This window comes from Novipirellula caenicola (assembly GCF_039545035.1).
Classification (GTDB): Bacteria; Planctomycetota; Planctomycetia; order Pirellulales; family Pirellulaceae; genus Novipirellula; species Novipirellula caenicola.
The window spans coordinates 1-57,671 of sequence record NZ_BAABRO010000027.1; the positions used below are offsets into that span (position 1 = coordinate 1).

At 55.2% G+C, this 57,671-nt stretch carries 43 protein-coding genes (1 of these 43 running past the window's edge); 16 read left to right on the forward strand and 27 right to left on the reverse strand.

Annotated elements, in window-relative coordinates; all coding sequences use genetic code 11:
- Nucleotides 1–300: 300 nt before the first annotated feature.
- Entirely contained in the window at nt 301–1,239 is a 939-nt protein-coding gene (locus tag ABEA92_RS28695) for a sugar phosphate isomerase/epimerase family protein (RefSeq protein ID WP_345688842.1), read from the reverse strand.
- Nucleotides 1,240–1,469: 230 nt separating this feature from the next.
- On the opposite strand from ABEA92_RS28695, the gene ABEA92_RS28700 reads away from it, so the two are divergent.
- Nucleotides 1,470–2,225 carry a 3-keto-disaccharide hydrolase gene (locus tag ABEA92_RS28700; RefSeq protein WP_345688844.1) on the forward strand — a complete coding sequence of 252 codons (756 nt, stop codon included), beginning with the start codon at nt 1,470–1,472 and terminating at the stop codon, nt 2,223–2,225.
- Nucleotides 2,226–2,239: 14 nt separating this feature from the next.
- Here the strand turns inward: ABEA92_RS28700 and ABEA92_RS28705 are convergent, their stop codons facing one another.
- Complete coding sequence (locus tag ABEA92_RS28705) at nt 2,240–2,920, reverse strand: class I SAM-dependent methyltransferase (protein WP_345688846.1); 681 nt, start codon at nt 2,918–2,920, stop codon at nt 2,240–2,242.
- Nucleotides 2,917–3,963, reverse strand: a complete 1,047-nt coding sequence (locus ABEA92_RS28710; RefSeq protein WP_345688848.1) for a hypothetical protein — start codon at nt 3,961–3,963, stop codon at nt 2,917–2,919. Before ABEA92_RS28710 ends, ABEA92_RS28705 begins: the two co-directional genes overlap by 4 nt.
- 224 nt (nt 3,964–4,187) lie before the next feature.
- On the opposite strand from ABEA92_RS28710, the gene ABEA92_RS28715 reads away from it, so the two are divergent.
- Entirely contained in the window at nt 4,188–5,000 is an 813-nt protein-coding gene (locus ABEA92_RS28715; RefSeq protein WP_345688850.1) for a 50S ribosomal protein L11 methyltransferase, read from the forward strand.
- A 267-nt stretch (nt 5,001–5,267) separates the two neighbouring features.
- Nucleotides 5,268–5,576, forward strand: coding sequence for a hypothetical protein (locus tag ABEA92_RS28720; RefSeq protein WP_339937616.1), 309 nt, complete (start codon nt 5,268–5,270; stop codon nt 5,574–5,576).
- Nucleotides 5,577–5,855: 279 nt separating this feature from the next.
- Here the strand turns inward: ABEA92_RS28720 and ABEA92_RS28725 are convergent, their stop codons facing one another.
- The 3 genes from ABEA92_RS28725 to ftsY all read right to left on the reverse strand — a co-directional run bounded on the left by ABEA92_RS28725 (nt 5,856) and on the right by ftsY (nt 9,084).
- Nucleotides 5,856–6,947, reverse strand: a complete 1,092-nt coding sequence (locus tag ABEA92_RS28725; RefSeq protein ID WP_345688852.1) for a hypothetical protein — start codon at nt 6,945–6,947, stop codon at nt 5,856–5,858.
- A gap of 528 nt (nt 6,948–7,475) precedes the next feature.
- On the reverse strand, nt 7,476–8,057 hold the full coding sequence (locus ABEA92_RS28730; RefSeq protein ID WP_345688854.1) for a MiaE family protein: 582 nt from the start codon (nt 8,055–8,057) through the stop codon (nt 7,476–7,478).
- A gap of 4 nt (nt 8,058–8,061) precedes the next feature.
- Nucleotides 8,062–9,084, reverse strand: a complete 1,023-nt coding sequence (gene ftsY / locus ABEA92_RS28735; protein ID WP_345688856.1) for a signal recognition particle-docking protein FtsY — start codon at nt 9,082–9,084, stop codon at nt 8,062–8,064.
- Between the two features lie 641 nt (nt 9,085–9,725).
- Between ftsY and ABEA92_RS28740 the strand changes: the two genes are divergently transcribed.
- The gene (locus ABEA92_RS28740) at nt 9,726–11,039 is read left to right on the forward strand and encodes a porin (RefSeq protein WP_345688858.1); all 1,314 of its coding nucleotides are present in this window, start codon (nt 9,726–9,728) and stop codon (nt 11,037–11,039) included.
- 400 nt (nt 11,040–11,439) lie between these two features.
- Here the strand turns inward: ABEA92_RS28740 and ABEA92_RS28745 are convergent, their stop codons facing one another.
- Both ABEA92_RS28745 and ABEA92_RS28750 read right to left on the reverse strand, forming a co-directional pair.
- The gene (locus tag ABEA92_RS28745; protein ID WP_345688860.1) at nt 11,440–11,691 is read right to left on the reverse strand and encodes a (2Fe-2S)-binding protein; all 252 of its coding nucleotides are present in this window, start codon (nt 11,689–11,691) and stop codon (nt 11,440–11,442) included.
- The gene (locus ABEA92_RS28750) at nt 11,681–12,859 is read right to left on the reverse strand and encodes a M20/M25/M40 family metallo-hydrolase (protein WP_345688862.1); all 1,179 of its coding nucleotides are present in this window, start codon (nt 12,857–12,859) and stop codon (nt 11,681–11,683) included. Before ABEA92_RS28750 ends, ABEA92_RS28745 begins: the two co-directional genes overlap by 11 nt.
- Nucleotides 12,860–13,092: 233 nt before the next feature.
- On the opposite strand from ABEA92_RS28750, the gene rlmN reads away from it, so the two are divergent.
- From rlmN to ABEA92_RS28765, 3 genes are all read left to right on the forward strand, one after another.
- Entirely contained in the window at nt 13,093–14,199 is a 1,107-nt protein-coding gene (gene rlmN, locus ABEA92_RS28755; RefSeq protein ID WP_486348739.1) for a dual-specificity RNA methyltransferase RlmN, read from the forward strand.
- A 393-nt stretch (nt 14,200–14,592) separates the two neighbouring features.
- The gene (locus ABEA92_RS28760; RefSeq protein WP_345688863.1) at nt 14,593–14,880 is read left to right on the forward strand and encodes a hypothetical protein; all 288 of its coding nucleotides are present in this window, start codon (nt 14,593–14,595) and stop codon (nt 14,878–14,880) included.
- Nucleotides 14,881–14,926: 46 nt separating this feature from the next.
- Nucleotides 14,927–15,655, forward strand: a complete 729-nt coding sequence (locus ABEA92_RS28765) for a glycine zipper domain-containing protein (protein ID WP_345688865.1) — start codon at nt 14,927–14,929, stop codon at nt 15,653–15,655.
- Between the two features lie 193 nt (nt 15,656–15,848).
- On the opposite strand, the gene ABEA92_RS28770 is transcribed toward ABEA92_RS28765, so the two are convergent.
- Nucleotides 15,849–16,529 (reverse strand): histidine phosphatase family protein, encoded by a 681-nt coding sequence (locus ABEA92_RS28770; protein ID WP_345688867.1) that lies wholly within the window; start codon nt 16,527–16,529, stop codon nt 15,849–15,851.
- 209 nt (nt 16,530–16,738) lie between these two features.
- Complete coding sequence (locus ABEA92_RS28775; RefSeq protein WP_345688869.1) at nt 16,739–17,506, reverse strand: AraC family transcriptional regulator; 768 nt, start codon at nt 17,504–17,506, stop codon at nt 16,739–16,741.
- A gap of 892 nt (nt 17,507–18,398) precedes the next feature.
- Here ABEA92_RS28775 and ABEA92_RS28780 point away from each other — a divergent pair.
- Complete coding sequence (locus tag ABEA92_RS28780) at nt 18,399–19,952, forward strand: sulfatase family protein (protein WP_345688871.1); 1,554 nt, start codon at nt 18,399–18,401, stop codon at nt 19,950–19,952.
- A gap of 144 nt (nt 19,953–20,096) precedes the next feature.
- Here ABEA92_RS28780 and ABEA92_RS28785 read toward each other — a convergent pair whose 3' ends face one another.
- Genes ABEA92_RS28785 through ABEA92_RS28800 form a run of 4 tightly spaced genes read right to left on the reverse strand, consistent with a single transcriptional unit; the run spans nt 20,097 to nt 25,283 of the window.
- Nucleotides 20,097–21,701 carry an ABC transporter permease gene (locus ABEA92_RS28785; RefSeq protein WP_345688873.1) on the reverse strand — a complete coding sequence of 535 codons (1,605 nt, stop codon included), beginning with the start codon at nt 21,699–21,701 and terminating at the stop codon, nt 20,097–20,099.
- Complete coding sequence (locus ABEA92_RS28790) at nt 21,698–22,666, reverse strand: ABC transporter ATP-binding protein (RefSeq protein WP_345688875.1); 969 nt, start codon at nt 22,664–22,666, stop codon at nt 21,698–21,700. The genes ABEA92_RS28785 and ABEA92_RS28790 overlap by 4 nt, the downstream gene beginning before the upstream one ends.
- Nucleotides 22,663–24,870 carry a hypothetical protein gene (locus ABEA92_RS28795; RefSeq protein WP_345688877.1) on the reverse strand — a complete coding sequence of 736 codons (2,208 nt, stop codon included), beginning with the start codon at nt 24,868–24,870 and terminating at the stop codon, nt 22,663–22,665. The genes ABEA92_RS28790 and ABEA92_RS28795 overlap by 4 nt, the downstream gene beginning before the upstream one ends.
- On the reverse strand, nt 24,867–25,283 hold the full coding sequence (locus ABEA92_RS28800) for a hypothetical protein (protein WP_345688879.1): 417 nt from the start codon (nt 25,281–25,283) through the stop codon (nt 24,867–24,869). The genes ABEA92_RS28795 and ABEA92_RS28800 overlap by 4 nt, the downstream gene beginning before the upstream one ends.
- A gap of 242 nt (nt 25,284–25,525) precedes the next feature.
- Here ABEA92_RS28800 and ABEA92_RS28805 point away from each other — a divergent pair, with 242 nt between their 5' ends.
- On the forward strand, nt 25,526–26,980 hold the full coding sequence (locus ABEA92_RS28805) for an alkaline phosphatase D family protein (protein ID WP_345688881.1): 1,455 nt from the start codon (nt 25,526–25,528) through the stop codon (nt 26,978–26,980).
- A gap of 302 nt (nt 26,981–27,282) precedes the next feature.
- Here ABEA92_RS28805 and ABEA92_RS28810 read toward each other — a convergent pair whose 3' ends face one another.
- The 6 genes from ABEA92_RS28810 to ABEA92_RS28835 all read right to left on the reverse strand — a co-directional run bounded on the left by ABEA92_RS28810 (nt 27,283) and on the right by ABEA92_RS28835 (nt 34,994).
- Complete coding sequence (locus ABEA92_RS28810; protein ID WP_345688883.1) at nt 27,283–28,569, reverse strand: DUF1552 domain-containing protein; 1,287 nt, start codon at nt 28,567–28,569, stop codon at nt 27,283–27,285.
- A 32-nt stretch (nt 28,570–28,601) separates the two neighbouring features.
- Nucleotides 28,602–31,040 (reverse strand): DUF1592 domain-containing protein, encoded by a 2,439-nt coding sequence (locus tag ABEA92_RS28815; RefSeq protein WP_345688885.1) that lies wholly within the window; start codon nt 31,038–31,040, stop codon nt 28,602–28,604.
- A 57-nt stretch (nt 31,041–31,097) separates the two neighbouring features.
- The gene (gene rpoN, locus ABEA92_RS28820) at nt 31,098–32,588 is read right to left on the reverse strand and encodes an RNA polymerase factor sigma-54 (protein WP_486348740.1); all 1,491 of its coding nucleotides are present in this window, start codon (nt 32,586–32,588) and stop codon (nt 31,098–31,100) included.
- A gap of 184 nt (nt 32,589–32,772) precedes the next feature.
- The gene (recR, locus tag ABEA92_RS28825; protein ID WP_345688889.1) at nt 32,773–33,372 is read right to left on the reverse strand and encodes a recombination mediator RecR; all 600 of its coding nucleotides are present in this window, start codon (nt 33,370–33,372) and stop codon (nt 32,773–32,775) included.
- Between the two features lie 5 nt (nt 33,373–33,377).
- A complete protein-coding gene (locus ABEA92_RS28830; protein ID WP_345688891.1) occupies nt 33,378–33,734 on the reverse strand; it encodes a YbaB/EbfC family nucleoid-associated protein in 357 nt (118 codons plus the stop codon).
- A 369-nt stretch (nt 33,735–34,103) separates the two neighbouring features.
- Nucleotides 34,104–34,994, reverse strand: coding sequence for a DUF1571 domain-containing protein (locus ABEA92_RS28835; protein ID WP_345688893.1), 891 nt, complete (start codon nt 34,992–34,994; stop codon nt 34,104–34,106).
- A 433-nt stretch (nt 34,995–35,427) separates the two neighbouring features.
- On the opposite strand from ABEA92_RS28835, the gene ABEA92_RS28840 reads away from it, so the two are divergent.
- The gene (locus ABEA92_RS28840; protein ID WP_345688895.1) at nt 35,428–36,144 is read left to right on the forward strand and encodes a hypothetical protein; all 717 of its coding nucleotides are present in this window, start codon (nt 35,428–35,430) and stop codon (nt 36,142–36,144) included.
- Between the two features lie 257 nt (nt 36,145–36,401).
- Nucleotides 36,402–37,208 (forward strand): hydrogen peroxide-dependent heme synthase, encoded by an 807-nt coding sequence (hemQ, locus tag ABEA92_RS28845; RefSeq protein WP_425572518.1) that lies wholly within the window; start codon nt 36,402–36,404, stop codon nt 37,206–37,208.
- Between the two features lie 227 nt (nt 37,209–37,435).
- Here hemQ and ABEA92_RS28850 read toward each other — a convergent pair whose 3' ends face one another.
- Nucleotides 37,436–38,359: a phosphoribosylaminoimidazolesuccinocarboxamide synthase gene (locus tag ABEA92_RS28850; RefSeq protein ID WP_345688898.1), complete on the reverse strand. Its 924-nt coding sequence runs from the start codon at nt 38,357–38,359 to the stop codon at nt 37,436–37,438.
- Between the two features lie 230 nt (nt 38,360–38,589).
- On the opposite strand from ABEA92_RS28850, the gene ABEA92_RS28855 reads away from it, so the two are divergent.
- Complete coding sequence (locus tag ABEA92_RS28855) at nt 38,590–40,086, forward strand: glycoside hydrolase family 10 (protein ID WP_345688900.1); 1,497 nt, start codon at nt 38,590–38,592, stop codon at nt 40,084–40,086.
- 288 nt (nt 40,087–40,374) lie between these two features.
- Here ABEA92_RS28855 and ABEA92_RS28860 read toward each other — a convergent pair whose 3' ends face one another.
- The 3 genes from ABEA92_RS28860 to ABEA92_RS28870 form a co-directional block, all read right to left on the reverse strand.
- Entirely contained in the window at nt 40,375–41,184 is an 810-nt protein-coding gene (locus ABEA92_RS28860; protein ID WP_345688902.1) for an SDR family NAD(P)-dependent oxidoreductase, read from the reverse strand.
- 549 nt (nt 41,185–41,733) lie between these two features.
- Nucleotides 41,734–43,221: a Gfo/Idh/MocA family protein gene (locus ABEA92_RS28865; RefSeq protein WP_345688904.1), complete on the reverse strand. Its 1,488-nt coding sequence runs from the start codon at nt 43,219–43,221 to the stop codon at nt 41,734–41,736.
- A 101-nt stretch (nt 43,222–43,322) separates the two neighbouring features.
- Nucleotides 43,323–45,374, reverse strand: coding sequence for an arylsulfatase (locus ABEA92_RS28870; RefSeq protein ID WP_345688906.1), 2,052 nt, complete (start codon nt 45,372–45,374; stop codon nt 43,323–43,325).
- A gap of 186 nt (nt 45,375–45,560) precedes the next feature.
- Here ABEA92_RS28870 and ABEA92_RS28875 point away from each other — a divergent pair, with 186 nt between their 5' ends.
- The 4 genes from ABEA92_RS28875 to ABEA92_RS28890 all read left to right on the forward strand — a co-directional run bounded on the left by ABEA92_RS28875 (nt 45,561) and on the right by ABEA92_RS28890 (nt 50,868).
- Nucleotides 45,561–46,070, forward strand: a complete 510-nt coding sequence (locus tag ABEA92_RS28875) for a hypothetical protein (RefSeq protein WP_345688908.1) — start codon at nt 45,561–45,563, stop codon at nt 46,068–46,070.
- A gap of 108 nt (nt 46,071–46,178) precedes the next feature.
- Entirely contained in the window at nt 46,179–48,770 is a 2,592-nt protein-coding gene (locus ABEA92_RS28880; RefSeq protein WP_345688910.1) for a DPP IV N-terminal domain-containing protein, read from the forward strand.
- Between the two features lie 237 nt (nt 48,771–49,007).
- Nucleotides 49,008–49,487 (forward strand): hypothetical protein, encoded by a 480-nt coding sequence (locus ABEA92_RS28885; RefSeq protein ID WP_345688912.1) that lies wholly within the window; start codon nt 49,008–49,010, stop codon nt 49,485–49,487.
- A 166-nt stretch (nt 49,488–49,653) separates the two neighbouring features.
- The gene (locus ABEA92_RS28890) at nt 49,654–50,868 is read left to right on the forward strand and encodes a DUF1559 domain-containing protein (protein WP_345688914.1); all 1,215 of its coding nucleotides are present in this window, start codon (nt 49,654–49,656) and stop codon (nt 50,866–50,868) included.
- Between the two features lie 88 nt (nt 50,869–50,956).
- Here ABEA92_RS28890 and ABEA92_RS28895 read toward each other — a convergent pair whose 3' ends face one another.
- The 3 genes from ABEA92_RS28895 to ABEA92_RS28905 all read right to left on the reverse strand — a co-directional run.
- The gene (locus ABEA92_RS28895; protein ID WP_345688916.1) at nt 50,957–53,287 is read right to left on the reverse strand and encodes a GMC family oxidoreductase N-terminal domain-containing protein; all 2,331 of its coding nucleotides are present in this window, start codon (nt 53,285–53,287) and stop codon (nt 50,957–50,959) included.
- A 173-nt stretch (nt 53,288–53,460) separates the two neighbouring features.
- Nucleotides 53,461–57,090 carry an AAA family ATPase gene (locus ABEA92_RS28900; protein ID WP_345688918.1) on the reverse strand — a complete coding sequence of 1,210 codons (3,630 nt, stop codon included), beginning with the start codon at nt 57,088–57,090 and terminating at the stop codon, nt 53,461–53,463.
- Nucleotides 57,090–57,671: the 3' portion of a metallophosphoesterase family protein gene (locus ABEA92_RS28905; protein WP_345688920.1), read on the reverse strand. Its footprint extends 696 nt past the window's final position; only the last 582 of its 1,278 coding nucleotides appear in the window; its start codon lies beyond the right edge, outside the window; the stop codon is at nt 57,090–57,092. The genes ABEA92_RS28900 and ABEA92_RS28905 overlap by 1 nt, the downstream gene beginning before the upstream one ends.

The window sequence follows — 57,671 nt, forward strand, 5'->3', positions numbered from 1 at the left end:
TCGTACCAGCAAGAGTTCACCAACCCTCCCCGAAAAACTCGCTGAAGGCTCGTTTTTCGACCCTCCCGATGCGAGCTGGGAGGGTGATCGAATTTCACCTCCCCTGTGGGGAGGTCAGAGTCGGCGGCAGCCGGCTCTGGGTGGGGTTCGTTGTGTTAGAGGTGGATCGTGCCAGCAAGAGTTCACCCGCCCTCCCCGAAAAACTCGCTATAGGCTCGTTTTTCGACCCTGCCGGCGCGAGCGGGGAGGGTGAAGCAAGTTGCTACGGACGACGGCACCACCTCGCGTCCTGGCCGGCTTCTAGCCGATTTTCTTGGCGACCTTTTCTAGCAACGCTTTGCTCTTGCGGATGCCTTCGTATTCGTCGCCGCCCCCTTCGAACTCGATGCCGACGTAACCGTGGTAGCCATGCTCGACGACGATTCGCATCATCCGTTCGTAGTCGGTGGAGGTTTCGTTGCCCTCTTCGTCAAACTCGTGAGTTTTTGCACTGACCGCTTTCGCGTATGGCATTAACGCTTGGACGCCGTGGTAGCGATTGAACAGGTCTGGATTTTCACCACGGGTGATGTAGAAGTTGCCAAAGTCGGGAAGCGTTCCACAGTTGTCCATGCCGACACGCTCGATCACCACGGCCAACCAAGCGGCGTTGCTACTGAGTCCACCATGGTTTTCAACGATCACGTTGATGCCATGGGGTGCGGCGAACTCGCTAAGTCGGCGAAGTCCATCGGCGGCGCGATCGAGTTGTTCGGTGTAACTGCCACCGCTCGCTGCGTTGACGCGGATGGAGTGACATCCCAAAAACTTAGCCGCTTCGACCCATTGATGATGATTTTCAACTGCTTGCTTACGCTTTTGTTTATCGGGGTCACCCAGTCGGCCTTCGCCATCGACCATGATCAATAGACTTTTCACACCGACATCCGAGCAGCGTGTTTTCAGTTCGGTCAAATAGTTGGTGTCACGCGCCTTGTCTTTGAAAAACTGATTGACGTATTCGACTGCGTCAATCCCGAACTCTTCTTTGGTGATGCGAGGGAAATCGAGGTTGGTGATCCCTTTGGATTTGTCTCGTAACGTCCGGTGCAGCGACCACTCGGCGAGCGAAATTTTGTAGGGTGCATCGCCGCCTTCGGCAGCAAACACGCGCTGGCCCGCCAGAGTAGTGGCAGCCGCGGCGGCCATCGAGGCTTGAAGAAACTGACGACGACTCGGAACGTTGGGGAATGTACGCATCGTGAACGAATATCCTGTGTGCTTGATTGGGAGGGATGAAGGAGGGGGTGTCTTTGAATTGTTTCGCTAAATTGTAATTTGTCGTCCGCCGTTTCGCTTGGGGTAAGCGAGGCAAACAGCGTAAAAAATGTTATGGTCGACCGATCCGATTGCCTGTCGTTTGCTTTATAATCACGCGGCCTCCCCTGCCTGTTCCTTTCCCACCCCCAGTCCATTCGACGGAAAATTTGATGAAAGCGACATTTTCGCGGTCCACGCCCTCGCTGTGCTCGGTACTACTTTTCGGCTGGATGTTCGCGGCCACTCCGGTGTTGTCCGAAGAAGCGTTGTCCGAAGACCTGCAGTTTCGCGATCTGTTTAATGGCAAGGATTTATCGGGCTGGATCGATGTCAACACATCGCCGGAAACCTGGAGCGTCAAGGATGGGTTGCTGGTTTGCACCGGTCAGCCGATCGGGGTGATGCGTTCGGATCGCCAATACGAGAATTTCATTCTCGATATCGAGTGGCGGCATATGGAACCGGGCGGTAACTCAGGTGTGTTTCTTTGGTCTGATGCCACACCCGATCCCAAGAATCGATTGCCATTGGGAATGGAAGTGCAAATGCTGGAACTCGATTGGGTGAACCAAAACAAACACGCCGATGGGACGCTGCCGCCAATCGCCTACGTTCATGGGGAACTGTTTGGTGCAGGCGGGATGACTGCGATCCCCGACAATCCGCGTGGCAATCGCAGCAAGTCGCTTGAGAATCGCTGCAAAGGCGTTGGGCAGTGGAATCACTACGTCGTCGTGGCGGTCGATGGGACGGTCAAGCTTTCAGTCAACGGAAAGTTCGTCAACGGAATCCGCAATGCATCGCTGAAAAAGGGATACCTCTGTTTGGAGTCCGAAGGCCGTGAAATTCACTTTCGCAAGATTCGCATCATGGAATTGCCCGGCGGCATGGCGGACGAGACTACCACTGCGGCGCTGCTGAAGTAACGAAGAGTTGCACCTTAGTCTCCCATGCGTGTGGGCTGTCGCCGCTGATAGATCGCGGCAACGATCATTTCAAAGTGGAAGGTGCTTTGGAACTGAGGTTCAAATCCGAGGTCGCGAAGCTGCGGACGAGGATCAACAATGCGTCGAGTTCGAAGTCCAGTTTGCCAGCGGAAAAACGTGTGCATGATGGCAAGCCAAAACTTTGCCCACATGCGCCGCAGTCCTCGATCGGGCTCACAAAAATCGACAACGTACCAATTCGATTGCGGCTTGAGTGCACCGGCGATGCGTGGCAGCAGCTTGCTGAGTTGAGGTGCATCAAAGCAGTCGAGGAAAAATGCCGTGATCACGATGTCAAACGTTGACGTCGGAAACGCAAACATCTCGATCGGCGAGCATATCCATGTGACGTCATGCCGATTCAAAGCGGCGATGCGGTTGCGTTGCTGCTCGAGCATTTTGGGGCTGAGGTCCACGCTGGTGACCTTGGCAGCGGGGCATTGTTGCAAAAATGCTTCGAGTAGTCGACCATCGCCATCGCCCAGGATCAACACGCGAGGAGACGAATGGAGATCGGTAAGTTGGCGGATTCCTGAAACGCGAGCTCGCTGAAGCGTGTTGCCGAATCGCAACTTTTCGATCCACGCATAGTGACGGGCAAGCCGGTCGTAGCCCGCGGCGCCGCGGTCGCTCATGTCACGATTGCCATCACCAGGAAGGGAGATAGCAGTGCAAAATCGGCAAGCTCTCCCAGCGATGATGAGTTACACGGTGACGTACTGCACTGTGATGAACTGCACTGGGACGAACTGCACTGGGATGAACTGGGGTGGGATGAACTGGGGTGGGATGAACTGGGGTGGGATGAACTGGGGTGGGATGAACTGGGGTGGGATGAACTGGGGTGATGCGGTCGATCATCGATCGACCAGGCAATCGGAATCAGCAAAAAGCTGCTCAGCGAAGTGGGGGTGGCAATCGATAGGGGAATCCATCCGCCAATACCAAGGCCCGCGGATACCGTGGCCAACCCACCGGCAAGCCAAGGAAGGTAGACGGATAGTTGAGGGTACATCAACACTGCCGAATCCATTCCTTGTTGTCGATCGCTAGGCCGTTGGGCTGTGGCTACGCACAAACAATTCAGTACGAACAAGGCTGCCATTAATGCAATCGTCACGACAAGCGAAAATGTCACACGTGATGTCACCACCGGCAGACTCACCCCGATGGCAAACAGCGAACCGACAATGAACTCTTTGGGCAATCCCCGTCGGCGTGATGGTGCATCGTGGACCGCTGCCGCATAGAGGGCGACGAAGCCCAATAAGATACCACCGCCAAACAATAGCTCGCGATGCAAGTAGGTGAACGCGATCAGGCCGCCGGTAATCAACACCACGCACCACAGCGGCCACAACAGCGAAGACCAACGTTTCGCAAATCGATGGCGTGGTGCTGCGTTGCGGCAAAAGTTCATCCGCCGGCAATCCAACAAACGGTCTGCCGTGTAGATCAACCACACGGTCATGAACAAGACCACCGTTGACGCAGTCATCATTGGCGTCCCATTGGGCTGGACAGGCGACGCGGCGGGATCGACAAAGGCAGAACGGATCAGCCACTGCCAACCGATGGCCACCAGCGGCGCGTCCAGCGATAGGATATTGGGGATCGAGATCAGCCCCCGCCATGAACGTGTCGTCGCTTGTGATGAATCCGAAAGGATGGTCGCCATGCGTGTGGTCCTCGATAGCGTCCTTTGCCGGAACTTGTTGTCAAGAATGTTTTGCGAATCGTCCCGGCCGCATCTGTCGGTACGGTGGTGTTTTTTTGAAAGTGGCCTCGCCGCCGTGGGTTTGGGGGGTGTTGCTGCCACGGATTTCTGTGATCGACCCTGCCGCCCTGTGATACCATAGTGCACGAATCGAATTTTTTTGAGGGGCGTTGCAAGGGTAGACGATGCGGATCTTGAAAACGATGCGGATTTGGAAAGCACTGTGTCTGGTGTGGCTTGCAATTTCGTTTTGCGGGTGCTCGCGAGGTTATCGTGACGACTTGGATTATTCGTACGGGGTGGTGCAAACATGGCCAATGGAATCGCTGTTGTTTGGCGACTTGGTCCAATTTGAATCCGTTCCACTGGATCTGGACGAAACCGAATCGCTTCGCAAATTGATTCTCGACGACAGCATTGCGGCAAATCGCAACGTCTTAGAAGTGGGGACAGGCACGGGATTGATCGCCATTTTGTGTCTTCAAAACGAAGCGAGCCGAGTCGTTGCGATCGACTGGAATCCTGCTGCGGTTGCCAATGCTCGCTACAACGCTGCGGCTTTGGATAGCGAGGCAAATTTGGAAGTACGGTCCACCGGACGCAAGGAAGCAGTGTTGTCCGCGGTCCAAGAAAAAGAAAAATTTGATTTGGTGATCGTTAATTTTTCTGATGCGATCCCCCCGGCGGTGTCTGGCGACGGGGTGACCGAGGCCAGGATTGAAGATCCCGATGACTGGAGAGATGCGTTACTGGATCACTTGAAACCGCATTTGAACGTCGGCGGCCGAGCCTTGTTTGTGGTGCACCATAAACAAGCCATCTCGCGACTCATTGACGCAGCTCAAAGCAAACACTATCAGGCAAAGGTGCTCGATTCTCGCGACTGGGAAACGTTAGACCGTGAGATCCGTCCCAGTTTGATCGTCGAGATTCGGATTGCCGCCAATCCCGAAATTGTCTCCGAAGGAGAGTTTATTTCACCCCCCTTGTCGCAGTAAATTCAGCGGTGTGATCCGAGTGGTAAAGGAATGACTTGTTTCGATGGCGATCGTAACGCCATTAACTCGATGCGATGGCGTTTGTCAAGCATCTGTCAGGCTCGGGTTTGATTGTTAAAAAAAGTAAGGGCAATTTGCCTTGCGACCGTATCGCTCACGTCACTAATATTAAGATAGCTCGTCACGTTTCTTTTCATTTGAATTTCAGCATCGGGTTTGTGTACCCGGCGCGTTGACGAGATTAACCCACGGTTGGATGACTGATTGATGATTCATTACACCTGTGATCGTTGTAAACGGGAAATCGATACCGCTTGCGAAATTCGATACACGGTGCAGCTTGAGGTTCAAGCCGCACCCGATCCGCAACTCGGTGATTTTGATGAGGACATTGATCACTTGACTGAGTTGCATCAGATCCTTGAAGGCATCGCAGAAGAGGACGAGATGGATCTGTCCAATGCGGAAACCAGTCTGCAGGGACGTTACGATTTATGTCCTGAATGCCATCGTCAATTCTTAAAAAACCCGCTCGGCCGAGATGCGTTTCACGCGATCGGTTTCAGCAATAACTAAACAGTCTCGTTGACCGAGCAGCCCCGTTAACCGAACAGCCCTGTTAACGAAACAGCCCTGTTAACGAAACAGCCCGTTCGCTAAGTCGATGCCGCGAACTCGTCGCCATCGACGTTGGCGACAAACGCAGGTTGTCGATCTAGTCAAAGCGAAACGGTCGTGTGAGCCGAGTGCCGTAATGCACCGGGCCGTGCTTGGGACAAAGCCACTTTCGCGTCGCAGCTCACTAATTCAGCAAGCCGCTTGGTTTGACAAGCCGCTTGGTTTGATTCGAATGTCTTACTCGACCGCTGGCTTCGCTGCGGAGTAGCGTGTTGAGGGGGCACCCACATCGGCAACGTCGGACATGGTGATTTCGACTGGGGATGGCTCATTCAACCGGGTGAACGTCTCGCGGGCGTCGCAGTAATCGATGGCAACAACACGCGTCTGCACCGGCAGTTCCAGAATCTCTTTGTCCGAATAGGGATTGGTCGCGTCCAACAACAATCGCTCGACCCAGCGAGTCGAACGGTTACGGTCCTTGGCATCAAAGATTTGGGTGACGCTGCGGACCAGCGACGGTAGCGAGCTGTTTCGTTTTTGCAGATGCTCGATTGCCGCGCGTCGCAGTGTCTCTTCGGCACTCGACAGATCCTTGGCAGCATCGAGGGCTGCTTGATCGCCATCGCTGTATGCAGCGACCACGAAATGCGCGTTACCAAGGGTGACCACTTCTTTGTCCCAGCCGCCGAACGATTTCTTTTCGCTTTGCGCGATTACCGATACATCGATCAATCCGCCTCGCCAATGATCGGGAACCTTGAACGTCAAACGAAAGGTCTTTTCGCCTTCGAGTACTTGTTGTTCGGTCCAGTTCAATTTGAAATATACCCCGCGTCCTCGATTGATCGTGCCCGAGGCGGTCACGGTTTGGACGGCTGAGACGCGATCGTATTGCAGCGATTCGGTGGCCTTGTTGGATTGATCGACACCAAAACTTCCGACAGCGAAATGCGAAAGCGTTCCGTCGACCGACAAGCCTGCTGACTTGGCGTTTTCGTCCGTCGTTTTGATTTGGATTGCTCCTTGAATGGGACTCGCCACTTCGGTTCGCGGAGCGTAGTCGGCAATTTGCATTGCACGGTCGCGGGGTTGGCAGCGAACGATCCATTGATCGATCCGTTTGGGTTCCGGAGCCACGATCATGGATGAAAGTTTCAATTCGACATCGACCAAGCGAGCCCCAGTGCTGTCGCACGAATTGGGAACCGCCGCGGCGACCAAAGGCAGGTCGAACGAGATTTCGGGGTTGGATGCTTGCGATGTTTTGGAGAGCCCTGCGGATTGGACAAGCAGAATCGCAGAGAAAAACATGAGGGAGCGTTGCATTTCAATATTCCTTTTCTTTGATCTCGGCAACATCCATCGAGTGTCCCTTGGCGGGGGCGATGGTTTTGTGCGAACAAGACTTCCGTATGTTGTCTTGCCGGATCCTCCGGGCTATCAAACGCCGACGCTGTACGAAGCCGTCGGGGGATGAAATCCAGTTTCCGTCTTGGAAAAGGGCAAAGGCGAACGGGATAGGGAATCCGATCCGCTACGATCGCCTCGCAAAGGAACTGTATTGGTGGCTCTCGCAGAAAGCAAACGAACAAGATCCCCGGGCAAGCCCGTCAATGAAAACTCACTTTCCATCGACACCCGTGAAACATTCGCAATGTCATCGATCGCTCCGCGAACGTGCGGTTTATTATTGTCGTAGCTAGGCTCGCCAAAGCGTGGATTTCCGCCGTCTGGCGACGGCAGCTACGTCGAAATACGACAGTTTTTTTCCGTTCGTGCTCCGCGAGCCTAACGCCGCGTCACTGCGAAGCACGCAAACTCGCATCCCACCGCGCCGCAGCGTGAAACACGCTGCTAGCTATGCATCCGCGGCAGCGGAGAGCCTGCGGCGATGATCTTTGCTTCGCAAGCGGACAGTTGGTTCAGTCGTTCACGCACCGTTTCCCGTGGGGCAAAGTATTCCGCGAGCCGCACGTACGTGGTGTGATGTCGTGCTTCGCTTTCAAAAAGCCCCGCGTAGAAATCGGCCAGCTCCGGCTCGCGATGACGAACGTGCTCGGCAAGCAGACTGAAACGCTCGCAGCTGCGAGCTTCAATCAGCGATGCGACAAGCAGCCGGTCGACCGCGCGATCGGGTTCCTGGGATCGAACGAGTTCGTTCAATTCTTTGCCATAGGGGCCGGGCGTCAGCCGTCGGAACTCGATCCCACGCTGCTGGAGGATATCCAGCACCATTTCAAAGTGTTCGAGTTCCTCTTCGACAATTCGTTTCATCTCGCGGCAAAGGTCGCGATTCACTGCATAGGCATTGATAAAGTTCATTGCCGTCGACGCCGCTTTGCGTTCACAGTGGGCGTGATCGATCAGGATTTCGTCGAGATGCTGGTCGACCTGTTCGAACCAGCGGGCGGCGGATTCGGATTGTAAATGCAACATCGGCTTACTCCGAGAACAATGCGGTGGCGAACGAGGCGGGGTCAAACGGGGCAATATCCTCAATGCCTTCGCCCAGACCGACAAATTTCACGGGCAATTGAAACTGTTCGCGAATCGGCAGCACGACCCCGCCTTTGGCTGAACCATCAAGTTTCGCAAGAATGATGCCGGTGCACTTGGCCGCTTCGCTGAATCCACGTGCTTGGCTGATCGCATTTTGACCCGCGGTCGAATCGAGCACGAGCAACACTTCGTGCGGCGCCCCCTCGATCTTCTTTTCCACCACGCGGCGAATCTTCTCGAGTTGCTGCATCAGATTCGTTTGTGTTTGCAACCGGCCGGCGGTGTCGATGATCGCGATGTCAGCGCCGGTGTCGATTGCCTGTTGGACCGTCTGAAACGCGACACTCGCCGGATCCGCCTCGGGTTTGCCGGTGACAATGTCGCATCCGATCCGGCCTGCCCAAACGGTCAATTGTTCCACCGCCGCAGCACGAAACGTATCGCCAGCCCCGAGCACGACCTTTTTGCCCGATTGATGTAGATGATTGGCCAGTTTGCCGATCGACGTGGTTTTGCCGCTGCCATTCACACCGACCACCAGGATCACGGTGGGCGGGGCGTCGGCTAGGTTCAGCGCGGTCGATTCCTGCTGCAGCATGCTGCGGGTTTGATCGGTGATCGTTTGCACGACTTCGTCGAACTGCACCACTCGGCCTCGCAAACGCGTCGCGACATCGTCCCGAATCGTTTCGGCGGGGCCGATTCCCATGTCGGTGCGGATCAATTTGGCGAACAATTCGCTAAGCAGCGCGTCGTCAACGAGCCGGCCTTCGCTTTTGAATAGGTCGCGGATATCCGTATTTAGAGTACGCCGCGTTTTCTGTAATCCGGCACGCATTTTCGAAAGCAGGCCGCCGCCCGATTTCTTGGCCACATCCGGTGCCTGCCCCTGAGTAGGGGTGTTTTGCGAGTCGGCTGCGGAGGAATCGTCAGAAACGGTGTTTTTGGAACGCCAAAACGCCATTGGTGGATCACTTGCTTGTCAGGGGAAGAATCGGACGGGGTGGACGTCTCTGGGAAAGCACCGATTCTGCCCGATTGGCCACGTTTCGTATAGATCCGGCCCGGTTGCACGGCACCGACGGGGGGTTCCTGCGTCGGTTAAGTAGCGTGTTTACTGCAGTCAAACTGCAAAATGTTAATTTGTAACGGCACTCATCTCGAATGTTCAGCCTCATCGCCCAAAAACGTTCAGTCATCAAAATCGCTACAGTCGATGAAATGATTGTAGACCGATCGACCGTTTCGATCGGCTAAGTTTGGCTAGAAGGATTCAGAGGATCAGTTGGCAAGATTCCTACAAGATGCATTTGTGGAACCCGACTTGGTCGTAGCGAACCGGAATCACCACATTCGTGCGTGTGATTCCATGTGAGCCTCCGATATCTGCAGTGAAGACTTAGCGTGGACGTAGGAGTGTCGATCGCAATTTGAAGTGAGCTCTCGCAGTTTTCTTCAGGCGGAAATTTCGAATTCGTTCTACCTAATGCGGGCGTAGACCTGCGTTTTCCCTGACGGTTTGTCGTCGTTAGGAAAATTCACGTGGTTGTTATTAAGCAGAAGATACAGTCACCCTTTACGGATGATGGGGAGTAGAGAGCGATTATGAGAATTAGCAAACTAGCGATGCTGGCCATGATGGCCTGTGGCGTTAATGCCGGAATCAATTCAGATATCCGTGCAAACGAAATCAATTTGGTTTCGCACTGTGCAGAAAAAGGCTGCGATTGCGGCGAACCAGTTTGCGGTTGCGAGCCCGTAGCTCCCACATGCGACACCGGCATCTGCGATGGCGGATGCGACGGTGGTTGCGATTCGGCTGGCTGCGGATGTGGATCGGGTTCGGGATGCGGCATCGGCAGCATCTTGACCGGTGGCGACTGCTGCCTGGGTGACCCTTGGACCCTGTTCGGCGAGCACAACGGTTGGTCCGCTGGTGGTTGGATTCAAATGGGCTACCACAGCGACGCACTGCCGTTGTTCAACAGCCGTCCCGATGAATTGCAACTGCATCAAGCTTGGTTGTACGCCGAGAAAGCAATCGACACCTCTTGCGGTTTCGATATCGGTGGTCGCATCGACTATCTATACGGTACCGACTCGCAAGACACGCAAGCGTTCGGAATCGACAACGATCACTGGGACAACGGCTGGGATCACGGACCTGACTACGGTCACGCGATGCCTCAGTTGTACATGGAAGCTGGTTACGGCGATTTGTCGGTCAAAGTCGGTCACTTCTACACCATCATCGGATGGGAAGTGGTTCAAGCGACCGGTAACTTCTTCTACAGCCACGCTTACACGATGTACAACAGCGAGCCATTTACGCACACCGGTGCTTTGGCTACCTACAACGTGAACGACAACGTCACCGCTTACGGTGGATACGTCATGGGTTGGGATAGCGGTTTCGAAGACAACGGCGACGCGTTCCTCGGCGGATTGTCGGTTGGTTTGACCGATGACTTGACCGTCACTTACGCAACCGTCGGAGGCGTTTTCGCCAACAACCAAAACGCATACGAGCAAGGCTACATGCACTCGATCGTTGCGGACTTGGCTCTGTCGGACAACCTTCAGTACATCTTCCAAAGCGACGTGCTTGACACCGAAGATCGTGCTGGAGCGACCGCTCGCGAAACGTTCGACATCAACCAATACTTGATCTACACGATCAACGATTGCTGGTCGTACGGAACTCGTTTCGAATGGTACGATGCGAAGGCAGGCGTTCTTGATGGCAACGACGTTGACGTCTACGCCTTGACCGCTGGTGTGAACTACAAGCCACACGCCAACGTCACCGTTCGTCCTGAAATTCGTTACGACTGGGTCGAAGGAAATCCTTCGGGAATTCTTGAGAACAACGACGACGAGCAATGGACCTTCGGCGTTGACTCGATCTTCACATTCTAAGCTTCGTGTAAACGAGCAACGAATCGTGTGAGTGAATCGCAGATTGAAAAAGACCCGGTCGCCTTGAAAAAAGGCGGCCGGGTTTTATTTTTGCCCTGGTGTTTTGTGACCGGTGTTTTGTGACCGCCAAGAAGGGTCGGTCATGACCGTAGCGGAAGTCGTCAACGGCTTGTTGATTTATTCGTACGATGGACTTCCTAGTCCGTCGAATCCACCATTGACGGACTAGGAAGTCCATCATACACCCTCGCCGCAGGAAGCTTCACTAAATCAACAAGCCGTCAAGACTTTCGACGATTCACTTTCCAAACATCACTTTCGACATTTCACGGTGTGGATCGAAACTTTCCTGCAAGTTCCACTACCCCGAAAATGAAGCGATGACGAACACACTCGCGATTTAGTTTGACTTGTGCTTGCGGTACTCCGCACGCTGTTGCGAGTAATCTTCGGGCCCCGGCAAGTTGACCGCTTCCGGATTGGCTTCGTCCATCAGCTTCTTCAAAAACGGGCGGCACCAACCGCAACCGGTGCCTGCACCAAAACATTCCGAAAGCTGGCTTGCCCGCTTCGGTTTCTGAACGCGAATGAACTGTACGACCTTGCGGCGTGTGACGTGAAAACACAAGCACAGTTCGTCATCATCCTGCACTTTCGGCTCCTTCGGTGATCAGCCATGTCGCAATACGACAGGCATCGAGGTAGTCGGCAATTTCGAGTCGTTCATCAATTGTATGAATGTTTTGCTGGCCGCAACCCATCGTGACCGCCTCGACCCCATGACGATACAACCAATTGGCATCGAGTCCACCGTTGGCAACGGCACAGTAGGGCGTTCGTCCCACCTTGGAAATCGCGTCATTGGCCGCTTGGACCGACGGATGATTCTCGTCCAATCGAAACGCTTCGTAATCGACTTGGGTGGTGAATTCAATTTTTCCACAAATCCCTGAATCAGTACTGACACTTTTGGCGGCCGTCTGGAACGCTTGCCGAATCTCGTCAACGATCTGTGTCCGCATCTCGGCGTCGTGGCTTCGCGCTTCGGCACGCAGCGTCACCAGCGGCGTGATCACGTTGGTCGCATCGCCGCCTTGAATGACACCAACATTAGCGGTCCCGCTACGGCCGTCTTTTTCGATCTTGCCGAGCCATCCTCGTTGATCCAAGTCGGCGATCGCTTTGGATGCCATCACAATCGCACTGGCGCCTTGCTGAGGCGCGACTCCGGCGTGAGCGGGGGTTCCGAACACTTTGATGGTGATCCGTTCGCCACCCACGGCTCCGATCGTGACCTTCTCAGGAGCTCCGCCATCAAAGTTAAACGCGCGGTCGACGTTGCCGACCAGCGACACATCCAAATTGCGAGCCCCATGCAGCCCGATTTCTTCTTGTACGAAAAAGCCGATCACGGCGGGAGGAAAATTTTCGTCGCCGCGTTTCAACCGCTCCAGTGCCGCGGTCAAAATCGCTGCACACCCGCTGCGATCGTCTGCCCCCAACCCTGTCGCTGCACTGCTTCGCACTTGACCGCCATCGACCACCGGCTGGCTGCCGACACAAATCGGGACCGTATCCATGTGCGCCGATAGCATCGTTTTCGGCCCCGCGCCGTTTCCCGGCAGCGTGACAATCAGGTTGCCACAATTTCCTTTTAAATTCGTTCGCGTTTCGGCACCGTCGAATTGGATCTGCGAATCGGGGACCCCCGCTTCCTTGAAAACGCGGACCAGGTACTCGGCGACGGCTCGTTCGTCGCCACTGAGTCCGGAAATTGCAGCTAATTCGAGGAATCGGTCCAGGGTCTTGTCGGCATCCATGAGGGCTCTCTGGGGTGGGGCGTGACGTCAATGCCATCTCATTTGGCACGAAATGGTTGGTTTTACAGCGGTCCGCCGCAATTTAACAATAATGCTCAGCGATTGTCAGAAGACTCCTTTTCAGTTTGCCCTCTGCACGGAAAATCATTGCGTTAGAATAGACTCCTGACGCACACGCCTAGGTGCGAAGCGATTACGGCTGTTCCTCCTTTACACACTGCTGGTACCCACCGTTGGATCTTCCTGTCATTCCGTCCGCTGCCATTCCTGGAGCCGCAGCCCAAAACTCTGGCGACGATGTCGATCAGCGCATTCACCTGCTGGATCTCGACGTCGATCAGCTACGAAGCTGGCTCGTCGAGCAGGGCCAGCAGGGGTTTCGAGCCAAACAGATCTGGAATTGGATCTACCAGCGTCGTGCGGCCACGTTTGCCGAGATGACCGATCTGCCCAAAAAGCTTCGCGAGCAGCTTGAGCAGCATTTTGTGATCTTTCGCGCCAGCGAAGTTGATGCGGTGTGCTCGTCCGATGGCACCGACAAATTGCTGGTGCGTCTGTTCGACGGAGGCGAGGTGGAATGTGTGCTGCTTCGCGACGGCATTCGCCGAAGCATTTGCGTCAGCAGCCAAGTGGGCTGTGCGATGGGGTGCGTGTTTTGCGCCAGCGGACTTGACGGCGTGGACCGCAATCTGACACGCGGCGAAATCTTGGAACAGATGCTGCGTCTGCAATCGCGTTTGCACCCGGACGAACGGCTTAGCCACATCGTGATGATGGGAATGGGCGAACCGCTGGCCAACTTGGATCGCGTGTTGCCGGCGCTGGACGAGGCACGCAGTCCCGAGGGGCTAGGGATCAGTCCTCGGCGAATCACGATCAGCACGGTGGGGCTTCCGCCAGCGATCGATCGATTGTCCAAACATGGTGTCCCCTACAACTTAGCCGTCTCGCTGCATGCACCGAATAATGAACTGCGAACTCAGCTGGTTCCCGTGAACAAGCGAATCGGTATCAAAGCGGTGCTCGATGCGGCGGATCGCTATTTCGAAGCCAACGGACGTCGCTTGACGTTCGAGTATGTCCTGCTCGGTGGTCTGAACGATTCCGATGATTGTGCTCATCAGTTGTTGGGGATTCTTCGCCGACGCAACGTGATGCTGAACGTGATCCCGTACAACCCGGTGGCCGGATTGCCGTACGTGACGCCAAGCAGCAAAGCGATTGCCGACTTCAAAGACATATTGGTTTCGGGCGGTGTCAACGTGATGTTCCGGCAACGCAAAGGTAGCGAGATCGATGCCGCCTGTGGCCAATTGCGCCGCAACCGCCAATCGGTCTAAGCAACGTACAGTACGACGTGCTTTGTCTCTCCCAACGTCAGACCGTGCTGTTTGTTGCTGAGAGTAATGGGTCTTGCTATAGATCCCGCTTGCAGGACGTGTAGCCGCGTCCACTACGCAAAAGTTTTCAGTCGAAAGATTGACGTCCCACGGCAATCGCGGAGGGCGTCTTAATGCCCTTGGCCACTCGCCACTCGCGGCACAATCGGCATATCCCGCACGCGTTACCGAGATGCATCCCCGCATTTGGTCGGCCGACGTTATTTTATCGGCATGACATTCATCATGTGCAAAACTTTTGAAACAAAGCTTTGCACGAAATCGTCAGCGCGGGGGCGGTGGTGATTGGGGACGCAAAGCTGTCCGCTTTCCCACCCGAATGAGCATCCTGCCATGAAACGTATTGCCGCTGTTTTGTTTGTTGTTGTCGCTGCGAACACTTCCGTTTCCGCGCGTAGCCCCTTCCAATTATTTCGTTCGTCGACTCCTTCGCGACCGGCCCAACCTGCCACTTCGCAGCGATCGACCACCGAAAATCCACTCAGCATGAGTGACGAACAGCTCGAAAAGATTTATGGACCGAGCATTCTGGTGCAGGACGTCCAAGTCACTCAAAAAGCAAACACCGAAAAATCAAAGACGATGACGCGGTTTGTGACACAGCCCAGCGACGATCAATAACCCGCTGCATTATCGGTCTCTCCTTTTTTCATCAAAGTAACGTGCCATGTACAAGCAAAGTTTGATCGCGATCGTCGTGGTTGCCTCCACGCTGAATGTTGCCAGCGCACAGGACCATACGCATCGGCGTCGAGGCGTCATCCTAGGCGGACTCGCCGGCGCCGCGATCGGAGCTGCGATTGGTGACAAAGGGAACAACGAGACCGCCGGAGCCTTGATCGGTGGTGCCGTCGGCGCGATCGCCGGGGGAACGATTGGTAACGAAAAGGATGCTCGAATCGAGCACAACCGAATCTATCACTCAGCCCCGCCACAGCACGTTCACTCGTACCCCGGGTACCCACAGCCTGCCTATCCGCATTCGGGATATCCGCAGTACCGATCGACGTCGCCGTATCCGTCTGGATTGCCTTATTCGCCTTCGTCGGCCTATTCGGGGCACTCTAGCGTTGAAGTGGTTCCGCCGCCAACGGTCTATCGAAGCCGACCTGATTGGCAGTCGGAACCGCAATACTTGGGCCCGTTGTCGCCTCTGGACGTGGTTTCGATGAAGCGGCGAGGAATCTCGGATACCGCAGTGGTCAACCATCTGCAAACCTACGGCATCACGATGCCGCTGAGTGTGCGGGACATTATCGGGATGCACGACCAAGGTGTCTCCGAATACGTCATCGACGCAATGCAAGTCGCGCCGGTGATGCAGTCGGCTCCGCAGAATTCTTCGACACGGACTTCGCCCATTCTCGGTTCGCCCACGCTGCACGGCCCTCAGTAAGCCGCCGCTTAGCACATCAGTGCCATCGACTTTGTCTGTGAAGAATTTTTTCGTGGCTACCTTTGCCAGAAGTTGATGATCCGCAGAAGGTGGTGATTCGCATTTGCGCGGCAACCATCCACGCTCTGGCGAGCGTAGCTACGACACGCAAACGCCGTCTCTTGGCGGTCCTAAAGGCTCCGCGGCATTATGTTTACGTTTCGATGCCGGTCACCAAGCGAGACGGCAGATGGCTGGCGGAATTCAGCCAATGCAGTTTCCAGCTATGTCCATCGAATTCCAGTTTGGTGATTCCCGTGTTGACGAAGGCTCCGACCTTTTCGACATCGGTGACCTGCGAAAGCATTTTCGCCAATAAACATCGTTTGAAGTCGGCATGGATGACGGCCACGATCGTTTTGCCGCTGGCTCCGAACGATTGAATCAATCGCTCGGTGACGACTTCGGCCCGCGTGTTCGCTTGGTCATCGGTTTCACGGCGGTTCCCAGCCCACCATCCCGCACTGGTGATCGTTTCATCGATGATACAGTCGTGGGGCAACGCCGAGAATTCTTTTTCGATGCTTTCGCGTCCCATGCCAGGGCCTCCTTCGGTCGCATCGGGGCCGTGGCCGCGAAAACAACCGCCGCGTTCAAACACGTTGTGCCAAACATGAACGCATTGCGGCGATTGATCGACGATAAAGCGAGTGGTTTGGATCGAACGGCGAAACGGGCTTGTGATCAGCGTGTCGATCGCCAGTGTGCTGGTCCATTTGGCTAGGTATTCGGATTGCAATCGGCCGCGTGGCGTGATCGCTGGATCCTCGATCCGTTGGTAGGGCGGCATCGCATTGTTTTCGCTTTCCGCATGTCGAATCAGGTAAAGTTGCATCGTCGATTTCAGAGTCCGTGCTGGCTGCCAAGTTCTCGGCGCGGCCCAAGCCATGCCGTCACTGGCGTTTCGATAGAATTACGAGGGAAAATGACCGATGCGTATCCCACCGGTCGCCTCAATTCTAGGGATCACAACCGAGGATGCGAACCGTCGCCAATCGTGTGGCGACTTTGGATGGCCGTTGCCGCGAGTTCGCCGGAGTCGCTTCATTCCTTCGCTAGGTTTTGGGTTTGTTGGCGAAACTGGGATGGCGTCACGCCGGTCGCCGCGCGGAACGCTCGGGTAAAGGCACTCTGGTCATAGAACCCACTTGAAAAGGAGATGTCGGCAATCGTCTTGTCGGTGTCCAACAGCAACCGTGATGCTGTCGCGACGCGTGTTTGACGTATGAATTGACTGGGGGTTAGACCGAACAGTCGCTTGGTCAGCCGAGCCAAACGTTGCAGCGACATGTTAGCACGCTCCGCTAACATCGAGGGGGTGCTGATTTCGATCGGGTTTTGTTCAAAGAACTCGAGCGCCTGAGCAAACTCATTGGGAATGATATCCGTTTCGACCGGCACGCGAACGTCGCGTGAAAAGCCAACCAAACCAATGATGTGGTCGTCGGAATCAATGATCGGCAGTTTCGTGGTCAGACACCAAACCGGTTTGTGAGGACGATGCCACTGCATTTCAAGATGACCCACCAACGCGCGTCCGGTCCGTAAGACCTTGGCGTCTTGTTCGGCGGGTACTTGTCCGAAGTCACCGGGACAAATTTCAGAGGGACGTTTGCCAATCGCATCGGCAGCCCGCTTCAAACCGTGCCGCTTCGCCAACGATTCATTGACGCACACGTATTGTCCATGTTCATTCTTAATGAAAAACGCAACGTCGTCCGCCTGATCGAAAAGCTGAGCTAACAACCCGATATCGATGCTAGTCAGCTGTCTCGCCGCGAATTCCGTGGTGGGGGTTAACCAAGTGTTCATGGTCGTCGGTCCTTACCCATGGCGTCCGAGAAGAGAGAGACAGCAAATTCGTGGCGATGCAGATTCGGTATCGAATGACCGTGACCAATCCTGCGAGCAATCGCATGCGAATGTTCACGAGGGGCAAGGTTCGCAAGGCAGACGCGGCTTAACACGCTTCGGGCAACCGATAACAGCCCCACCGATCGAGTCCAGCATCGGGGATATCTCGTTCTGAAAAACATGTTTTATGGCGGCTAAGTCAAGGTGAAGATTTACGTGAATCATAGCATTGCAATCGATCGCAAGGCCAATGATTGGAGTGAATTAAAACCGAGGGAGCCCGTTGTCGGCATCGCGGCGTCTCCGGTACAGGCCGCACGGCAGCATCCCCCCATGACCAAGGTGTCGCAAATCAATATCGGCGTGTCGCAAATGATTAGTCTTGTTCCGCCGAAGCCTGCTGGATCTGGGTGGGGACGTTCCCCCATTCCACACCGAGCGTTTTAGGGATCAATGGGCAAATGGAGTCATTTACCGCCTGTCCTAATGGAATCCTGTTTCCGTCGGATGATGGATTGTAATTGGTTTTCCATAATTGTGCGCATATTTGTCGAGTCGCAATCGTTTCATCCAATGACCAGGGCTCGTCCGTCACTAGGATCAATTCGTCTCCGTCCAAACGCTTGTTCCCACAGCGACAGTGTATGGATGGATCCTGCCCCTTTTGCATTTGCAGCGGTTTTACGATGGCCGTAGTGCCGCGTTGGGGTAACTCGCGTTGCAAGATGATGCGACCGATGACTTTTGCTTCGCCGGTTGTTATGGTGACGGTTTTCGCCGGCATCAAATGCGGTGCCGACGCGAAACCTGCTTTTGCTTCGCCCTCTCCCCCGAAGATCGATTTAAACTTATGAAGCTGACATTGAACTTAGCGGCGCTGGTTTTGGTGGCGTCCCTCTGCGGCGGTTACTTAAACACGTCCTTCGCCGCCGAACAGCCGAACGTGGTCGTGATCCTGGCCGACGATTTGGGGTACGGTGACGTGGGATGCTACAACCCCGAATCGAAGATCCCTACGCCGAACCTGGATCGTTTCGCGAGCGAGGGGATGCGATTCACCGATGCACATAGTCCATGTACCGTATGCACGCCGACACGTTACAGTTTGATGACGGGGCAAATGGCATTTCGGATTCCCAACGGAGGCCGTGTGTTTTCGGGGGCCGGCGGACCATCGTTGATTGATCCAGAGCGGTTGACGTTGCCATCGATGCTGCGTCAACAAGGGTACACCACTGCATGCTTTGGCAAGTGGCACATTGGATTGACGTTTTATGATCAGCAGGGGGAACCGATCCATCACGGAAATCTCGAAGCGGTCAAGCGAATTGATTATTCGCGTCCCATCGATGGCGGGCCCGTGGATTGTGGATTCGATCATTTCTTTGGCACCGCATGCTGTCCGACGACCGATTGGTTGTACGCGTTTATCGATGGCAAACGGATTCCCAATCCGCCCGTCAAACAGCTCGATCAGTCGACGCTTCCCAAACATCCCTATTCGCACGATAACCGACGCGGGATGGTTGCACCGGACTTTGATCTCGAAGAAGTCGACATGGTGTTTCTGAAAAAGAGTCAAGATTTTCTTGTCCGCCACGTGGCGGAAACACCCGACAAACCATTCTTCTTGCTGCACAGCACGCAAGCGGTTCACTTGCCGTCGTTTCCCGGCGACGCATTCAAAGGGAAAACCAATTCAGGGCCGCATGGCGATTTCATTTTCGAATTGGACTATGTCGTCGGCGAGTTGATGAAGACGCTCAAGCGTCTGAATGTTGACGACAATACGTTGGTCATTTTCACGAGCGACAATGGTCCCGAGGTCCCGACGATCTATCACATGCGGCATGATCACGGTCACGATGGGGCACGTCCGTGGCGAGGTGTGAAGCGTGACAATTGGGAAGGCGGCCACCGGGTGCCGTTTCTCGTCCGCTGGCCTGGCAAAGTACCCGCAGGGACCACTTCGTCCGAGCTCACTTCGCTGACCGATGTGATGGCAACGATCGCCGAGATCGTCGAAGCACCGCTTCCCGACGATGCGGCCGAAGACAGTTTTAGTATGCTACCCGTGATGTTGGGCGAGGCTCCCGAGCAGCCGATTCGTCCGTATCTATTACAGCAGGGGTTTGGTGGCGCGAAATACTTGGCGATCCGGCGAGGACGATGGAAGTACTTGGCGCACAAAGGATCCGGTGGCAACCGCTATGAAACGCACCCCCAGCTCAAAGAGTATCTGCTGCCCGACACCGCGCCGGAGGCTCCGGGGCAACTTTATGACCTGGAAACCGATCCCGGCGAAACGCAGAATTTGGCGGTGTCGCATCCCGAGATCGTCGAAGAGCTGACTTTGTTATTGGAACAATCGATCGCCAGCGGCCGCAGTGCGCCAAGTCGATAACTGCAGCAAATCGATAACTGCGGCTTGTCGATAACAATGGGGCACCGCAGGTAACCGCAAAATAAGCCGAAAGAATAAACTCCCTTTCGGCTTCAACGCCCCTACCCAAGGTTTTAGCCGTCCCGCGTTAGCCCGCTTCGTTTGTCATTGTTCAGAGTCGGCGATCACCCGGGCGGGGACGGCGACGCGGCGATACGAGAACTCGCGGACCAGTAGAAATAGATTCACAACGAACACGGCGATCCCACTTAAAAAGACGATCAGTGCGACCGCTTCGTTGAAAGAGCTGCGACTAAACGATCGCTCGATGGTCCATATCCAATTTGTAAACTCTTGAATCCCGTATTGTTGTGAGGGGCCGCCGGTGGTTAACGCCATAAAAACCGAGGGCGCCAGCACGCCCAGCGTCAGCAGGGTGGCAGTGACACAGCAGGGAAGTGCGAATGTGTTTCCGAATCGCCACGCGATGGGCAGCACCACCAACCGACTGCCACCAAGAAACATCATCAAATAACCCATCATCAATAATGCAAAGACGATCGGTTCCAATGCATCGTTAAAACCGAACAGAATGGCTACCGATCCCAGCGAGATCATGCCCACGCAACCGGTGGCGGTGGCAAACATGAATCCTGTGCCTGGTCCGGGGCTAAACCACAGCATCATCATCCGCCCAAAGGTTGTTTGCGGCAGCGTTCGCAACACACGCGGGCTTAGTTCCGAGGATTCCCCGAGCATCAACGTGCCCATCAAAAGCCAATAGCCCCCCAAGATCATGATTCCAAACTCGAGGACTTCTTCTTCAGAGTACCACAGTGCGAGCGTCGCGATGCTTGCAATCCAAATCAATTGTTGGGCGAACATGATCCAGCGCAACCGCGTCGACCGATTTTCGGTGATCGGCGCAATCCGGGCTGCGGCCGCACGAACAAACATCACCATGCATGACACTGCTACCGCTGAGAACAGCGATGTGAACACCACCCCCTCGCTGTTCCAAAAAATTTGTTGCTGCATGATGACTTCCAGTACAAATGCACCGCACAAAAATTCGGAGAACACGATCACGCCGAGTAAAACAAGCAGCGTAAAGATTTGACCGGCGCGATTTTGGACCACGGTGGCTAACAGCAACCCAAAGGTGGTCAACAAGATTGAGACCCCGAACACCAACACGACCGTGGTGGCAATCATTACCATGTCGATGCCACGCAGCAGGTAGCAGAAGGCAAAGCAAGGGACTAACGCGGCGAAATACACCATCATCTGCAGGACCGCACTTCCCAGTTTGCCGGTCACAATTCGCATCGACGTCAGCTTCGTGATCGCCAATAGTTCGTAGGTGCCTTCGTCAAGTTCAGCGGCCAACGATCGGTGGGCGGCAAGCGGCACCATCGCGATCATCGGAATGGCAAGCAACAAGTAATAGCCGGACATCAAATCTGCGCCGGACGGAACGAAATAGATATCCGGTGCAAGCGTAACCACACCAATGATCATCCAGAACCACGACGCGATCAGCAGCAGAAAGAAGGTCACGGCAAATTGCCGGCTCTTCAGCGATTGACGCGCCTCTTTGATCAAGATCGGGTTCAAGTGACGCGAAACCCTTTCGCTTTGTTGGTCGATCCATCCCCACCACCCCGGGCGGTCGGTGTCGCGAAGCAGTGGATGTTCGTCGTCCAGTTCTGCCATGATGGGATCGCAGTCGGGTTCAAGTGCGATTGTTGCCGATACGGTATCACTCATTGCACATGTCCCTTCGTGACTTGCAAGAAAACATCTTCCAACGAGTGGTCGCACGGCGAATACTCGAGCACGTCGACGCGAGCGTCACAGAGCAGTCGGAGGATCTCGATTTGCGGTGCGTCACCATCTTCGATCGAAAATCGAATGATCGATTCAACCCTCTTCACATCTTTGGTTTGTGCATGTTGCGAGATCAGTTCAGCCGCCTGATCGGCGTCAGCCGCGACACGCACTAAAATTTCGCGATGCGGCTGCAGCGTGCGGCGGATTTCACTGACGGTTCCGGTCGCAAGCAATCGTCCACGCTCGATGATCCCCACGCGGTCGCACATCTCGGCAAGTTCGGTCAAAATATGGCTGCTGATCAAAATCGTTTTGCCCTCTGCGGCGAGCGAGCGGATGATTTGACGCAGCTCAATTCTCGCTCGCGGGTCCAACCCCGCTGCGGGTTCGTCAAGGACAAGCACCGGAGGGTCGTGGATCAGGGCGCGTCCCAAGCACAGCCGTTGACGCATCCCCTTGCTCAACCCTCGCATTGGCTTGGTCGCCAGCGGACGCAGCCCCGTAAAATCGATCACCCACCGCAATCGACGAATTCGCTCGCGACCGACCAAACCGTACGAACGGGCAAAGAAATCCAGGTATTCGATACAGTTCGTGTCGCTATAGGTTCCAAATCCATCGGGCATGAACCCCAAACGGCCACGCACACGATCGGGATCGTTGACGCTCGAGAGGCCTTCGATATACGCTTCGCCTGATGTCGGCAGTTCCAACGTCGACAAGATTCGCATGCTGGTCGTTTTTCCCGCTCCGTTAGGACCGATATAGCCAAACACGCTGCCTCTGGGGACCGCAAACGAAACATTGTCAACCGCGTGGGTGGTTCCAAACGTGCGGCACAACGAATTCAGTTCGATCATCGGTCCTGCATACGATGTTGCCTGGTAAGTGGTCGCGATCATTTCAATGCTCCCATAATGACATGAACGCTATCTTCGATCTCGACGTCATCGATTCCAAGCGAATCGGATCTCAATGCGGTCGTTGCGATGAATTGATTCGCAGGAATGCTGGCCAGCCATCCGTTGAGCGTTTGGTCGATCACTGAAATTTCCGATCCCGTGCTGCCGCGGCTGTAATACGCGCGTCGGAGTTTTGGAACAAAACTCGCCAACTGCATCGGCGAAATCCCTAGTTTTGCAGCAGCCGAACCGGTTTGCACTGGATTCATCCTAACCGTTTCTGCTGGAGCAACCGTTTGGGTGATCCATCGTTGTTGTTGATTATCACATGCAACCACTTGATACAGCGGTTTGTCGGATTCGTTGGTCACCGACAATCCATTGTCTGTTTGAGAAAACGTGACCAGCGGAGCGGCCTTTTGAGGCTCGAGGTACAGGTATTGAACCTGCGATCGCGAGGGTAGGAAGCGGCCGGAGAATTGTTGGTAGTCGTCGCCAACGTTGATATGGTAAGCGGTTCCCCCATTGCGATGACCGCCGTAATATCGGTTTTCCGCAGGTTTGTTCAGGACGGGGAACACGGCCGCATCGCTGCTGAATTGCAGTCCACCGCTTCTTCCTATCGCGGAAAAGTAGGTCAACCGGTCGTTGTGGACTAAGTAGCCTGTTTGGGCATCCTGCCATGTAATCTGGCGGGCTCGCAATCGAGTCCCTAGACCATCGGCGAAGATCGCGGAAATAAACAAGCCGCTCGTTACCAGCAACGCGAGCGCTGGGGCGGAAAACAGCAGCAAGTACAATCGTTCGTTCTTGCGGAAAAAACGGTAACTCAGCGGGCCGACCAAGACAATGAAGACGGTGTTGATCAGAAAGAACAATTTCACTGGGGGACCGCCAACGGCTTCGATCAACCAGCTCCAATATAGGTCATTGCCAAAGCGGACATCGATCCCGTTTCGCGTCACCCACTGCAATTGCCGCTTGCCGTGCAGATCGGCGACGGTCTGCCACAATTGAAACGATCCCGGGAATGGATCAACGTCGTCGATCGTGGTGACGGTGCCGCGACCCAGCGAAGTGGTTTTGATCGTCGATGCCAATGTTTTTGCAGCACGGTTCTGCGCCGCCGGATGATTGGCTTTGACCAATTTGTCAAAAATGTCTTGGCGTTGTGACAGAGGGGTATTGCTCTGTTTCCACTGCCAATTATTGGATTGTTTGTTGACTCCCGTCCATGACTCGAACTCGAGATCCGTGGTGTCATTGAGTTCCTGTAGTTTGAGTCTGCCCTTGACCCTCGCCGGCGTTACGATCTGGCCCGCCGCGATCGGTTTTAGATTGGGAAACGGAAGCGAGAGACCGCCTGCGTCATAGATCCACAGGTTGCCTCCGGCGGCGACCCAGTCCACGAGCGCATCGATTTGATCCGCAGGTCCGCTGCCAGCCAGCGTTTCAAGCGTGGGCCCATGAATCAGGATGACATCGAGTTGGGAATAGCCCAGCCACGATGAATGCATCGCCTCTGGAGCAATGTTACGGAATTGGACCCATGCCGGTTGGACTTGAGCGACCTGTCGCAAGGATTCAACATGCGACAGCCGGGGGATGTCTGTGTTTTCGTCAATCGGACCGTCCCCCAGCACTGTGGTCAGCGTACGGATGTCCGGAAATGCAGGAAGTCCTGCTGCAGGTGGTTGCTTGAGTGTCGGGTGAATGATGCCCACAGATGTTTTTTGATCCGCGTGGCGGACCGTCAATTGATTGACGAATGCCATTTGTCGACCGCCTTGGACCGTTCGTCCGTCGTCTCGCACTTCGACAAAAATCGCTTCCCAAGGGACGTAATAGGGGACATAAACGACGAAGCCGGCGACGGTGGACTTTTGTTTGACATGGCACTGACAATGAAACGTAAAGTCCAAGTCGCTCGTCCAATTGCTCTGAGGCGACAAGCTGACGTCAAACGTCCGGTCCGAAGCAAAGCTTCCTAGCGGGCTGGTGAAATTCAAATAGATCGGTTGATAGCCATTGGCGGCAACCTTGGATATCTGGACCGACATCGAAAATCCTGCCTTGCGTGCATTCGCGGGCAGCGTTGCCACGGTTTGCGCATGCGGGTCGGATTGGCCATATACGTGTCGCTCGGCGACCGACACCACCGCAATGACAACCAGCAGCATCGAAAGGCGAATGAATGGAGTCACGCGTTGTCCTCGCGAGGGATTGACGGTGCTGTGGAAAGCGAAGCCGGGGCGCCGCTGTGCGGGGTCGGCCGATTGTGCTGGAACGGTTCGAGGATCGCGCCACTGAATCGGGCCAAGAAAAATGCGATGCAGAACATGGCGGCATAAGCGAAAAAACATCCCATCGCCGTGATCAAAATCACGCTAAGGCATTTTGCCCAAAATAGATTGTCCATCGCGCCGGCGCGAAACGCCCACATCACCGCAGCGCAAATTGCGGTCAGTTTTAATAGGAATTTCAGCGAGAGCTGGGGAAACAACCGCTCTCGTAGCGGCTGCTCTTTGACCTCGAGCTCCAGTGATTCTTGGCTCAATCCGTTTGCGGCCGACGAGTCGTTTTGCGACATTCCTTCCGATGGCGGGACTGGGGACATGGTGATCGGTACCGAGACGGGCGAAGCGGACGTGGTTCAGCAATGAAGCCACACAGTCAGACGTAAGCCACCAGTGTAACGTTTGCGAGCCCCCGGTGGACGATTTGGGGGGGACGAAGATCTTTGGTGATTTTGATCCTCGTCGGTTTCGACGTTCCGCTCCGAATCGACTAATCTATTCAGCGGGCTTCCCCGTTCGTCGCTTGCCCTGTTTTCTCACTCCCCCGCCGCATTTGATTGCCATGTTGTACCGAACCTCTTTTTTAGCCACCGTACTGTTTCTATCGTCGTTTGGGATTTCTGCCGATGTCCTCGCTCGCTCGGGGCCATTTCATGCGCAAGGCGAATTCGCGGGCGAAGTGACCGCGACCTCGGTGCTGCTGCAGACGCGTTTGACGAGCGTGCCAGGACCGACGCTTGACCAAAACGGCGATGTCCCCGGAGCCGAAGGAGCTGTTCAGTTTGAGTATTCGCAGAACGCCGACTTCGATCCGTCGCAGAAAACAGCGTGGTTGACCGCCGACGCGAAGCATGACTTTGTCGTTCGCTGCGCGATCAAATCGTTGTTGCCCGATACCCAATATTACTACCGCGTTCACATCGGAACCGAGACCAAGCCGATGCGGACCGGTCCCGTACGTGAATTCAAGACGCTGCCCGCGAAGGATCAAGCGACCAACGTCACGTTTTGCATGGGCAGCTGCATGAATTACGATTCGTTCATTCGTGGAAAGTCCAACGGAGGCGGTCCGGTCACGGCGACTGCCGAGGACAAGCAGCTTGGTTATCCCGTGTTTGCTTCGATGAGCAAGCTCGAGCCTGGTTTCTTCGTCGGAACAGGAGATATCGTTTATTACGACAAACCCAATAACGCTGCGGCAAAGCAGTTGCCGGAGCTGCGACGAAAATGGCACGAGCAGTTTCGTTTCCCCCGGCTGATAGAATTCTTTGGCAAGACGCCTGCGTATTGGTCCAAAGATGATCACGATTTTCGATTCAATGATGCGGACATGGTGGGCGAAAAAATGCCCTCGCCGCAATCAGGGATCGAATTGTTCCGCGAACAGATGCCGATTCATGCATCCGAGGATCGCGAGTCGCCCACTTACCGAACGCACCGCATTGGTCGCGACTTGCAGTTGTGGTTCACCGAAGGCCGCGACTATCGCTCGCCCAATCGCATGGAAGATGGCCCGGATAAATCGCTGTGGGGAAAAGAACAACGTCAGTGGCTCGAAGCGTCACTACAGGAAAGTGACGCGGCGTGGAAAATCATCATTAGCCCCACGCCGATGGTCGGCCCGGACGACGCGTACAAGAAAGACAACCACACCAATCTCGGCGGGTTTCGTCACGAAGCCGACTCGTTTTTTGCTTGGGCAAACGAACAAGGGATTGATAATCTGATGGTGTTCTGTGGCGATCGCCATTGGCAATACCACAGTATCCATCCGAGCGGGGTGGAAGAGTTTGGCTGCGGAGCGCTGAACGATGAAAATTCACGCCGCGGCGTGCCACCGGGTTCAAAACGAGGCACCGATCCCGAAGGAAAAATTGTGCAGCCTTATACTTACGACGAACCGACTGGCGGATTTTTGCATGTCTCGGTCAGCCCAGATCAGGAGAAGTCGAAATTGCAAATTCAATTTCACGATGACCACGGCAAGCTGATGTACGAGGTCGCGAAAGAGCAATAAGCATCCCCGATTGGAATTCATTCGGTGTTTTGAGTGTCGCTGACACCCCATGCCATCTACCGTGATGTTGACATCAGCGATTGGGTGAGAGTTTCAGCTTCGGTCTGTGCTGCCGGTACCTCTTCCCCGACGGAGGAGACTGCTGATTTAGTAGCGAGCAGATGGGCCGGAGGCCGACATTCCCTCTGCCGGTGGCGTGAGCCACCGGATAGCGGAGGTGGGAAAACATAGCCCAGCGGGCGACACACCCGTTGGCAAGCGAGTTGCTCGGTCAGCGATGCAATTGTTGATTTACACGAACCCTACCCAAGGCCAGTCAGGGTGCTGGTGCCACTGGAGAAACGATCGGTTTCGAGGCCGAGGTGTTGCAGGTAGCTGACGAACAAGTTGCAAAGCGGGGGCGGCGAACCGGGGTCAAAGGCGAGATGTTGCCCATGTCTGAAATGGCCTCCTGCGGCAATGATCGGTAAATCTGTATTGCTGTGGCTCGATGCGTTTCCGAGGTTCGATCCCAACAGGATCGCCGTTTGATCCAACAGTGTGTTGTCGCCTTCGCGAACTGCATCGAGTTTTTGCAGCAGTTCGGCAAACAGCCGCATCTCTTCTGTCTCAATGATCGATAACATTTCGATCTTATTGGGATCACGACCGTGATGGCTTAGGTTGTGCCATCCGTCGTCGACGCCCTCCAGTGCGACCACTTCGTTGCCGCCGGCACCAATCATGGTGATTAACCGCGTGGAATCGGTTTGGATGGCCAGGAAAATCATGTCGTACATCAATTGCATCGTGCCGGTAAAGTCGGCGCGATCGGTGATGTCGGTCGGCGGCTTGCGATCGACGGTGGGTTTGGGACGTTTCGACCACTCGGCCGCTTGCACGAGCCGGACTTCGAGCTCTCGGACGCTGGAAAAGTATTGATCCAAGGTTTGGTTGTCTTCGCGACCCACTTCACGCTGGACTTTGTGTGTTTGCTCCAAAACAAGGTCCATCACACTCTGGCCATCTTCGATTCGCCGCATCTGAGCGGCCTTCTCGTCCTTGTTGCCATCGAGAAACAGTTTGGCAAATAGTCGTGACGGACGCGATTCGGCGGGGATTTGCACACCCGATCGCGTGAACGAAAGACTCGATCGATTCGCCGCCAACACCAACGAACCAAATCGCGTGCGGTGGCCAATTTGTTCCGCCGCATATTGGTCGACCGAAATGGTGTTTTGAAAACTAGGTTGGCCGGGGTGGGCGGCGCCGGTCAAAAAACTCTTCTCCGCCGCGTGACCTCCGTCGACATCGGGATGCATCAAACCGGACACGATCGAAACCTTGTTGCGAACCTTTTGTAGAGGCTCCAAGTACGGAGTGACCTCGTATTGCTGACCCGCTGATTTGGGAAATAAGTTGGGGGTGTGGATTCCTAGCGGAGCACAAATCATCAGCATGCGGCGGATATCGCCGTTGCTCGGGTCGGTCGCCGTGCCGAGAGGATCAGCTGCCCCAGCGGAGGTTGTCGAGAACGTCTGCAGCAGCGGCAGCGACATCGCGATGCCGGTGGATCGTAAGATTCGTCGGCGATCAATGCGGAGGTTCATGAGGGGAGACTTTCTCGATTAAGGGCTGCAGTTCAGGGCTGCAGAAACAAGTCACTCGCGACGATTTCCAAAATCAGCGAACGCAGACCGTGATCATTCTGTTTGGCTTGGCTGACGATTGCATCGATGTCACGGCGATCGGCAAGCGTGATGCGGCGACCTAATGCGTAGACGCAAAGCTTACTTGTGATCGCTCGCGTGATCGACGTTTGGTCTTGCAGCAAACATTCGCGGAACTGATTGAAGTCGTCGAACGCGCGACCGTCGGCAAATTGGGAAGCGGTTTCGACTGACGGGCCTTTGCGATAAGAGATTCGCTTGTCGGGGATCTTTTCTCCCTCTCCGAGCGATCGATACCACGTCCGCTCGCCGCCGATTGGATCAAAATGTTCTAAAGCAAAGCCCGCAGGGTCGATGCGTTTGTGGCAGCTTGCGCAGGAATCGACGGATGCATGCTTGCTAAGCTGTTCGCGGATCGTCGTGGCGCCACGAATATCGGGTTCCACCGCGGCAACGCCCGGCGGCGGTGGCGGTACGGTGCGACCGAGCAAATTCGTCAGGACCCAATTGCCACGGAGCACGGGTGAAGTGGTCGTGCCATTGGCCGTCACCTTCAACACACTGGCGTGCGTCAGCACCCCGCCGCGAACGCTGTCGGGTGGAAGTTGCACTCGCTGAAACGTTTCGTTGCCCTTGATGCCCTGGATGCCGTAATGTTTCGCGATCCGTTCATTCAAAAAGGTAAAGTCCGAGTCAATGAAATTTGCGACGCTGAGATCTTCTTGCAAAACATGGGCAAAGAAGTGGCGGGTTTCGCCGAGCATCGCTTCGACCAAAAGAGGGTCATATTCGGGATATAGTTTGCCATCGGGCGTGGTGAATTCGATGTCCCGCAGATCGAGCCATTGCCCCGTGAAATTCTCGACGAATCGCTGGATCTTCGCGTCACGCATCATCCGCTCGGCTTCCGCCTGGCGAATTCTAGGATCGCGTAGCCTGTCCGACGCCGCCAGTTCAAGCAGTCGATCGTCGGGCATCGTCGACCATAAGAAATAGGACATCCGTGATGCGATCGTGTAGCTATCCACACTGGGATCGCGATTGATCAGCAAGAATTGCGGCGAGCATAACACGGCGGTGACGCCGGCTCGCACCGCCTGTTCAAACGTGCGACCTGACTGCAATCGATCGAGCGTTAAACGAACGAACGGTTCGATCTCGGATTCATTGACAGGACGGCGAAAGGCACGCGGCACAAGGTTGCGAATGATTCGCTCGGCATCGTCCTCTGGTTGCGACGACGCGACCACATGACGCTGGACCCCTTTGCGGTGACGCATGTAGACGGATTGCTCGGGGACCATCGTGATCGAGTCGGGGTTGCCGAACAGCCGTTGTTGAGCTTCGCTAGGGAAGCTCTGGTCGATCGGGCCATGCGTTTCGGCCCACGCGATGCCGACGCCTGGACGCGACTCGTGTTTGTCTCGCCACGTGACGTGCTCGGGCCAAATGCGTGGCACGATGTGGATGGAGTGCCCTTCGTCCATCGCGGTGGTGAACTGGATCACGCGAGGGTTCGTCGGCGTCCCGGTGACGTCATAGATGCCAATGAATTTGCGAGTTTCGGGGCCAAACAGCGATCCCGTATAGATGGCGACCGACAACGTTCGATCACCAGGATCGTGCGGCCAAACGGCAACCCGACAGCGATAGACACCGTCTTCGATCGGATGCACCGCGTCGAGTCGGGCGGGAGGCCAACCGGGAGTGAATTTGACGAACGAATTCTCGACTTCGATCGTTCCCCCTTTTTTCTTTTTCACCGAATCGATGTTCTCGCGAACCTGCATCATCTCGACGTGACGCGTTTCCGCAGGTAGTGGCTTGATTCGGCGGATGACCGCGTCAAAGGCAACGTCGGCGGCTTGTAGGTATTGCTCGAGCAGCACCGAAGAAATGCTCAATCCATCGGCAACATTGTCAAATCCTTGCACCGACTGGTCCTCGGGCAGCAGATCCACAAGCGGCACATCGATTTCCAACAGATCGTGAATCGTGTTTTCATACTCGCGGCGATTCATTCGCCGCAGCGAGAGTGGCGGTTCTGATCCTGATCGGGCAACACGGCCGACAATATGCTCGATCGCTGCAGAGGTCGCCGCTGGATCAGGACGGGGCGAATCGGGGGGCGGCATTTCGCCGTGCTGGAGTACGTCGACCACGCGAGACCACGTCGCTAAATCGGCTTGCCACGTCGAGGACGCCGTCAACGCATCAAGCCGTATGCCGGATTCCGCTTCCGATCCGCTGTGGCACTCGATACAGTGTTGCTCGACGAACGCATCGAGCTGAAGCTCGGGTGCCGATGCGGTTTCCGTTGCCAAAGAATCGGCAGGCGGAGCAGCATTGGCGGCGGCAAGTCCCATGGTGAGCGAGACCAGCAGCAACAGAGAGCGGAAAGGGTGGGACATCGGGCGACCGTCACGATTGGTATTCAGCCGTCCCTAGCGTCTCATTCGCATTCCTGACTACTTTTTAACAAGTGACCAATCGCGTCGCTGGCGGCTGCTGGGGATTCCCATCCGTTTTCGGTATTTTGTTACCGTACGGCGGGCAACGGTCATGCTCGCCTTTTTCAGCTCATCGACAAGTTGCTCGTCGCTGTAAGGATTGCTCTTGTCTTCCTTGTCGATCAATTCTTGCAGCTTCAAGCGAATCGTATCCCAAGCAACATCGTCGCCATCTTCGGTTTGCGTTCCTCCGACGAAGAATCGTTTCAACGGCAGAATGCCACGCGGGGTTTGGATCCATTTATCATCAACCGCACGACTCACGGTCGTCACGTGGACGCCCACTTTGTCGGCAATCTGTTGCATCTTCAGCGGTTCGATCGCCTCGGGGCCTTCGTCAAGAAACTTCTTTTGATGCTCGACGATTGCTTCAGCGACTTTGGTCAACGTGCTGCGTCGCTGTTCGATCGAGTCGATCAGCCACTGTGCACTGCTGATCTTCTGTTTGATGAACTCACGTTCTTCCGTTGTGCTGTTGGGGTCCTGCAGTCGGCTACGGTAGTAGTCGCTGATGAACAGCGTAGGAACGCGGTCATCATCGAGCCGGACTTTGTATTCGCCTTCTTCGTCTTGTTCCAGGATGATATCGGGGGTGACGTTGGGAACGTAGGTTTCCATGAACGCCGCGCCCGGTTTTGGGTTGAGCATATGCAGCTCTTCACGGATTTCTTGGATCTGCTCGATCGTGAAATTCGTTTTCTTGGCGATTTGTGGCAACCGGTTCTCGGCCAAATCGACTAGGTGCGAGCGAATCAAGATCTTCATTTCCTCGTAATGAGGAATCGCAGGAGAAAGTTGATTCAGCAGGCATTCGCTCAAGTCACGAGCCGCGATTCCAGCGGGTTCAAGCGATTGCACGATACCAAGCGCCTTTTCGGCCAGGTGCAGGTCTTCTTCGGTGTGGCCGGCTGACAACAAATCAACCAACGGGGTGCGAAGGTAGCCACCGTCACGTGCGTCGAGCGTGCTGATGATCCGTTCGGCCAGCTTTTCGACACGATCATCAATGTCCATCTCGGCCAATTGATGAAGCAAGAAATCGTTCAGCGATTCCGGACGAGATTGGGCATTGGCCATCAAATCGTGGCGTCGATCGGCATCGTCCTGCATGCGGTTGGACGAGCGGCGGAACGAGTCATCAAACGTGCTGGGAAGATCATTGACCATCTTCTCCAAGCGTTCGAAATCGTCTTGGTTGTCATGGTCATTGTCGACCACCAATTCTTTCTCGTCTTCGCTTCGCGTATCGGCCGACGGAGCATCATCGTCTAATCGATCGGGCTCGGTGGGGTCGACATCTTGTTGTTCGAGCAGCGGATTTTCATTCATCTCCTGCTCAATACGCTCCTGCAAAGCCAGCGTCGGCAGCTGCAGAATCTCCATCGACTGGATCATCCGCGGTGCCAACTTCTGAACCTGCATTTGCCGGGCCTGAAGACCCATCGACATCCGCATCGTTGCATTCTCTGAAAATAGGAGGTGGTGAAATCCTGGCACCGCCTGTTCCCAAACCAGTGAACTGGGATTGCTCAGGAACCGGCAATCAGTGCGCCGCAATTCTACCAGCACTCGCTGTGCCATTGGCGAGAAAAATACGGCTTTCGCCAAGAAAAGTTTCGATAGCGTGTTGGTACTATAGTTTTTGCCGGCCCGTCAATGCGTCCGCGATCATTTCGCGATTGGCATATTCCAACACGCTTCCGGCCGTGATTCCCCGGGCCAACCGGGTGACTTCTACCGGATATTCACTCAACAAATTCGAAATGTAAAGGGAGGTGCCGTCCCCCTCGACCGTCGGGTTGGTCGCCATGATGACTTCGACAAAGTTCCCTTTGCGGACACGTTCGACCAGCGGATCGATGGTCAATTGATCAGGGCCGATCCCGTCCAGCGGAGCGATCCGGCCTAGCAATACGTGATACACACCTCGATACGCACTGGATTGTTCCAAGCTCATCAGATCACGAGGCTGTTCGACGACACACAGCCGGGTGTGGTCGCGGTTGGGATCCGAGCAGATCGCACAGAGTTCGGTTTCGGACAAATTGAAGCATGCCGAGCAGTAGCGAACGTCCTTGCGAACTCGCCGAATCGCATCGGCCAGTCCGAGTGCCTCGTGCTCGCTGACCCGTAGCAGGTGGAACGCCAAACGTTCGGCGCTTTTGCGTCCGATTCCCGGTAAACGGCCTAATTGTTCCACCAATTCCGATACGGCGCCGGCATGATTGCTCATCGTGATCAACCGCCTCCCGTCAAGTTTGCCAAAATCCCATCGAGTCCGGGGATGTTGATGTCCATGTCGGCAACCATCTGGGAAATGCCGTCGGCGTAAAGCTGCTTTGCTGCAGCCCCCGCCTGGTTGGTCGCTTCAAGCACCGAGCTCTCAATCACCTCGCTGGAATACTCGCCGCGAATTTGCACCGATTGAACATGCCCAAGCCCGTTCATCAAGACGGTGACGTCGGTTTCGGATGCCGTTCCCGTGACCGTCGCGACTTTCATCTGGTCATTGAGCTGCTGCATCTTTTCAGGCAGCTGTTGGAAGGATCCTATCATCGACGCAATATTGCCGAGATTGCCAAGTCCTTTGAACATATTGAACGCTTAAAAGTTAGGGAATTCAGGAAAGAGACGATCGCTGAGTGCGAATTGTATACCGTTGGCAAACGATTCCCAACACCTTCGATTTTAATCCGAGCCGAGGCGAAAGGGATTGGGGCGGGCGAGCAGAATTCGCCGCTAGCAGGGCCGTTCGGCCCCCAAAGAAGTGCCGTTACCGTCGTGGTGCGGTGCGGAGCAACCGTGTGGTGGTAGCAAGTGAAACGTCCGCATGAGACCGGTCGATGACCCTGCACCGCTCCGCTAATAGAACCCACCGGTTAGGGCGAAAGCGGACGACACTGGTCCGTTCGCCGTGCCGAGCCGCTGATGAAGAGAGCGGCTTTGTCGACTGCAACGCGATCGTTATTTCGAGTGGAAATTGTACGCCGAGTTGTACTGGTCAAAGTCAGCATTGCTGAGACCGACGTTCACGTTCAGATCGAGGTAGGTGTACTCTTCGATCACTTCCAACGGAGCGCCCTGACGTTTTGGCCAATCGTAGGCCACATAACGAATCGGCAAGTTCAGCTCGTCGTCGATAAAGATCTGAGCTTGATGGAACTCAGCACCCGGAGTTCGGGTTGGCTGGGTCACATGCAGCACCGTACAAGTTCGGTCTTTGATCCGTGCGTTTTTGCGGAATTCGCAAGTGACATCGGGGCACTGTTTGGCTTGTTGGCCTCGTTCAATCAGCTTGACGATCAGGTTTTCGATGCCGATTTCGGTCATCGGGTAGCGCTGTCCTCGCATCGCCAACATGCCGTCAACGGGGATCGTCACGGTGGGCAAGAACTTGCCTTTGAATCCACCCTCGTGAGCGACGAGGTAACCATCGTTTTGGTTCTCGACGTACAGGACCTCGCGGCCCTTGACCGAACTTGGTTTCAAAAAGCCGAGATAAACGCTTAGCGGCTGCGTGATTTGGCCGCCATTGGTTTTGCGATTGCGAACCTTCGCATACATGTATTCATAATCGCCGAGCGTATCTCCGACACGCTCTCGTTTGACCAAGATCGCGGTGTAGTCGTTGACGTTCGCACGGCAATGGGCCAATGCGTCTTGGGCCATGTCCAGCGCTCGGTCCAGCGGGTGCTGGGCGATCATCGGCTTGGATGTGACGCTGGCCGCGTTGGCAACGCGGTGGATGGGTTCAACGAGCTGCGGGTCTTCGGCAAAAGTGTTTTGCGTTCCCAACACTCCCGTAACCGAAAGTGAACCAAGCAGGGCGACAAAATGGCGGCGTTGCATTTTCATGAATTTCTTCCTGGAAGTAACGTTGCGGCCTCCATTGCCGCCTAGGTTGTCTATCGCCGAACGACAGTACGAATCATGAAAAGGGAAAGCCTTCAGGGCATCAATCACGTAACCGGCAGATCCGGAACGGTCGCTACGATGATTCGCCGCGCGTCCGCAATCGACTTAAACACACCGTATTTCGACCGGGATTCGTAGCTCCACCATACAGACGGCGACAATCCCGTTTCCAGACCATTTTGGGCGGAATGATGGGGGATCTGACGAAAAAGCGTTGTCTGCGTGTCTTGCGTCGTTCTTGAATCGATTTTTGATCTTTTGCTCAACCACGGCCTCTTGAGTGGCCGATGAGTAAAAAGCGGACAATCGGCAAAGTTTGCCTAGGCTGCCTGGCCCGCTGTCGCTCATTTGCCCTCGGTCGAGTTTTTTTGAAATGATTTCAAACCGTTGTAATGCCGGATCTGGCTTGGCCGCATGCTGGGTGCTCATCGCTCTCGCAGCGGTTTTCGTTTCTTCGGCCGGTGCCGCAGACCTGACATCGGCCGAAGTGAAGGCTCGGCAATCATGGGCCCCGGTCGCCACGGCGAACCAACCGCCGCAACCGCTGCGTGATCCTGTGGATTGGCCCCAACCGGTTCGGCATGCGGTGTCCAGCGACCCCCAGGGGGGCTCGTACCGTTCGGGGCAAGCCAGTCGTTATTCGCAACACGTCCGCACGACGGGATCGGTCGATGAACCACGCTTCGCCGGTCCATCCCAAGCCGAGCCGCCTCGCTATGCCGATGGGGAATCCCCGGTGCACATTTCCGATCAATTCGATCCGCCTGCGGGACAAAACGTGGGACTGCTTTCTGATTTGTTTGGCGGGGCGATCGGTCCCGGCGATCCGACGCCGACGCACCGCGTGATCCGTTCGCCGGAATTCAAGATGCCGAAAAACAAATTGGGCGAACGTTACTCGGAAAAACATCCTCCACATTTGTCGCACCAGCAACGCAAGCTCGGCACGCCTGCAGTGATCCCCCAGGCCAAGGAGAGTGCGAGCTGGAAAACGCCCTATTCCTATGGTTATTTCGGAGCGACCGGCAAGCGCAGTTGGTCCAAGCACACAGGGTATCGGGACCGCTATACCGAATGGATCTTGCGATAATCGTTGGGGCTTGAAAGCGAAGGCGGGATCGGGATCGCCCTTCTTTCAAATTTGGCGGCAATCGGGGTAGGATGTTCGCAACGGACTATGTTGCCGCTGTTTGAAACCAAACTGGTTTTCCCTCCCTTACCGACACACGATAGCGATTCACGATGAGCTCTCCTGAACCTTCCTCGGGGCGTCCGGGCCCCACGTCACCTGCATCGCCCGCTGGCCGTCCCGGTCCCGCTGGCCGACCTGGTCACCGAGGTGCCCCATTGCCTGAGCCTTCGGTGATTCCTGAGAACGGATGGCATTGTGCCCATTACTTCTATCGTTTTCGCCGCGAAGCACTGAGCGCTCGATTGAGCGCCGAATGTCAAAGTCAGTTCAAAGCCGCGTTGCACCCCGCTGCGGAATTGGCACCCGAGCGACTTGCCAGCTACTGGACCAGCGGTCACCGAGCCGATTTTGGCGTGATGATCATGGACCCTGATCCGGCCAAGGTGGATGCGGTTCATCAACGCATTCTCGCACCCCCATTGGGGCAGTTTGTCGAAGCGAGTTGGTCATTCGTGTCGATGAGCGAAGTGAGCGAGTACGTTCCATCGATTGAGGAATACGAGAAACGTTTGATTGCCGGAGGCGAAGTCGCCGGGTCGCCGGAGGTGGCGGCCAAGGTTGCCGCGTATGAGCGACGATTGCCGATCATGAACGAGCAGCGGATTCGCCCCGAATTCCCCGAATGGCCCGCCGCCTGTTTTTATCCGATGAACAAAAGCCGCGTGGTCGGCGCCAATTGGTTCACCGAACCCTTTAGCCGCCGCAACAAGATGATGGCCGAGCATGCCCAAAGCGGGATGGCGTTCGCCGGCAAAGTCAGCCAGCTGATTTCGGTCGGCGTCGGCATCGACGACTGGGAGTGGATGGTCACGCTGTGGGGGCGAAACCCCGAATACTTGAAAGAGATCGTCTACAAGATGCGGTTCGACGAAGCGAGTGCCAAGTATGGCGAGTTCGGGCCGTTCTACGTTGGCTATCGAGCAAGTGCCGAGGAAATCCTCGAGCACTGCCAATTGAAGTAGGACGACCGGCTGATACTCAGTCCGGCGTGGAAACGTTCTGCCGCAGCGGCAATCAAGCCTACGGCTTCGAAAAAATTATAAGCCGAAGCTTTAGTTTTGAAGTTGCTGTTTTTGAGCCGGAGGCACTTTTGGGAATAGCCTTGGACTTTAGTCCAAGGTTATCTTCAGAACTCACGTGTCGGGGTGCGATTTTCCGAGGCCGGATGCGCTGGAAAAACTTCGCGGCGTTAGGAAAACGTTTCGCCGGTGATCCGCTCGAACGCTTCGGTGTATTTCGCTGCGGTTCGCTCGATCACTTCGGCGGGCAACGGCGGCGGATCGGATTGCTTGTCCCATCCGCACTGCGACAAATACTCGCGAACAAATTGTTTGTCAAACGAGGGTTGAGCCGATCCCGGCGAATAGCTGGCCGCGTTCCAGAACCGCGAACTGTCCGGCGTCAATACTTCGTCGACCAGCACCAACTCGCCGTTGACCATGCCAAATTCGAATTTGGTGTCCGCGATGATCAAGCCTTTGGAAGCCGCGTGCTGCGACGCGACGCGGTAGATATGAAGGCTTTGATCGCGAAGTTTTTCGGCGAGTTCCGCACCGATGTCCGACACCATTCGCGCGAATGTGACGTTTTCGTCGTGCCCCTCTTCTGCCTTGGTGGCGGGGGTGAAAATGGGCTCAGGCAAAGCGTCACACTGCTTCAGCCCCGGCGGAAGTGCGTTCCCACATATCTCGCCGGTTGCCTGATATTCCTTCAGCCCGCTGCCTTCGAGATAGCCACGGACCACACATTCAAATGGCACGACGTCGGCTTTCTCGACAATCATCGTTCGCCCTTCCAGCGGCGCGGTGTCGAACTTTTGTGACAACGCCTCGGGAATCTCCGTTGCCAGCAGATGATGGCGTACCGGCAGAATTGAAAACCAAAAACGGCTCATTTGCGTCAATAAGCGGCCTTTGTTGGGAATCCCGCTGGGCAGGATGTAATCAAAGGCACTGATCCGATCACTGCTGACGATCATCAGCGAATCTCCCAGATCGTACACATCGCGGACTTTGCCGCTGCGCCGGGGCAATGGCAAATGCGTCGAAAGCAGTGCTCCGGCGGCGTCGAAGGTATACAGGTCTGGGGGGCTGGATTCGTTTGGGTTGCTCATGCAATTACTTTGCCAAAACGACCCTCACTCGGCAACTAGCCTACTCAGGCGATTCCTGACGGGGCCCTTGGATGGTCGTCTCGCGAATCTCCGGCTTAGAAAGTACAATAATTGCCGTAGAAGGCGGATGGCGACGTGCTGGAAATAATACGTTACGCTCTCATGCTTCAATTTTCGGTTGCGCAGCCGCGTATGACTCATCAACTTCGGAATTAGCCTGGCAAGACACTATGGGACAGTTTTTCTTTGATGTCCCTGAGACGGCTCAAGATTTTATCAGCCGGTCGCTCTGGAAAGATGCATATATCTGCGGGATCGAAGGCGTTCCCTGGCAATCGCGAAATGAGTTCGATGGTTCGCGATTGACGATCACTCGAGGAATCGAGTCCTCGGGAAAGCTATTTTTGACCTGCGTGGTCGATGGCGTCGGTTACTGCACGCTCAATACATGCAGTTTGCGACCGCTCGAGGAAGCCCACTTGCTGCTGTTGGAATTGGCGCGAGGCAGCTGTTATCGCGCCCGTATCCAATCGGATGCCTGGGAACGAGCTGGATTGACGTTGACCAGCACGTTTCTAGAGCTGATGGCCGAGGGGACGCAGCGTTTTCTCGATGCAGCGCAGCGTCGCGGTGATCCTGGTGTGGCGTCAGAGTATGCGATCGAAGCGATTTCAATCTTGGAACAAGCCAACGCGGAACTCGGTGATAGCTACGCGATCCAGTCGGTTTCGTTCCGCAAGCAACGCGAGAACCAATTGGGGACGTTGTTGGCCGCCGCGGTGGTGCCGCCGAGTCCGACCGAACCCGATCACGAAGACGAGTTTTGTGCCGCATTCAATTCGGCAGCGGTGCGGTTGAGTTGGGCTGATATCGAAACCGACTCGGGCCGCTTCGACTACGACGCCGCCGAGCAATCGATTCGTTGGTGTGCATCCAAAGGGCTGCGTGTGATCGGAGGCCCGCTGTTGGATTTCCGCGAGCGGTTGATGCCGCACTGGTTGTATTTGCTCGAAGATGATTTCGAGTCGCTGTTGCAATCGGTTTGTAATTTCGCCGAACGCACCGTGTTGAAACTCCGTGGATCGGTCCAGCTTTGGAATTGTGCTTCGGGACTGAATACCCCCGGCCCACTGAAGCTTGATGACGAGCAAATCATGCGATTAGCGGTGGGGATTCTGCAGACGGTTCGCCGCAATGATCCCAACACTCCGGCGATCATGATGTTTGATCAACCGTTTGGCGAATATTTGGCAAAACACCGCGACGCCATCTCACCGCTTCACTTTGCCGATGCAATCGCTCGCAGCGGACTCGGAATGGCCGGGTTTGGTTTGGATGTGCGAGTGAACTACGCCAGCGGCGCAACGCTGCCGCGCTCGGCCATCGACTTTGGCCAAATGATCGACCGCTGGGGGACGCTTGGATTACCGCTGTTGGTCCAATTGTCGATTCCCGGAGACCGCGGACCGGATGAAAAGGCGATCTACCCGCTCGAACCACTGCCGGAAACGTCATCCGAGCTTGATGCGAGTTCCGATCAATTGCGAATTGCAAGCCCGCTGATCCGCACGCTGCTTGCCAAACATATCGTGCACGGCATTGTTTGGGATGGTTGGTCCGATGCGGTACCGCATGTGTTGAGCCATTCAGGGCTGATCGATGCCGAGAACGAACCACGACCACTGCTGGATTATCTAACGCGAGTCCGCCGTGACTTTTTAGCGTGATGGTGGCCGCCATCTTGCAGCAAAAATCGTCACCGGCTTGTTGAATTAATCCAGATGTAAATCGCAGCCGTAAGGCACCGGGGCGTGCGTGGGACCCGGCCGCTGACGCGTCGCGGCTCACTAAATCAACAAGCCGTTAACGGCTTGTTGAATTAATGAAGTTTCCGGCGGCAAGAGGTGTATGATGGACTTTCTAGTCCGTCAATGGCGCATTCGACGGAATAGGAAGTCCATCGTACGACTAAATCAACAAAGCCGCTAAGACTTATGGTCACGCTTTAACACCCACTACCACTTTTCCGGTACATCGGGTTGTTGCCAAACGCTCATTCCACCATCGACCAACAACGTTTGTCCGTGGACATGCTCTGCCGCGTCGGATAACAGGAACACCGCAGCGCCACCACAGGCATCGGGACTGGGGATTTGGCCGTTGGGCGTGTGCAGTTTCATCCAGCTTTCCACCCGTGTGTCTTGGTTGACAATGTCGGTTAGTGGCGTGCGGACCAGCCCTGGTGCCATCGCGTTGACGCGGATTTGATGAGGGGCCAAAGAAACACACAGCGAGCGGACCATCGCTGCGACCGCTCCTTTGCTGGTGTCATAAGCGGTGTGATCGGGTTCCGCCAACACGCCGTTGATCGATCCGGTAAACAGCACTCGCCCGGCGATGCCCTGGTCGATCCAACGTTTGGCAAAGGCTTGCGTTAAAAAGTATCCCGAAGTGACGTTCAAATCGATCGTGGTGCGATACCGCTCGTACGTCATCTCCAAAAACGGCGTATCGATAAACGTGCCGGCATTGTTGACCAACAGATCGATGCCCGGCATCGTGTTGTCGATTGCCTTCATCAGCGGAGCAAGGTGATCGTTCGGAGCCGCCGACAAATCGGCGATCAATAACTCGGCTTGCACCCCCAAGTCGCGCAGTTCGTTTCGTGTTTGAATCGCGATCTCGTCTTCATCGCGGCCGAGAATCAACACGTCCGCTCCTGCGGAGGCGATGGCTTTGGCGATCGCGGCTCCGACGCCTTGGGTACCTCCGGTAACAAGGGCTCGGCGTCCGGTCAAATCAAAAGGGGATGGCGGGGGGCTCATGTTAGCAGAGAATCCAATCGATGCGTGAGCGAAGTGGGGGGACAAACGGTTCAGGCGGGCTAGTGGCGATTAGGCTAGTGGCGATGAGGCCACTGATTCCGCAGGCCACTAGTCCGTAGTCAACTCGCAGAGGGTCGGCAGCGAGTGGGCATTGTCACGAATAACGAAATCACAAAAGTTTTGTTGTCAGCGGTTTTCGGGAAAAAAGCGACAACTTTGCAAGTTCGTCTCATCGACAGGCGAAAGTTTTGCCGACCTACCTTGATGACTACCTTAGCGAGTCTAAGATAAAGGTTGTGGGACTGAATAAGACCCGCAACCGCTTCGGTCGTCTAATTTCGGCAGAGGGATCATTTTTCGGGTTCGCCAAAGTCATTCAAAGGCTTGTACAGTAGTACGCTGAGACTTTCGCGTTTCTCCCAGCGGCTCCATTTTGCCGCCGACCGATCGAAGCATTTCAAATAGCCGGCCAGTGATGTGAAAACGTCATTGGCCGGTTTTTTTATGCTTCGATCGAAACCGCTGGCATGTCACCGCAGTCCCGAGGGACTACGATTTCGCGGGGTCTTTGCCGTCGATCCAAGGACCGGCGAGATTCATGTATTCCGGCTCGACCAATTTGCTACCAAAATCACCCGCGTTCCATCCAGGGATATGTTTTGGATTGGCACGAGCTTCAGAGAGTTGCTCCCACTTCTTGGCCCAGCCTGGATCGGTGGTGCTGATCTCGCGTGTTTCCGGATCGACAAAGAACACCTTGCCTTGACGATAGCTTTCCGCACCGAGGTTCACGACGGCGATCGCGGCGGCACCCAAGTCCGGTGGGTTGTTACACATCATTGGCTCGCCCGCTTCGCATGCATCAAGCCAATTCGCAAAGTGAGCGTAGGTGGTATTGCCAACCTTCTCGGTAGCGATCCGCTCGTCTTTGTAGTCGCGTTCATGCGTGACTTGAGGACGTTCGGCAACGAAATCGAACCCGTCGAATTCTTCGCCGTTTCCAAAACGGAACGTTCCAAAGTGTCCGCGAATCAGTTGGTCGATTCGTGATTCTTGGTTACACATGGTGGCGGTGACCAAGCCTTGGACGCCTTCATTGAAATCGGCAACCACGGTGGCCACATCGGGAACATCGCGGCCGTCATATTCCATGTAAAGACCGCCCGCCCCAACAACGCGTCCTGGGATTCGCAGTCCGGTGGCTTTCAACATCGACGTGGTGCGGTGCACAAACAAATCGGTGAACATGCCGCTACCGAACGGCCAGAATCGACGCCATTGTTTGTACTTTTCACGGTCAAATGGCATATCCGGTGCAAGGCCTTCGTTCGTTCCGAGCCAGCGTTCCCAATCGATCGTTTTGGGCGTCATGTCGGCTTCGAGTTTGTAGTACCGCCACTGTCCCATGTCGCTATTGCGGAAGTACTCGGTTTGGAACCCGAGCACCTTGCCAAGCTTGCCGTCCTTGAGCAACGTGTTGACTTCATTCCAAACCGGCAAACTGGTCGATTGCACTCCGACCTGCATGACTTTGCCGCTTTCACGCCACGCCTTCTCGACCGAAAACGCTTCTTCGACCGTCTTGGTCATTGGTTTCTCGCAGTAGACATTCAAGCCCGCTGCGATCGAATCGACCGTTTGTTTGTGATGCCAATGGTCAGGCGTTCCGATACAAACGGCGTCAAGGTTTTCTTTCTCGATCATGTCGCGATAGTCGACGTAACGACCGGGATCGGTTCCTGTGGCCTTTTTGATATGGTCGGCGACCTTGTCTCGCTGTGTTTGATAGACTTCGGCAACACCGACGAGATCAATCTTCCGGCCTTCGGCGTGCAGCTTGCACAATGTCTTGACGTGCGCGCCGTAGCCGCGACCGCCGGGGCCAATGAAACCAATTCGCATCCGTTCGTTGGACCCCGCCGCTGCAGTGGCTCGTGTCGCCGAAAGGCCCACCGATGCCGCCGCGGCAACCCCGGCTGATTGCGTCATAAAGTTGCGGCGATTGGTTTGATTCTTGGTTTGTTTTTCATCGCTCATGGTAATAAATCCTCATTTTGGGCGCTCTCCGCGATCAGAGAGCTATCGGGTACAAAAAAAAACTGGTTAGTGGATGTTAAAAAGCGTCCTCCGCTGGACGGTCATTTTCGGTACAACGATTTGTCGTCGACCGCATTCAGTTTGTTTGTCGATGGTCCCCATTTCCAATCCACGGATGGAACCGAGTTGCCATCGGACAAACAAGTTAATTGGATCGGGTGATATCCCTTGGCCAATTTGATCGAAACCGTACGACGTTGGCCTGCTTGGTAACCAAAGTCGGCATCCAGTACGGATGCTTGGTGAATTCGCAAGAACGCTTTGCTGCCGGTGGACAACGACATTTGGTAGGTAGCGGTTTCCGGTACTTGGATCCAGCCTGTCCACTGGATGGCACCTTTGCCCGCAGGCAAATTCGCCTGATTCACATTGGCGGCTGTGCCCGTTTTTTGTGGTTTCATGCCACTGGTCTTGGGAACGTAGGGAAAGTCGCCCTCGTAGAACGCCCACTGCAAACCGGGCGTTGCGCCCGAGACTTCCACGGCGGGGATAGCCACGTTGTCATAAGGCCGTTTGGCACTGGCGTTGGGCATCCGTGATTGCAAGACGTGGTCACGCATCCGTTTTTCAAGTTGCTTGAATCGCGGATTGGTGTTCGCTAGATCGTGTTGTTCTTTGGGATCTTTTTTCAGGTCAAAGATTTGAAACGGATCATCATGGGATTTGATGTTCACTCGCACACCCTTGAATCCGTCCAAATGGACGACCTGCATTTGGCCGCGTTTTTTGCCGCGATGCGATGGCGAGAAGTCTCCGTACTTTGGCGTTGATCCGTTCTGTGAATACTCGACATAGATTTGGCTCGTCTCGGCTTCGCCTGTTCCGGTCAACCGTGGTCGCAGCGAAACGCCGTCGGTGCGGGCCGGAGCGGGAATCCCGCCAAGATCGGCAAACGTCGGCATCCAATCATGAAATTGACTTGGTTCCGTGTTGATTTTTCCAGCCGGGATGTTCCCAGGCCACCATGCCAACGTGGCAACGCGGATACCGCCTTCCCACACATCACGTTTGATCCCATCGAGTGGCCCGTAGGACTGAAACGACGTGGGGTCGTAATTGGAATTCGAAAGGTAGCTTTCTTGATGCGGCCCGTTGTCACTGGAGATGACGACAAGCGTGTTTTTGTCGATCTTTAGATCACGCAGCGTCTGCAGCAGATCGCCGACGCAGTGATCAATTCGCCGTACCATCGTGGCGAATCGTTCTTCTTCGTCGCTCCAACCTTTGCCGACGTAATCGGGATGACGGTACGAATCAATTTCGCCTTCGGCGGTGTTGATCATGTGTCCCGCTTCGCCGGTCCACTGAATCCCTCCGTTCAGACCGCTGCCTTTGGGATAAGCCATCGTGGGCGTTTGCAGGGCGGCGTGTGGTGTGTCGTAGGCGAGGTACAGAAAAAACGGTTCTTGCGGATTTGATTTTGTCTGCTCGGCGATCCAGTGCTTGCTGCGTGCGGTGAACAAGTCGGTGGTGTAGCACTTTGAAAGCCCCGTGGAGACTTCGCGATCGTTATGCCAGACCTGTTTGGGTTGGCGATGGGTTTCGCTGTTGCCTAGCGGCCACGAATCGGCGGGATAATGCACATGGCCATCGACGTGACGCACGTAACCATAAAATTCGTCGAAACCGCGTTTGGTCGGATAGGCTGGCCATGTTTCTGCGGAGTTGCCATTGCCCTGCAGCCCATACTTACCAATCAGCGCCGTGCGGTAGCCGGCGTTCTTCATGACCGTCGCCAAGGTGTGATTGTCGGCCAAGCTTTTGTCGAATTGGTTGTCTCGCACCTCGGCGTGGCCTTGGTGTACTCCGGTCAACAGCGACGATCGGCTCGGCGCACAAACCGGGGCCGGACAATAGTGTTGACGAAGCTGGATGCCTTCGGCCGCCATTTGATCGATCATCGGCGTATGCAGCCGTTTGTCGTGATTGGATTTGTTTTGGTGCAGCACCCCGAGGTCACCCCAGCCGAGATCGTCGCACAAAATGAAAATCACGTTGGGTTTGGACGGGGTGTCGGCTGCCATCGCCGCAGGGTGGGCCCAGGGATGAGCCAACGTCATCATCAGGAAGAACAGGGCTGTCAATCGCGTCATTCTTGAGGGATCTCTTGTGATTGGAGGTGAAATGCACGGTCTGGATTGCCGCTGGGAACACGGCGTGATCGGAACGCAAGAAGGTTCGGTTGTCATTGTAACCCAATCTCTGCTTGTGGGTTTAGATGCACGCCCTAGACTGAGCCACTACCTGTTTTTTCGTTAGTATTGAGTATCTTGCCGGTTATGACAGACATGCATCCCGATTCGGCGGAACAACCGCCTCAAAAATTGGCGGACCAACCGCCCCGAAAAATCGCTCCCAGTCCGAAATTGTCAGGGCTCGGTTTGACGCTGGCTCTATTGGCGGCCTGTTTGTTTCCGTTGGTGGGGTTAAGTCTGTACGCGACATTTTATGGTCGCGCCGCTTCGCGATCGCTGCCGGTGGAAGTCTTGCTGGACCGCCAAACCGTGGTCGCTCCCAATGGAAAAGGGGGACTGCTGACTGATGTGGTGGTGATCGTCAACCAAGCCGATCATGACATTCCCAATCTGACCGTGAATTTGAACGGCCAGTACTTCTTGTATCGCGATTCACCCCTCCGCAAAGGCGAGACATTGGTGCTGCCGCAAAGCATTTTTATGACCAAAGCCAACCAGCGATTCGTGCCGGGACGGTACCCGATCACCGAGGTCACCGTGACGGGGCGTTTGCCCAGCAATGCACGCGGAGTGACCGAAGTCCATTTTGATTAAACACCCTGTGCTTCTGTGCCCTGTGCTTCTGCCCCCTGCTCTGCCCTGCCCTCCCCTGCTCTGGCCCACTTGTTCCGTCTGACTTGACCCCCCTGCGAGAAATACCGCATGCGTTTCAATGCCGTTCGTATCCTCGGTTTGTTGATGACCCTATCCGCCATCGTGATCGTTCCGGTTGCGGCGATCGGGCAAGGCAGTCAACAGGATTATCAGCTCTGGAAAACACTCAAAAAGCGAATCGATCAGCCGGTCTTTGCGGACCGCGTCGATCCAAATTGGAGCGAGTCGTCCGAGGATTCGTTTTGGTACCAAGTCCTCTCGTCCGACAATGCATTTCGCTACGTGATCGTCGATGCAACGACCAAGACTCGCAAAGAAGCATTTGATCACGACCTGCTAGCGAATCAGTTAGCATCACAGTTGGGGGAGGACGCCACGTCGTCCAAGCCAAAATTGAATCTGCGATCATTGTCGTTTGACGCTGAATTTACCAAAGCTCGATTCGAATTTGCCAAGCGCAAATGGGAGTTCGCCCTTCCCGACGGCCCGCTCAGCGAGATCGATCCGCGACAACCTGACCACTCGGATTCGGATGACGCCGAAACGCTTCCTGCGAATCGGCAAGTCAAGCGAAGTCGTGATGGAGGCGATCGGACGCAGATCCAATTTGAAAATCGCACCGATCAGCCGCTGCACTACAAATGGGTGACGGCGACCGGCGAGTACCGCGATTACGGCCGTGTCGACCCGCAACAAACTGCGTCGATATCGACGTTCGCCGGGCATAGCTGGATCTTGGAATCTCCTAGTGGCTTGATCGTCGCATCCTTTGTTGCCGACGTGTGGCAATCACTAGCTCGGATCGATGCTCAGACGCCTCGTCCCCAACCGTTGCGACGATCCAGCAAACGCTCGTCACGTTCACCTCGCGAGGCTCGTTCGATGCAGTCTCGTTCGCCCGATGGTGCTTGGCAGGTCTCTTTCGAGAATCACAATGTGGTGCTGAAATCAGCAAAATCCGACGCCCGTGCGGTCTTGACGACCTCGGGTGATGCAACCGATGGGTTCTCAGGCCGAGTTTGGTGGTCCCCTGATTCTCGCAGCTTCGTGGCGATGAAAACCAAGACCGTCGATGTGCGGACGATTCCGATTGTCCAGGCAGCACCGGAGGGATCGATTCACTCGAAACTGCATACCATCGACTATGCCAAGCCGGGCGACGCGATGGATCATCCCCGCCCCGTGCTGTTTCATGTCAACGAGAGCGATTTGGCCGAGACCACGGTCACCATGATCGACGATTCGTTGTTTCCCAATCCCTATTCGATCCGGGACCTGCATTGGCATGACGACAGCACGTCGTTTTTATTCTTGTACAACCAGCGTGGTCATCAAACGCTGCGTGTAATTTCGGTGGACGCGGAATCGGGCGAACCGCGAGCGATAATCGATGAACAAAGCGAAACGTTTGTGTGTTATTCCCACAAAACGTTCTTGCAGCCGATCGACGCGACCAACGAAGTGATCTGGATGAGTGAACGCTCGGGATGGAATCATTTGTATTTAATCGATCAATCCAGCGGTGAAGTCAAGAACGCGATCACCCAAGGCAATTGGGTGGTGCGTGGCGTCGAGCAGGTGGACGAAGCGAATCGACAAATCTGGTTGACGGTTTCGGGAATCGACGAAGGGCAAGATCCCTATCATCGCCATTTGATTCGAGTCAATTTTGACGGCAGCGGTCTTGTTCGATTGACGCGGGGTGATGGAGACCACGAGTGGGAATTTTCGCCGCAGCGTCGCTATATCGTCGATTCGTATTCGCGAGTCGATCTGCCGCCGGTGACCGAACTTCGGGACGCCGAGACAGGCGAATTGGTCGTGGAATTGGAAAAGGCAGATGCGTCTGAGTTATTAAAGACCGGATGGCAGTTTCCAGAACGATTTGTTGCTAAAGGACGTGACGGAGAAACCGATATTCACGGGATCATCATTCGTCCCACTCATTTTGATGCGAGCAAGTCGTACCCGGTGCTCGAGGCCATTTACGCCGGGCCTCATTCCGCATTTGTGCCCAAACAGTTTGGCCGCCACGCCAGCTTGGTGGAAATGGCCGAACTTGGGTTTATCGTTGTCAAAATCGATGGGATGGGGACCAGCCATCGCAGTAAAGCGTTTCATGATGTGTGCTGGCAAAACCTTGGCGACAGCGGGTTTCCCGACCGCATCGCGTGGATGAAAGCGGCCGCGGTCGACCGCCCCGAAATGGACCTCTCGCGGGTGGGCATCTGGGGCGGCTCTGCAGGCGGCCAAAGTGCGATGCGAGCGCTGATTGCTCACGGCGATTTCTATCGGGCGGCGGTGGCCGATTGCGGGTGTCACGACAATCGTGTGGACAAACGCTGGTGGAACGAACAGTGGATGGGATACCCCATCGGACCTCATTACGCCGAGCAATCCAACGTGACCCAGGCTCATCGATTGCAAGGCGATTTGATGTTGATCGTGGGCGAGATGGACCAAAACGTCGACCCCGCGACGACGATGCAAGTGGTGGACGCGTTGGTGCAAGCGGACAAGGATTTCGAACTGCTGGTGATGCCTGGGGTCGGTCACGGCGCTGCTTCGCATCCGTATGCCCATCGCCGCCAAGCGGACTTCTTTGTTCGTAAATTGTGGAAAAATGAGCCCCGGTTCTAGGGGGGCGTTGCCGCGTTTTAGGTACCGCAAGTTGATTCGTTAACGCCGGATACTCCTCGTAGGTGAGGGGGGGCAGGCAAAGAAAACGCGAATACTGGCTCAAAAACGGCCAAAAAACGCTAGAAAACACCTTTTTGCTTTGATTCAACTTGCTTAGGCTAGAACCAGTTTCGTAAACGTCGCGTAGAAACCGTTCGAAAAGTCTCTCGTTTTCCGCTGCTGTACTGCACTTTTTTGATGAACCTCGCTTCCCGAATCGCGTTGATTGCCTATGTGGTGGGCGGCTGGCTGTTGCCGGCAATGCACCATCACGCCGGGCATTCGCATGCGTCTCCGTTCGGCGCGATGAGTTCAGCGTGCTGCTCGGATCACGGTTGCGACGCGGTGTCAGCGACGCCCGACGTGCATCAAGACGATGTGTCGAAGTGCTGTCGCGCTCACGATTGTGATGCTACGGAAACGAGTGCTACCGCAAGCGATGTGGCAGCCCAATCTGATGCGGTCTTGTACGCCGTGGATTCGGGCAATCCAGATGCGTGTCTTGGGCTTTGTGCACTGTGTGCCGCCCAAAGTTTAGTCGGTCAAACGGTCACCAGTGCAGCAGGCTCGGTGGGCGAGATCCAACTCGTCGATCGATTCGGTTTGACTGGAATTCAGTGGCCGCTCCGCGTTCAACGCGGCGGCATCTCTTCTCGCGGTCCTCCTGCGATTCTTTAAAGACGGTTCGCGGCCCTCGCGTCGCGATCGACCATCGTTGATTTTGGCATCTGCAATTGGTTGTTGATGCTTGCTTGATCTTTCAATTGGCGCTGCGTCGTCGGTTGATCTTTCGATCCGGTCTTTTTTGAATCATTAATTTTTATTTGAATCGTAGAGAAACGCAATGAATACGCCCTTTGTCTTGCCTGTGCCGCGAAGTCCTCGCTCACGTTTTGTTAGCCCACGCCAAGGATTTACCTTGGTTGAATTGTTGGTCGTGATCGCGATCATCGGGGTCTTGGTTGGATTGTTGTTGCCCGCAGTGCAAGCAGCTCGTGAAGCGGCTCGTCGGATGAGCTGCAGCAATAATGTAAAACAGCTTGGTTTGAGCATTCACAATTACCATTCGTCGTACAACCAATTGCCGATGCATGGCGGTGGGACTTGGGTCAACGGAGCCGCGATCGGCAGCGACGTCAGCAATCGCATGGACCTTTCCGCTTGGGTCGGTTTGACTCCGTTCTTTGAACAGCAAGCGTTATGGGAACAGATCAGTAACCCGTCGGGAGCCTACCCTGCCATGGGCCCGGAAACGGATGAAGCGAACTATCAACCTTGGGTCACGGAATTGGCGACACTGCGTTGCCCGAGCGATCCCGGTGTAGGATTGCCCAGCTTTGGTCGAACCAACTATGCCGTTTGTCTTGGTGATTCGATCCATTACATGGACCGCGGACCGCTGGGAATCGAGAGTGCGACGACCGTCACGCTTAGCAATCTTGCCACGCATGCAACCGAAGCTCGAGCGGCTTGCCGAGGCGCGTTTGTGTCACACCAAACGATGCGTTTCCGCGATGTGTTGGATGGTATGTCCAACACGATTTTTGCAGGCGAAATCGCAACGGATCTCGGTGACAATGACATTCGTACGATTGCCGCGATCGGAAATGACGCGTCCGAATTGGTGCGTGAAGAACCCGACTATTGTGTTCACGACGGGTTGGTCGACCCCAATCGTCCGAAATTCTGGCTCGCTGGCGCGGCAACGCTTGCTCCTTCAAATCACGGTCGCGGATTTCGTTGGGCATCGAGCGGCTCGTCCTACACGGGTTTCAACACGATCATTCCACCAAACCGGGAACTTTGTTTTGGTGGTCCCGATGCAAGTTCGCATGGCGTCGCACCGCCGAGCAGCCGACATCAAGGCGGTGTGCATGTGTTGATGGGAGATGGCTCGGTCAAATTTGTCACCGATTCGATCATCGGGGGCGACGTTCACCACGAGAACGTTTGGAGTGGCGGAGCCGGCGAAAGTGCTCCGGGATCCAAGAGTCCATACGGTTTGTGGGGAGCCCTTGGCACACGCGCTTCACGCGAAGTCATCTCCGACGACTTCTAGGGCAATCTGTCGCTCGTCCCGTCGACGGATGGTAGCGAAAGTCGCCAAGACTTTCGGCAATCATCCTCGTCGAACGTGCACGTTCGCGTTACGACTGTGCCAAAGCCGGCGTCGGCTGCGGCAACGTTGGCGACGTGCGTTGGATGATTTGCTGTGCCGCCAATGTCGCAAGCGCCTTCAGCGTCAGTTGCGGATTGATTTCGCAACCGGCGGGAAAGATCGAGGTATCGGCGACTGTCAGATTTTCGATCGCTTCGCCGCAATCAGTCATCATTTGGAAGGTCGTCGGATTGACCACGTCGCCCAGCGACGCGCCGCCTTGCGGGTGGGTCGTTAACAGATTGACGAACGCGGGACCGCGGCGACGAATCTCGGCAAGTCCCCATTCAAAGTCATCCATGTTGCGGATTCGCAGCGGGCGGCCACATCGCATCAGGATCGACTTGGTTGGCAGGTGCAACGTGACAGCATCGTCTGGTTTCGCTGCGGCGAAATAAATTCTCGCGACACGACGCAAACCACGCAGCAGCATTTCAAACTCGTCGCAGTCAAATTCGAGATGGAAATCGCCGCACGAGTCGACATAGTTGCTGCAGCGGACTTTGGTCGGAACGACGATGCCGGACATCGAAAGATGGTTGAACTTTCGCATCACACAGGCGAACTCTTTGAACCAACCGGTTAACGCGAGCGCCACGGTGCCGGGAAAGTGGAACCAGTTTTCCAGCGCAGGTTCCTCGACCATTTTGCCGTTTTCCATGATGTTGCGTCGGTCGACCAAGAAACACTGGGTCACGCCCGGTTCCGGCCGTCCGCTATCGGATGGCCAAATCGGTTTGTCAAACATTGCATAGAGCGCCGTTCCGATGTTTGCAGTCAAGCGTTTGCCAAGGTGTTGGTTTCTTAGTCCCGCACATGCCAAACTGTGACTTAGCAGTTTATTCGTTTCTCCGATGCCCGCCGCGACAACAAATTCGTTGGCTGAAATCGTGGTGTGAGTGTGGCATCCCGATTCGCTGCGGTGGTACACATCGACGCCGTCGACTCGCAACGCCCCCGCCTCGTCACGACGAATCCTCAAGCGTTTTCCTTCGGTTCGGTACGACACCTCGGCGGGAACCGGATTGTGCATCGATTGCGTCAGGAAACTGTTGGGCTCGCCGGGTTTGTACGGATGCACTCCACCGATGTGATCGCCAAAACTGTCGACCGAGTTGTCGCTGCCGCAGCCAAGACACTGCCGCCGCATCGCCACGGGCAACGGTTGGACCTCTTCGCCGAGCGCATGGCAGCCTTCGGCAAAACGCATGCTGCGGTCACTGATTTGGGACCGTGTGACTTCGGTGTTGACCCCAAGCTCATCACAGATCCGGGTCATCACGTCCGAGAATTGAGCATAATCCACGCCGGTGGGCCGACGATCGCCCCACGATTCATACACCGATTCAATGATCGGCAAGTGAATCGCGTTGTTCACATAGGGGCCGCCGCCAAAAACACGTGCCTGGCAGACGTTGACCGTTTGCTTGGGCGGAATCTTCTTACGCATCGATGGGATGGCAAGCTGCAGTTTGGAATGAACATTCCCCAACCCGCCCGCGATTTGACCGGCGCCGTCTTTATAGAGTCGATAGAGAACTTGGTCGCTGCGTGGCGGTGCCAATTTGATGCTGCCATCGTCCTGCGGGACCTTTTGGATCAACGCATCGGGGCTGACAAAATCGCCGACGTCAAGAATCAGCACACGCAGCCCTGCTGCGGTCAAGCGGCTGGCGGTCGTGGCGCCGCCCGCCCCGCTGCCGATGATACAGACATCGTAGTGTTGGTTCAGATCCGCTAACGCAGGCGGATCCATCGTCACCAAAAATTTAGGATTCTCACATTGCGGAGACCATCCGCCACCGATCAGTTCACGTGCCGGCCGACGCGAATGGATCACAAGTCGTCCCAGCATCGTGACGCCGCTGACAGCGGTATGTAGCAAATGGTCGTCGGTCCACTCGATACGTGGTGGTCCGTGTTTGTCGCAAGGCGTCTCGCCCTGATTAAGCAAGCGGCGAAGCTCGTGAGGGCAAAGCGTGTGCAATTGATGAGCGGTGTGTTTGACGCTGTAAAGGTTCAACCACAGCAGTGCGATGTTCAGCCCGAGTTGCAAACGCGCAGGAAGATGCTCGGCATAGACCAGCACTTCACGTGCGACTTGGCAGGCGTCATCGCCTTGATGGCCGCACCACAGCGAATCAATTTGCGCACGGATGATCGCAACGAGCGTTGGAAAACGCTTTTCGCGAATCGTTTGAATCGGACAATCCGGATGATTGTCACTACCGCCAAGTCCAAACGGTAGGAACCCGGCCGCCAAAGATCCTTTGAGGATGTCTCGGCGAGAAAATGTGTCCAGTGAAGAAAAATCTAGCATCCTTGCCAGTCTCGTCAGCGATCAAGAGGAGTGGTGAATTGTCAAACCGGAACAATCCACTCCTTGGCATCGGCAAGATTCAGGTCTGATTGATCGTGAAAAACATGGCGAGTTTGTGTTGGTTCACAAATTCGTTTCTTGGTGTCGAATATGACGGTCAATCGGACGGACGATCACGCCAAACATTCGGCATCCAGCCGGTGCACATGGAATTCGTCCGTTTTTAACGTTTTTTCGGCCAGCTCCAGCAAATGCTCGTGATGGGTAAACATGATCACTTGTGTACGTGCGGATAATTCGGACAACGCCGTGATCGCCGCACACGCGCGGTCATCGTCAAGTTGGACCAAGCAATCGTCGACCACCAATGGCAACGCAGTACCGCGAGTCAATTGATGATCGATCGAAGCCAATCGCAGCGCCAAATACAACGCGTCGGCGGTCCCCGTACTCATGGCGTTGGCTGGCACATCAGGCTCGCCGCTGCGTGATCGGGTGCCGAACAACATCACTTTTCCACGCGAATCAAAATCCACCTTCAGCGAGTCGTATTCGTCTCGTGTCAGTTTTTGGAAAATCATCGAGGCCAATTGCAGCACCGGCCCTTGGTTTTCTTGCCGATAATGTTCAATCGCTTGTCGCAGCATCATCGCGGCGACCTTGACGCGAGAATACTCTTCGATCGCATTCTCCATTTTGCCTGTCAAGAATTGAATCGACTGCGAAAGTTCCGAAGCTCGATCGCTGCCATCGATTTGTTTCAGCCTTAGTCGCAATGCACCCACCGATTGCTGGGCTTCGGAAAGCGAGTCTTGGTTTTGCGCCAGTTCGGCTTCGATTTTTTCGATCTCGATCTGCACCAATTCCGGTTGATGCTCGGCAACCTCTTCGGCGAACGATTCGAGTTGGACGGTGCCCGAGAGCATCCGCAATTGTTCTTCGATCGCTTGTTTGGATTGCTCGAGTTGTTGCCGTTGTTTCGATCGCTGCTCGACTTCGATCAACTTCTCGGCAGCGTCGCAGCCGGCTTCTTCGCACAACTTTTGAATCGCGACTTCGGCTTCGGTCACCTGTTGCCGAGCGGTATCAAGTTGCTTTTCGGTCTCGGCAAGCTGGTTGGCCAAAACCCCTCGTTGTTGCGAAGCGGCACGTTCGTTTTGTAATCGATTGTAGAGTTGTTTGACCGTGCTGAAGGCGTCGCTGACGTCACCTTCCTTTTCCTCGATCTCGACGCCTAACTCCGAAGCCAACCGAGCTACATCCTTTTGGTAGGTCTTGTCGTCTTCGAGCATCGAGCGAATGCGATGCGCCAAAATATCCCGTTCTCGTTTCTGCGCACACAATGCATCGATTTGAGTGATCTTTTCCAAAACCACCGCAGGCGTGCGGTCCACCGACTCGGCAAGCGCCGACGTGGCGGCGGCCCAATCGGTGTGCCATGTGTCGTAGTCGCGTTGACGTGATTCGAGTTGAGTTTGCAATTTCGGCAACTCTTCACGCATCATTTCATGTTGTTTGACTCTTTCGTCATAACGTTTACGTGCGTGATGCAACGAGGTGCGAAGATTCACAGCGTCATCGTACAGCGACGAAAAATCGTTCGCCTCGATCTGATCAAACAAACTCGGTTCGTCGCTGCCCACCACGACGGGTTTGTCAACGACTGCGGATTCAATCGCGTGGTTCAGCCGTTTACACGCGGTGGCAATGCGTTCTTCGAGTTGCTCGACGCGTTCTTGGGCTTCGTCGAGCCGGACGGTCGTTTCAACCAATTGGGCATGTGCGGTGATCCAGCGATACATGCGGTCCGGCGTGGTGGGGGTGACGCCCGAGGCTTCCCACAGCGATTGCCATTGTTGCTGGGCTTCTTGGTATGCCGCCTTCGCTGCTTCGCCATTGGTTTGGCAAAGCGTTTTTTGATTGGCAACCTTTTTTAGCTCTTCTTTGATCGAACTTTGTAGATGCAGTTGTTCATGATGCGACCGCATCGCATCGACCAAAGTATCGGTTTTGCGAATTTCAGCTTGCAGCTGCGTGAGGGTGGGGGTGTCGAGCGTTCCTGCTTGGTTTGCAGCGATCACGTCGCAGAAAAGGGCATCGCGACGTGCGCGTGATTCAGCTAGCTGTTCCTCGCTCGGCAGTGTCGTGACGGACTGGACCGCGTCGAGCCGCTGTTGTAGTTCTCGTTCGGTCGTGTCGAGTTGTTTCCATTGTTGGGTGACTGCAGCAAGTTGCTGTTCACGTTTTTCGAAATTTTCGACGGCGGATTCGATTGCCGATTCCACGGGCAATCGCAGCTTGGCGGTAGCATGAACGGAATCCGCAAACGAAGCGGTCGTGGTGTCGCCGGACGACGCCAGCGGACTGCAGAACGAATCCAATTTGCGAGCGAGTTGTTCACAGCGGTTTTGCAGTTGTTTCACGTCCGATTTCTGTTGTGCCAAATTCGACAGCACCGAATCGGGCGAGCCAACCGATTCGATCAATTGGCTGATCGAATAAGGATCATCGGGAACGATGGTCTGTTTGGCTTGTTCGTCGGCTTCGGCGAGCCGTTTGCTGAGCGAACGCACGCTTTCGTCAGCGTCATCCCGCTGTTTGGCGATGACGGCATATTGCTGCGCCAGATCGTTGACCTTGGTTCGTACCGAATCGACGACCCGCAATTTTTTCAGCGACGAATCGATTTCCTCTGTGACCGCTTGCTCTTCACTGGCCACGATTTCGACCGACAACTCTTGTAACGCTTCGACCATACGGCGGTCGAGGTTTTTGCGAGTGCGTTGCAGATTGGTACGCTGCGTCCGTGCCTCTTCGCGTGCACCGAGACGCTGAAACAGCGAGTCGATCTGGGCTTCGTGAACCAAAATCGCCGAGTCGTCGCCGAGACTTTTCAGTTGTTTGGTCAATTCCTCGATGCGGGTGCTGAGCGAACGGGTTTGCCGGAGCGAGATTTCGTGATGTGTGTCGACGGTTCGGCGTCGTTCGCTAAACGCATCATCCAGCCGCGGCGTATCGGCAAGTTCGTCCAGTTTTTGGCAGAGCGAATGCCACTGGGGGATCAGCGGCAACGCGTTTTTGATCGCACGCAGTTTCGACAACTCGACCGCCGCCGTTTTGACGCAGCTCTGCAACGCTTCGACGCGTTGACATTCACGCTCGAGTTCTTCTTTCAGATCGTTAAAGTCGCTCGGCGGGATCTTTGCAAGCTCTAATTCTTTTCGCTTTTCCGCGATCTCGCGTGACAATTGATTGATAGCACCTCGGGTACCGCCAGCAACAAACAGTTTGCCCGCCAAATCATCGAGCTGAGATTGCACGCTTTTCAGCTGACTGACACCGGCACCAGCAGCGAACAAGATTTCGCCCAGGTCGCCTTCGCCTTCGAGGATGGCTTGTCCGCCCCGAACCAATTCTTCGTGTGATAATCCGAATCGATGTTCAAACGCTTCGCGATCGACGCCGCCCAACATCGCTTCGAGAACCGCATCGTCGATCGTTTCATTGTCGTCGGCATCCCGCAGGGTGGCTTTGTTGCCACGTCGACGCAGGCATTCGAGGACATTGCCGTTGCCATCGGACAGCCTGCCGCCGACACGGATTTTACCGGTGGGGTGGATGTAGTTGTCTTCGGCGCGTTTGGACATCCCATACAACAGCGATGTGATCGCGCGCAGACTCGTCGATTTTCCGGACTCGTTAGGCCCGTAAATGATGTGCAATCGCCGCGCACCGTCGGGCAACGCGATCGAGGTGTCGGTGAAACGGCCAAAGGCTTTTAGATCGAGTCGTTCGATAATCATCAGTTTGCGTCCTCGCTTCCTTGCAATCGGCCGAGCAATTCCGCGGCGGCGGATTCAATCAGTTCATCGACCCATTGGTCATTGTCGGCGGAAAAGTTTTCTTCTTGCTCGGGCACTTTCTTGATCAATGCGGCAAATTCATTGGCAATCAATTTGCCTCGCTCGGGTGAGTTTCGCAGATCTTCAAAGATCTTAGAAACGCTCGCCAACGGTCCTTCCAAATCGCCCATGTCCAATGCGTGATTGGGAGTCGAGGTTCGCAAGCGAAACTTTTCCATCCACGCCTGACCGGCACCATGCGTGATTGCGGTCGCTCGAAGTGACGCTTCCAAGCGACGACGACTTTGATGCAAGGCATTGTGAAGCGGTGTGTCGCCGACAATCGAAACGCGAGAAACGAGCAGTCGATCCTCGATCGTTTTGACCGTTTGTTGCAGCCATTGTTCGTATTCTTCGATGATGTCGTCGACATGTTCGATTTTCGCGGCATTGATTTCAAACGATTCCCAGCGAACAACATCCAAGGGATGAAACGTGCGTGTGCATTTGCCACGGGAATTAATGTCGATAATCACGCAGCC

Excerpts from the sequence above, each read along its gene's own strand:
- ABEA92_RS28840 (WP_345688895.1), top strand. The coding sequence starts at position 35,428 with ATGATTTCAAACCGTTGTAATGCCGGATCTGGCTTGGCCGCATGCTGG.
- ABEA92_RS28790 (WP_345688875.1), bottom strand. The coding sequence starts at position 22,666 with ATGATCGCGACCACTTACCAGGCAACATCGTATGCAGGACCGATGATC.
- ABEA92_RS28835 (WP_345688893.1), bottom strand. The coding sequence starts at position 34,994 with ATGAAAATGCAACGCCGCCATTTTGTCGCCCTGCTTGGTTCACTTTCG.
- ABEA92_RS28900 (WP_345688918.1), bottom strand. The coding sequence starts at position 57,090 with ATGATTATCGAACGACTCGATCTAAAAGCCTTTGGCCGTTTCACCGAC.
- ABEA92_RS28865 (WP_345688904.1), bottom strand. The coding sequence starts at position 43,221 with ATGAGCGATGAAAAACAAACCAAGAATCAAACCAATCGCCGCAACTTT.
- ABEA92_RS28780 (WP_345688871.1), top strand. The coding sequence starts at position 18,399 with ATGAAGCTGACATTGAACTTAGCGGCGCTGGTTTTGGTGGCGTCCCTC.
- ABEA92_RS28740 (WP_345688858.1), top strand. The coding sequence starts at position 9,726 with ATGAGAATTAGCAAACTAGCGATGCTGGCCATGATGGCCTGTGGCGTT.
- ABEA92_RS28880 (WP_345688910.1), top strand. The coding sequence starts at position 46,179 with ATGCGTTTCAATGCCGTTCGTATCCTCGGTTTGTTGATGACCCTATCC.
- ABEA92_RS28785 (WP_345688873.1), bottom strand. The coding sequence starts at position 21,701 with ATGAGTGATACCGTATCGGCAACAATCGCACTTGAACCCGACTGCGAT.
- ABEA92_RS28870 (WP_345688906.1), bottom strand. The coding sequence starts at position 45,374 with ATGACGCGATTGACAGCCCTGTTCTTCCTGATGATGACGTTGGCTCAT.
- ABEA92_RS28815 (WP_345688885.1), bottom strand. The coding sequence starts at position 31,040 with ATGTCCCACCCTTTCCGCTCTCTGTTGCTGCTGGTCTCGCTCACCATG.
- ABEA92_RS28800 (WP_345688879.1), bottom strand. The coding sequence starts at position 25,283 with ATGTCCCCAGTCCCGCCATCGGAAGGAATGTCGCAAAACGACTCGTCG.
- ABEA92_RS28885 (WP_345688912.1), top strand. The coding sequence starts at position 49,008 with ATGAACCTCGCTTCCCGAATCGCGTTGATTGCCTATGTGGTGGGCGGC.
- ABEA92_RS28895 (WP_345688916.1), bottom strand. The coding sequence starts at position 53,287 with ATGCTAGATTTTTCTTCACTGGACACATTTTCTCGCCGAGACATCCTC.
- ABEA92_RS28810 (WP_345688883.1), bottom strand. The coding sequence starts at position 28,569 with ATGAACCTCCGCATTGATCGCCGACGAATCTTACGATCCACCGGCATC.
- ABEA92_RS28830 (WP_345688891.1), bottom strand. The coding sequence starts at position 33,734 with ATGTTCAAAGGACTTGGCAATCTCGGCAATATTGCGTCGATGATAGGA.
- ABEA92_RS28730 (WP_345688854.1), bottom strand. The coding sequence starts at position 8,057 with ATGTTGCATTTACAATCCGAATCCGCCGCCCGCTGGTTCGAACAGGTC.
- ABEA92_RS28720 (WP_339937616.1), top strand. The coding sequence starts at position 5,268 with ATGATTCATTACACCTGTGATCGTTGTAAACGGGAAATCGATACCGCT.
- rpoN (WP_486348740.1), bottom strand. The coding sequence starts at position 32,588 with ATGTCGATGGGTCTTCAGGCCCGGCAAATGCAGGTTCAGAAGTTGGCA.
- ABEA92_RS28700 (WP_345688844.1), top strand. The coding sequence starts at position 1,470 with ATGAAAGCGACATTTTCGCGGTCCACGCCCTCGCTGTGCTCGGTACTA.
- ABEA92_RS28715 (WP_345688850.1), top strand. The coding sequence starts at position 4,188 with ATGCGGATCTTGAAAACGATGCGGATTTGGAAAGCACTGTGTCTGGTG.
- ABEA92_RS28765 (WP_345688865.1), top strand. The coding sequence starts at position 14,927 with ATGTACAAGCAAAGTTTGATCGCGATCGTCGTGGTTGCCTCCACGCTG.
- ABEA92_RS28695 (WP_345688842.1), bottom strand. The coding sequence starts at position 1,239 with ATGCGTACATTCCCCAACGTTCCGAGTCGTCGTCAGTTTCTTCAAGCC.
- ftsY (WP_345688856.1), bottom strand. The coding sequence starts at position 9,084 with ATGGCGTTTTGGCGTTCCAAAAACACCGTTTCTGACGATTCCTCCGCA.
- ABEA92_RS28705 (WP_345688846.1), bottom strand. The coding sequence starts at position 2,920 with ATGAGCGACCGCGGCGCCGCGGGCTACGACCGGCTTGCCCGTCACTAT.
- ABEA92_RS28710 (WP_345688848.1), bottom strand. The coding sequence starts at position 3,963 with ATGGCGACCATCCTTTCGGATTCATCACAAGCGACGACACGTTCATGG.
- ABEA92_RS28770 (WP_345688867.1), bottom strand. The coding sequence starts at position 16,529 with ATGCAACTTTACCTGATTCGACATGCGGAAAGCGAAAACAATGCGATG.
- ABEA92_RS28875 (WP_345688908.1), top strand. The coding sequence starts at position 45,561 with ATGACAGACATGCATCCCGATTCGGCGGAACAACCGCCTCAAAAATTG.
- ABEA92_RS28750 (WP_345688862.1), bottom strand. The coding sequence starts at position 12,859 with ATGGATGCCGACAAGACCCTGGACCGATTCCTCGAATTAGCTGCAATT.
- ABEA92_RS28725 (WP_345688852.1), bottom strand. The coding sequence starts at position 6,947 with ATGCAACGCTCCCTCATGTTTTTCTCTGCGATTCTGCTTGTCCAATCC.
- ABEA92_RS28850 (WP_345688898.1), bottom strand. The coding sequence starts at position 38,359 with ATGAGCAACCCAAACGAATCCAGCCCCCCAGACCTGTATACCTTCGAC.
- ABEA92_RS28760 (WP_345688863.1), top strand. The coding sequence starts at position 14,593 with ATGAAACGTATTGCCGCTGTTTTGTTTGTTGTTGTCGCTGCGAACACT.
- ABEA92_RS28805 (WP_345688881.1), top strand. The coding sequence starts at position 25,526 with ATGTTGTACCGAACCTCTTTTTTAGCCACCGTACTGTTTCTATCGTCG.
- ABEA92_RS28855 (WP_345688900.1), top strand. The coding sequence starts at position 38,590 with ATGGGACAGTTTTTCTTTGATGTCCCTGAGACGGCTCAAGATTTTATC.
- ABEA92_RS28890 (WP_345688914.1), top strand. The coding sequence starts at position 49,654 with ATGAATACGCCCTTTGTCTTGCCTGTGCCGCGAAGTCCTCGCTCACGT.
- ABEA92_RS28860 (WP_345688902.1), bottom strand. The coding sequence starts at position 41,184 with ATGAGCCCCCCGCCATCCCCTTTTGATTTGACCGGACGCCGAGCCCTT.
- recR (WP_345688889.1), bottom strand. The coding sequence starts at position 33,372 with ATGAGCAATCATGCCGGCGCCGTATCGGAATTGGTGGAACAATTAGGC.
- ABEA92_RS28775 (WP_345688869.1), bottom strand. The coding sequence starts at position 17,506 with ATGAACACTTGGTTAACCCCCACCACGGAATTCGCGGCGAGACAGCTG.